This is a genomic window from Leucobacter fengyongliangi (assembly GCF_050971685.1).
GTDB lineage: Bacteria > Actinomycetota > Actinomycetes > Actinomycetales > Microbacteriaceae > Leucobacter.
The window spans coordinates 57672-104764 of the sequence record NZ_JBPCEU010000011.1 but is presented as its reverse complement, the minus strand read 5'-3'; the positions used below and the strand labels follow the sequence as shown (position 1 = coordinate 104764).

Here is a 47093-nt window from a genome sequence, read left to right as displayed (position 1 = left end):
GCTGACACCCCTCGCCCCCTCTCCCCCCCCCCCCCCCCCCCCCTCCCCCCCCCCCCCCCCCCCCCTCCCCCCCCCCCCCCCCCGCGACCGGTTAGTGCTTCACCGGGGGTTCCGCACCGAACCCAGTGAGCGCGCGCACCTCCATCTCGGCAGCGAGCTTGCTTGACTCTGCACGTCGCTCGGTGACCGAGCCCAACCACGCGAGGAAGAAGCCCACAGGTATCGAGACGATACCGGGGTTCTTCAGCGGGAAGATGGCGAAGTCGATCCCCGCACCGAGCATGGCCGTCTCATTCCCTGACACGACTGGCGACAGTGCAATCAGACCGACTGCGGTCACGAGGCCACCGATCATGCTCCAGACGGCACCGCGAGTCGTGAACTTACTCCAGAACAATGAAAAGAGAATGGTCGGCAGGTTCGCACTCGCAGCGACAGCAAACGCGAGCGCAACGAGGAACGCGACGTTCTGACCCTGCACCCCAATCCCACCCAGGATCGCGGCCGCACCAATGACCAGGGTGGTGATTCGAGCGACCTTCACCTCTTGCTTTGGCGACGCTTTACCCTTCTTAATGACACTCGCATAGATGTCGTGGGCGAACGATGCCGATGCCGTGATCGTCAGCCCGGCCACCACAGCCAGGATCGTTGCGAACGCGACGGCTGAGATGAAGCCCAACAGCAACGGCCCACCGAGTTCGAGTGCCAACAGCGGCGCAGCAGAGTTCTGCCCACCGGGTGCCGCAGCAATTGTTTCTGGGCCAACCATTGCGCCCGCGCCAAAGCCAAGCACGAGCGTGAAAAGGTAGAAGATACCGATCAACCAGATCGCCCACACCACGGATCGACGGGCTTCCTTTGCTGTGGGCACCGTGTAGAAGCGCATGAGCACGTGTGGCAGGCCCGCCGTGCCGAGCACGAGCGCGAGCGCGAGCGACACGAAGTCAAACGGGTTCGAACCATACTGCAACCCCGGAACGAGGATGGCCGCACCATTTGCGTTTTCCGGGTTGTTCACTGCAGCATCCAGGAGTGCGCCGAAGTTGAATCCATTGAGTGCGAGCACCCACACAGTCATAACTCCAGCGCCGGAGATCAAGAGAACCGCCTTGATGATCTGCACCCAAGTCGTGCCTTTCATACCGCCGATCAGCACGTACAGGATCATCACCACGCCCACGACGACGATCACCAGAGACTGACCCAGCTGATCGTTGAGGCCGAGCAGGAGCGAGACCAGGCCACCGGCCCCTGCCATCTGAGCCAATAGGTAGAAGAATGAGACAGCCAGGGTCGTGAGTGCCGCCGCCATGCGCACCGGGCGTTGCTGGAGACGGAACGAGAGCACGTCGGCCATGGTGAACTTCGCGGTGTTGCGCATGAGCTCGGCTACGAGGAGCAGGGCCACGAGCCACGCCACGAGGAATCCGATCGAGTACAGAAATCCGTCGTACCCATTCATTGCGATGGCGCCACAAATCCCGAGAAATGAGGCCGCGGAGAGATAGTCGCCCGCGATGGCGATGCCGTTCTGGCGGCCGGTGAAGGAGCGGCCGCCCGCGTAAAAGTCGGCAGCGCTCTTGTTCGTGCGGCTGGCGCGAATGACGATCACCATAGTGACAGCAACAAATGCGAGGAAGATTGAGATGTTGAGGACGGGATTCTGTTCAGCACCACCCTCTTGCATGAAGAAGGAAGTCATAGCTGGCCCTCCTCAGTGGTCGATGTGGCATCGCGACTCTCGAGCTCGGCACGTAGGTCGGTCGTCAGTGGATCGAGCTTCTTGTTTGCGAAGCGGACGTACCACATCGTGATCACAAACGTTGAGACGAACTGCAACAGCCCAAGGAGCATCCCAAGATTGACAAATCCCGGGACGGGTATTGCCATGAAATCGTGTGCAAACGCTGCCAGCGCAACATACCCGAGAAACCAGACCATGAAGGCGGCCGTGAGAGGGAACACGAAGCCGCGATAGCGGCGTTTCAGCTGCTGGAATTCCGGGGTATGTCGGAATTCTTCGTAATCAATCGATGATTGAGCTTCGTTGCTCATACGACCTCCTTGTCGTGAAATGCCAGCCCGTCTCATTCGCGAACCGGACTCTGGAAGTCTCTAAATATATTTCTCCAATGTCAAGATATATTTTGGAATTGGTGTCAGGTGAGTTATTTGCGAGGATCAGAACCTGCGACTCTGGGTGAACCAAGACAAGAAACACAACAAGGCGACCTCCCCAGATTGGAGAGTCCGCCTTGCTGAAGTTCTACTGCCTCTTAGATCGGGAGCAGCGCATCTACCGCGATGGCAATAGAGATGATCGAGAGATAACTAATCGAGCCATGGAACACGCGCATCGGCCTTCCTTCTCGGCCCCGTATCGCGCTCCCGTATAGGCGGTGTGCCTCAATGATGAAGTACGCTCCAGCTGTGACCGAGGCAATCGTGTACACCCACCCCATCTGGGCGACAGGGATGAGCAGCAGGCTTGAGGCCACTGTTGCCCAGGTGTAGAGAATGATCTGCAACCCCACCGTGATTCGTCCGCGCACGACACCCAACATCGGCACACCTGCGGTCGCGTAGTCTTCGCGGTATTTCATCGAGAGTGGCCAGTAGTGAGGCGGTGTCCAAAGGAAGATGATCAAAAAGAACACCCAGGCAGGCCAGTCAAGAGAGCCGGTAACCGCGGCCCAGCCAATCAAGACCGGAAAACATCCAGCGATACCGCCCCAAATGATGTTCTGCTCACTGTGTCGCTTGAGCAAGAGTGTGTAGACGACGACGTAAAAGAAGATCGCCGCAGCACTCAGAACTGCTGCAAGCCAGTTGGTGGTGATCCACAACCAACCCACGGAGATGGCACCGAGCACCCATGAAAACACGAGTGCGTTTCGGTCGGAAATTTCCCCGGTAACCAACGGTCGGTTCTTGGTGCGGTTCATCTTGCGATCCATGTCGCGGTCGAGGTAGCAGTTGAACGACCCCGCCGAACCGGCGCTCATCGCACCGCCAATCAATGTCGCGATCACGAGCCACAGATTGGGCAGGCCTCGCTCTGCGAGTATCATCGCCGGAACGGTGACCACGAGCAGGAGCTCCATGACACGCGGTTTGGTGAGAGCGACGTAGGCCTTGACCCGTCGCCAAAATCCTCCAGGTGTGCGCCTGGTTTCCGGGGTGCCTGTGCTCACGGTTCTCGTTGACATCGCCCTCTATGGTACCGGCCCGCGCTGTAGGCTTGCTTCAGGTGCAATTCGGCACGCACCCATCGTTTATGAGAGGCTGGGCATTGGCACACCAACTGCAGTGGAATGAGCTGGACGACCGTGCGGTAGACACCGCCCGAGTGCTGGCGGCAGATGCCGTCGAGCGGGTGGGTAACGGTCATCCGGGCACTGCGATCAGTCTCGCCCCGGTGGCGTATCTGCTGCATCAGAAGGTGATGCGTCACGACCCGAGCGATCCGACCTGGGTCGGCCGCGACCGATTCATCCTGTCGGTGGGTCACAGTTCGCTGACCCAATACGTCCAGCTGTACCTCGGTGGCTACGGACTCGAGATCGAAGACATTCAGGCTCTTCGCACCTGGGGATCGAAGACCCCGGGTCACCCTGAGTACGGTCACACTGCGGGTGTCGAGATCACGACCGGCCCGCTCGGCCAGGGGCTTGCATCAGCGGTTGGATTTGCCTACGCCCAGCGTTTCGAGCGCGGGCTCTTCGACCCGGACGCAGCTCCCGGCACGAGCCCCTTTGATCACTTCACCTACGTCATTGCAGGCGACGGAGATTTGCAAGAGGGAGTCACGAGCGAAGCGGGATCCCTCGCGGGGCACCAAGAGCTGGGCAACCTCATTGCGATCTATGACAGCAACCAGATCTCGATTGAGGACGACACCGACATCTCCTTCTCGGAGGACGTCGCGAAACGCTACGAGGCCTACGGATGGCAGGTCATCGAGGTCGACTGGAAGAAGAGCGGAGCGTACGTCGAAGACCTGGGTGAACTCCACGCGGCGATCGAGTCGGCCAAGGCCGAGACCACACGTCCGTCACTGATCATCCTGAAGACCATTATTGGTTGGCCGTCCCCCGGGAAGCAGAACACGGGTGGCATCCACGGCTCCGCTCTGGGCGCAGCAGAGCTCGTGGCACTCAAAGAGGCTTTGGGATTTGACCCCGAGGTGCACTTTGCGGTTGACCCGGAGGTTCTTGCGCATGCCCGCGGCGCGGTGGATCGTGGCGCTGCCGCCCGTGCCCACTGGCAGGCCGATTTTGATCGCTGGGCCAGTGCACACCCCGAGCGCAAGACGTTGTTTGATCGCCTCGAATCAGGGCACCTCCCCGACGAGGCTCTCACCGCGCTCCCGAGCTTCGAAGCGGGCACGAGCGTGGCGACGCGTGCTGCGAGCGGGAAGGTGATCAACGCTCTCGCCCCCGTGCTGCCTGAGCTGTGGGGTGGTTCGGCAGACCTTGCTGGGTCGAATAACACCACCATCTCGGGGGCGGCATCGTTCGTTCCCGCGCACCACTCGACCAACTCGTGGAGCGGCGATCCCTACGGGCGCGTGCTGCACTTTGGCATTCGCGAGCACGCGATGGCCGCGATCCTCAACGGCATTCAGCTACACGGAAAGACCCGCAGCTACGGGGGTACCTTCCTGCAATTCGCCGACTACATGCGCCCCGCGGTGAGACTCGCTGCCTTGATGAACGTGCCCAGCATCTTCGTCTGGACGCATGACAGCATCGCCCTGGGTGAGGACGGTCCCACGCATCAGCCCATCGAGCATCTGGCATCCCTGCGCGCGATCCCGAACCTTGCGATCGTACGACCGGCGGATGCGAACGAGGTATCGATCGTCTGGCACGAGACTCTGAGCCGTCAGGCAGGCCCCGTGGGCCTCGCGCTCACGCGCCAGAATGTACCCGTGTTTGCGCGCGGCACTGGGGCGGCGAGCGGCAACACGTTCGCCGCCGCCGAGGGTGCGCGTATGGGTGCCTACGTGCTCGCAGAGTCCCCCACCGACAGTCTTGACGTGATTCTCATTGCCACCGGATCAGAGGTGCAGCTCGCCATCGCTGCCCGCGAACAGCTCGCGAGCGAGAGCATCGGTGCCCGCGTGGTGTCTGCTCCCTGCCTCGAGTGGTTTGCTGAGCAGTCACCCGAATATCGCGAAAGCGTTCTGCCGGCAGCGGTCACCGCCCGGGTCAGCGTGGAGGCGGGAATCGCACTCGGCTGGCGCGAGTACGTCGGCGATCGCGGTCGCTCCGTTTCCATCGAGCACTATGGAGCGTCGGCCGACTACGAGACGCTTTTCCGTGAGTTTGGGTTCACTGCGGAGGCAGTGGCCACCGCCGCCCGTGACTCCCTCGCCAGTTGACCACCCAACCTCATTAGGGGAAGAAACATATGAATCCGCGCACATCTCGGTTGAGTGAAGCCGGAGTGAGTATCTGGCTCGACGACCTCTCACGGGAACGGATCGAGAGCGGCAACCTCGTCGGGCTCATGCAGACCCACGATGTGGTCGGTGTTACCACCAACCCCACGATCTTCGCGCAGGCGATTGGTTCTGGTTCAAGCTATGGCGAAAGGATCGCGGCCTGCGGGGCCCGGGGTCTCAGCGCCGACGAGACCGTGACTGAGCTCACCACCGCCGACGTAGCGGATGCCTGCGATCTATTCGCGACGATCTTCGAGAACACCGAAGGCCGTGACGGCCGAGTCTCGATAGAGGTGGAACCCGCTTTGGCGCGAGATGCTGCAGCCACGAGGGCACGCGCTCACGAGCTCTGGATGCGTGTGGATAGGCCGAACGCGATGATCAAGATTCCCGGTACCACCGAAGGCCTCTCCGCGATCACCGACACCATCGCAGCCGGCATCAGCGTGAATGTCACCCTCATCTTTAGCATCTCCCGATACCGGGAGGTCATCAATGCCTACTTGCTGGGTCTCGAACGCGCTCGTGCAGCAGGGCTTGACTTGAGCAAGATCCACTCAGTTGCCTCGTTTTTTGTGTCTCGACTCGACACCGAGGTAGATCGACGACTCCGTGAGATCGGCACCGATGAGGCTTTGGCACTCACCGGGATGGCCGCAGTGGCAAACGCACGTCTCGCCTACGAGATCTTCGAGCAGTCCTTCGCGAGCGAACGCGCGCAGCTACTGCTGTCTCAGGGGGCACACGCGCAGCGTTTGCTGTGGGCCTCAACAGGTGTGAAAGACCCGTCGTTGCCCGACACCCTGTATGTGACGGAGCTCGTCGCGCCCGGCGTGGTGAACACGATGCCTGAGCTCACCCTGCAGGCGTTTGCCGACCACGGCGAGGAACAAGGTGACCAAATCACCGGTGGTTATCGCGAAGCTGATCAGGTATTGAACTCAATCGATGCCCTCGGTATCGAGTATCGGGAGGTCACCGAGCTTCTCGAGGCCGAGGGCCTCACGAAGTTCGAAACCTCCTGGAACGAGCTCGTCGACTCGGTGCGCGCGAGCCTGGGGCATCAGGGATGAGCGACATCCGTCTGAGCGTCGAGTGTGACACCGACAGCCCCTCTGCCCAGGCCGCCATACGCGATCTCATCGACGCTCGGGTCAGCAGTCGACTGTTTGCGGGCGATGCCTCCCTCTGGGGCGCTGCCGCCGAACCTGAGGCCTCCATTCGACTGGGCTGGGTAGATCCTTTTCCTCAGGCGACCGAGTTGATACGCGAGGCAAGTGAACTTCGAGACTCCCTACAGACCCAGGGTATCGACCGAGTCGTTCTCTGCGGGATGGGGGGATCAAGCCTCGGACCGGAGGTCATCGCTCGCTGGGCCGGGGTTCCTCTGACACTCCTCGACTCGACACACCCGAGCACCGTGCGACGAGTGCTTGCAAATGATCTCGAACGCACCGTCGTCGTCGTGAGTTCAAAGTCAGGCACGACTGTCGAAACACGCAGTCACCTCGCCGCGTTCGAACAGGCATTTCTCGAATTGGGCATCCCCGCGGCCGAGCGCATCGTTGTCGTCACCGATCCCGGATCCGCCCTAGAAAGCTACGCCAGGTCCGCGGGATATCGACTCTTCCTCGCAGACCCAAACGTGGGCGGTCGTTTCTCGGTACTCACCGCGTTTGGAATCGTTCCCACCGTGTTGGCGGGAGTCGACATAGGGATCGTCATGCAGCAAGCTGCCGCCGTGCGCGTGATGCTCGCCGCTGACGACCCGGAGAATCCCGCGGTTCGACTCGCTGCGCGTGTGTTTGGACAGCTGCCCGACCGGTACGTGCTGGCGATTGCAGAAAACCCGAGTACACGGTGGGGGCTCGGAGACTGGATCGAGCAACTTGTCGCTGAGTCCACCGGGAAGGAGGGGAAGGGCGTGCTCCCCATGAGTCTGGCGCCGGATGCTCCAGAGGTCTCGGAAACTGTACCGGCGTGCACCACGATTGTGCGGGTGAGCGGAGTTGCAGTCGGACACACCGTCACAAACGATGAGATCGGTGTGACCGGCGACCTCGGCTCACAGTTCTACCTGTGGGAGGTAGCGACTGCGCTGCTCGGTTATCTCATGAACATCGATCCCTTCTCGCAACCTGATGTTGAGTCTGCGAAGATCGCCGCTCGGCGCGCGCTTGCGGAGGCGGAGGGCCCGGCCATCGCAGAGCAAGCGCAGCACTCCCCCGCTCATCTGACTGAGGAGTTGCGTCAAGCTGTTCCTATAAACGGCTATGTGGTAATTCAGGCGTTTCTTGATCGAGATCAGGAGACGATGCGCATGCTTGAGACACTCCGCTCGGAGTTGGAGCGAAGCCTTGCGGTCCCTGTCGCCGTGGGATTCGGGCCCCGCTATCTCCACTCGACCGGGCAGTTCCATAAGGGCGGTCCCAAGCTCGGCACGTTTCTGCAGATTGCCGACGCCGAGGTTGTCGACCTGCCGATACCCGGCAGCCCAGCTTCGTTCGGTGAGGTACTTCGTTCACAGGCACGCGGCGACCAGGAAGTTCTTCGCGCGCACGGGCGAACGGTGCTGACGATGACGACCTTGTCTCTCCGCACAAGCGTCGCAGAAATGGTCGAAGCCCTCTCGCGCTGACGCTGAGAGGGCTTCGACGAAGTTCGCGCCGTCGCATTTCTTGAGACGGGGACCGGGTTGTTAGGAGACCGGGATGGAACCCCGGCGCTCGCGAAGCTTCTGCAGCGCCTGCTCGAGAAGTTCCTCGGCCTCTTCCGGCGTGCGACGCTCTTTCACATATGCGAGATGCGTCTTGTACGGCTCGTTCTTTGAGATCTCGGGCGGGTTCTGCTGATCGCGGCCAGCGGGAAGACCACTGTGCGGCGAGTCAATCTGATCCGGGATCTCTTCCTCGGAAACGTCTGCCGCGAAGTGCCGCACCGTTTCGTTACCCAAAGCATCCCAATATGAAACTGTGACCCGCTCAGCACGCGAGCCGTGATCCTTTTCGCCCATCGGGCCTGACCCGACGCGGGCGCCGCGAATTGCGCTGCTACCAGACACACTCAACCTTTCTGTGGGCTTTCGCCCGGAACCATGTGGCGGGTGTTAGACCACCGAAAAACGTGCGATCAGGCCGAGCCCGATGATTGTGGCGAACCATACCAGCGAGACGGCAACCGTGATGCGATTGAGATTGCGCTCGGCCACGCCAGAGGAACCCAGCCCGGAAGTGACTCCGCCACCGAACATGTCAGAGAGGCCGCCGCCGCGACCCTTGTGCAGCAGGATGAACAGAGTGAGCAGCAGGCTCGTGATCACCAAGATGACGATCAATGCGATCTTCAGAATGAGCACAGAATGCCTTTCACTGGTTTCGGGTGGAGTGGGCCAGCGTTCAGTATACCGGGTCTGTAGTGAGAAGCCGTCGGCCTACGCACCAGTAACGTGCTTCTTGAACTGAACGATGCGAGAAAACTCTGTGGCATCGAGGCTTGCACCTCCCACCAGTGCCCCATCGATATTCGGCTGCCGAAGGAAGGCTGCGATATTGAGGCTCGTAACGGAGCCTCCGTACAGGATCCGAGTCCGGTCTGCAATGCCCTCATCGCGCAACCCGGCGATGTTGGCGCGCAGGGCGCTGCACACTTCTTCGGCCTGCTCGGGGCTCGCGGCCTCGCCACTTCCGATCGCCCACACGGGCTCGTACGCGACCACGAACTCTGCCCCCGACGGTAATTCAGTGAGCGCTTCTGAGAGCTGCTGTAACGGCACGGATGCCGCCCCGTGTTCGACGAGATCGTCAGCAGTCTCTCCGACGCAGATCACGGGGATCATCCCCGCAGCATGCACCGCTTGTGCTTTGCGCGCGACGAGGTCGCCACCTTCTCCGTGGCCGAGGCGTCGTTCAGAATGACCCACGAGAACATACTCGACCTCAAGCTTCTTCAGGAATGAGGCAGCGACATCACCCGTGTAGGCGCCGGCCGCGTTCGGTGAAACATCCTGAGCTCCGAGGCGCAACGCGAGCTTATCCGCGGCAACAAGAGTCTGCACGGAACGGAGATCGGTAAACGGCGGAAATACGGCAACCTCGACGGAGCCGAAATCATGCTTGATATCTTTCAGACTCCACGAAAGCTTCTGTACGAGGGCAATCGCCTGCAGATGATCGAGATTCATCTTCCAGTTCCCTGCGATCAGGGGAACCCGAGTGGTGGCCGCGCTCATGCGAGCACCTCCAGCCCGGGAAGGCTCTTCCCCTCGAGATATTCGAGACTCGCTCCCCCACCCGTAGAGATATGACCGAAATCGCTGTCTGCAAAACCCAAGGCTCGCACGGCTGCCGCGGAGTCACCTCCACCCACAACGGTGAATCCTGACGTTTCGGTGAGCGCACGCGCCACCGTGCGTGTTCCTTCGGCGAAAGCTGGCATCTCAAACACACCCATCGGCCCGTTCCAGAACACCGTTTTCGATTCTGCAATGATTCGGGCAAATGCGGCAGCGGATTCCGGCCCGATATCCAGTCCGATTCCAGCCGAACCGAAGCTGCTCGACTCGATCGCGTCGGCAGCGACGGTCTCGTGGGCGGCATCAGGCGCGAACTCCTCGGCAACGACAACGTCGGTGGGCAACACGATGCGCACACCACGTCGTTCCGCTTCAGCCAGGTAGCCACGCACGGTCTCGAGCTGGTCTTCTTCAAGCAGGCTGGATCCGACCGCGTGCCCCTGAGCAGCCAAAAAGGTAAAGAGCATTCCCCCGCCAATCAGCAGGGTATCCACACGATCCAACAGATGCGCGATCACGCCCAACTTGTCGGAAACTTTCGAGCCGCCTAAGACCACCGCATAGGGACGCTCCGGATCAACCGTCAGGCGCTTGAGTACCTCGAGTTCTGTCATAACCAGCCGTCCCGCAGCACTCGGAAGCATTTCTGCCAGTTCCGTCACGCTCGCCTGTCGGCGGTGAACCACGCCGAAACCGTCGGAGACAAAGGCACTCGCGCCCTCAGCCAGAGCGGCCGCAAAGGCCTCTCGCTCGGCGGCAACTTTGCTTGTTTCGCCCGCATTGAAGCGGAGGTTCTCAAGCAGCAGTACGTCCCCATCAGCGAGCGCCGACCGGGCCGAAGTGGCCTCAGGTCCGACCGTCTCGCCCACGAACGCGACCGGTACTTCGAGCAACTCCGACATGCGAAGCGCGACAGGGCGCAGCGAGAATTTCGCTTCGGGAACGCCAGCCGGTCGACCCAGGTGACTCACGAGTACCACTCGGGCACCAGCGGATCGGAGCTCGCGAATCGTCGACAGGGAGGCACGTACCCGACCGTCGTCGGTGATGACTCCGTCCGAGAGTGGGACGTTCAGATCGCAGCGAACGATGACCGTCTGTGAGCGAAGCGAGCCGAGGGTCTCGAGTGTGCGCATGGGAATGCTCCTCTGGTGATGGATCGTGCCCGAACTCTTGCGCTCACGCGTGGCCCTGGCGGTGAACTGTGCAAACGCAGAAAGCGGGCCAACCCAGGAGGGTCAGCCCGCCCGACGGTTACAGCTGGATCAGGCCTGCGCTCTGGCTGCGGGCAGCCTCAAAGCGCTTCGCGACGTCCTGCCAGTTGGCGATGTTCCAGAATGCCTTCACGTAGTCCGCACGCACATTCAGGTAGTCGAGGTAGTACGCGTGCTCCCACACGTCAAGCATGAGGAGGGGGATGGTGCCGGCGGGCAGGTTGCCCTGCTGATCGAACAGCTGCACGATGTTGGCACGCTGACCCAGCGCGTCCCAGGCCAAGACGGACCAACCTGAGCCCTGTACACCCATGGCGGTCGCAGTGAAGTGAGCTTGGAACTTCTCGAACGAGCCAAAGTACTCGTCAATTGCTGCGGCCAGTTCGCCCTCGGGGCGCTCGCCACCCTCTGGCGAGAGGTTGTTCCAGAAAATGGTGTGGTTGACGTGGCCACCGACGTTAAATGCGAGGTCTTTCTCGAGCTTGTTCACCGCTGCGAGATTGTCGGCATCGCGAGCCTCAGCGAGCTGCTGCAGCGCGGTGTTCGCGCCGGTCACGTATGCCTGGTGATGCTTGTCATGGTGCAGCTGCATGATCTTGCCACTGATGTGCGGCTCGAGTGCGGCATAGTCGTAGGGAAGTTCGGGGAGTGTGTATGCAGTCATGTGGCGTTCCTCCAGAATCGAGTCGAAGTCCTCCGGCTAGTCTATGCCCGGGCTGGGTTCAATCGCCGGGGGAATTGCCCGGTTCTCGCCCACAGCGAACGGTGAGTCCACAGGGATCAGTCTGTGAATCTTTTCACCGTGAATCGACTACAGGCGATCGAGTTCGTCCGGCAGATTCGCATCAGTCCCGGGTATCCCGCGAACCTCGGCTTCTTTGTCTGCCATCGCAAGCAGTCGACGGATTCGACCCGCAATCGCGTCCTTGGTGAGCGGCGGATCTGCGCGGTTTCCGAGCTCGTCCAGACTTGCATCACGGTGCGCCATACGTAAGGCGCCCGCATACTTCAGGTGATCCGGAATATCATCGCCCAGGATCTCCAGGGCCCGTTCGACTCTCGCGCACGCCGCCACCGATGCCTGCGCACTGCGGCGAAGGTTCGCGTCATCAAAGTTGACGAGTCGATTAGCCGTATTTCGGGTTTCCCTCGCTTTGCGGAGATCTTCCCAATCGGCCTGAGACTCGACGGCCCCCATGGCACCCAGCATCTCTCCGATTGCTTCGCCATCTCGAATCAGCACCTTATGCTGCCCGCGAATCTCCCGGTTCTTCGTGGCGACTCCGATTCTGCCTGCAGCACCGACCAGCGCCATGGCTGTTTCGTTGGTCGGGCAGATAATCTCGAGGCTCGCTGAACGGCCCGGAGGTGTGACAGATCCACGGGCCAGAAAGGCACCACGCCACATTGCGGAAAGCTCACCGGGCGAGCCTGTTGTGAGTCGATTCGGCAGCCCGCGGATGGGTCGGCGACGCTGGTCGAGCAATCCGAGCTGGCGAGCGAGCGTCTCACCATCCAGCACCCGAACCACGAATTGCGGAGCACCCGGACGCGTGCTTGCTGCAGGCAATTGTTTGGCATCGGAACGCACCCCGTAAATCTCAGCGAGATCCTTTCGTACCCGCTGCACGATTGCCGGGGTGTGCAACTCGGCCTCCAACGCAATTCGGCCAGAGATGGTGTGCAGGCCCCCTGCGAGTCTGAGCACGGTCGCGAGTTCCGCGATCCGCTCGCCGGTCTGCTGTGCAGGCACGCGAACGAGCTCGTTCTTGACATCGGGGGTTGAAGGCACTCTGGATCCTCTCAAAGAAGAGTGTAGAAAGAATTCTGCAGCTGACGGCGGACGGCCGTCAGGCGGTACTTACTCGCGCCCGAGATCTCGGTGGCGCAGGCTGACGCTCACGCCGGGAAGCGCGGCAAGGCGATCGGCAAGTTCACGCGCCATTGCTACAGAGCGGTGTTTGCCGCCCGTGCAGCCTACTGCAAGTGAGACGTGACGTTTGTTCTCGCGCTGATAACCCGCGAGTACTGGCTGCAATGCTGCCACATAATGCTCAAGAAATTCTGCCGCACCCTCGCGGCTGAGCACGTACTCCTTGACATCCGCATCAACTCCGGTGAGCGGGCGCAATTCGGTCTCCCAGAACGGGTTCGGCAGAAACCGCATGTCTGCCATGAGATCGACGTCGGTCGGGGTGCCGTATTTGAAACCGAAGCTCTGCACAGAGAGCTGCAAACCAGGGGTGTCGTCGTCGGAGAAGAGTTCGCGAGTGGCGGTTGAGAGATCGTGCACGTTGTAGCGTGAGGTGTCAATGACGACGTCGCTTGAGGCGCGCAACTCCTGCAGTCGTTCGCGTTCGAGACGAATACCGTCGAGGAGACTGCCCTCCGCCTGCAGCGGGTGCGGGCGACGCACAGACTCATAGCGCCGCACCAGGACCTCGTCGGTGGCATCGAGAAACACGACGCGTACTTTCGCGTTTTCACGAAGGTTGGCTACCGTCTCCTGGACATCAGCGAACAAGTCCCGTCCGCGCACGTCAACCACGGCCACGATGCGCGGCAATGCTCCGCCGGAGCGATCCGCCATGTCGGCGAGCGGCTTCAGCATGGGCAGAGGAAGGTTATCGACCACGTACCAGCCCAGGTCTTCCAGCGCGTTCGCAACGGTGCTTCGCCCAGCCCCCGACATGCCGGTGACGATCAGGATTTCCTGATCCGCTGACTGCTCGTTCACCGTTCGATCTCCTCGGTTTGCCGCTGCTCGGATGCAACCTCTAGCTTAGCCGCACTTCCGCTTGCGCTGACCGCTGCAGCTTCAGAAGCCGAGCCATGCATGTGGCGGTGGATCTGCTCAGCCAGTTGCGGCCCCACGCCCGGGGCGCTACCAATTTCAGCGACCGAGGCGGCCTTCAGCCTCGCAACCGAACCAAAGTGTCGGAGGAGCGCCTGCACTCGTTTCGGGCCCAGCCCCGGGATCTCCGCGAGCGTACTCGCAATCGCCGTGCTGCGCCGCTGACGTTGGAACGTGATCGCAAAGCGGTGCGCTTCGTCTCGCACGCGTTGCACGAGGAATAGTCCCTCACTGGTTCTCGGCAGAATGACCGGGAAAGGATCATCGGGCAGCCACAGTTCCTCAAGCCGCTTGGCGACACCGACGAGGGCGATGTCAGCAATGTTCGCCTCTTTCAGCGCACGGTGTGCGGCCGCGACCTGGGGCTGCCCGCCGTCGACGATCAGCAGCTGCGGCCGCTCCCGGTACCTGCCCGAGGGCAGCTGATCAGACTCTGCGGCAGCGTTGAGTTGGGCGGCACGTCGAGAAACCACCTGGTAGATGGAATCGGTGTCGTCTCGGGTCTGCTCGACTCGATACTTCCGATAGGCACCCTTCGCGGGCAGGCCATCCTCAAACACAACCAGGGAGGCCACCACTCCAGTGCCCTGCAGGTGCGAGACATCGATGCATTCGATGCGCAGAGGCGGCTCCTGCATCTCGAGGGAGCGCTGCAACTCAGCGAGAGCGTCGGTTCTTGCCGTGATATCGGCAGAACGCTTCAGCTTGTGGCGCACCAGGTTCTCCCCCGCGTTCAGGGTCGCGCGATCCATCAGCTGCGCCTTATCGCCGCGTTCCGGCACCTGCACGCGCACGCGTCCAGCTCGGGGCCGCCTGGAACGAAGTGCCTCCTCGAGTGCCTCGACACCTTCGGGGAGGAGGGGGACCAAAATTTGCGGTGGGGGTTCACGCTCCCCCTCGTAGGCGGATTGGATGACCTGCTCGAGCAGCGTTCCCGGGGAATCGTCGAGCTCAACGTCAACAATCCAGCTACGTTCGCCACGGATGCGGCCGCCACGCACGATGAACTGGTGAGCCGCGGCAGAAAGTTCGTCTGCGCGAAACCCAAACACATCGGCATCCACGTCGTGGCTGAGCGATACCGAGTTTCGCTCCAACACGTGTTCGACGGCCGCGGCCTGATCTCGCAGTCTCGCGGCATCCTCATATCGTTGATCCGCGGCGGCATCGCGCATCTCGCTTCGCAGTCGTCGCAGGTGGGAGGTGTCGCCTCCCGCGAGAAACGTGACGAGATCACCCACGCGGGTGCGATGTTCCTCGATGCTGATGAGCCCAGAGCACGGGCCGTGACACCGGCCGATCTGACCCGCGAGACATGGCTTTCCCGACTGCATCGCGCGCCGGTAATCCGCCTCGTTACAGGTGCGGATGGGAAACGCCTGGTGCAGCAACGCCGTGGTCTCTTTGAGAGCCCACACCTTGGGATAGGGCCCAAAGTAGCGCGCGCCCCTGATCTTTTCGTTGCGCGTGATGAGTAGCCGAGGTGCCTCGTCGCGCAGGGTGACGGCGAGATAAGGGTAAGTCTTGTCGTCTCGAAACTGGACGTTGAACGGAGGCTTGAACTCAGTGATCCAGGTGTGCTCGAGCACCAAGGACTCGGTATCGGTCGCGACGACCGTCCAGTCCAGTCGCGCAGCCAAGGCGAGCATTCTTCGCGTGCGGGGTTGAATCGAATGCAGCGGCTGGAAGTAGTTGGCGAGCCTGGCCCGCAGGTTCTTCGCCTTGCCGATATACAGCACACGCCCGTGTCGATCACTGAATCGGTAGACCCCAGGGGTGGTAGGGATCTCGCCGTTTGCCGGGCGAAAATCCGCTCGGCGATCCACAATCTCCGTCACTCTAGACCTGTATCCGGGCCTTCGCCGCCGCCGTGCGCGACCTTCCTGCCTCAGAAGACTTGTCCCCACGTCCCGTCAGCACCTCGGCCAGGAACTCGCCCGTATGGCTGCCGGGTGCCTTCGCAATCTGTTCGGGGGTACCCGTCGCCAAGATGCTTCCGCCGCCCGAGCCGCCTTCGGGGCCCAAGTCAATCACCCAGTCCGCGCTCCGAATGACATCGAGATTGTGCTCAATGGTGATGACGGTGTTGCCCTTGTCAACCAGGCCATTGAGCACGAGCAGCAGCTTCCGCACGTCTTCAAAGTGCAGGCCGGTGGTCGGTTCATCCAGTACGTAAATGGTTCGGCCATTTGAACGTTTTTGGAGTTCGGTGGCCAGTTTTACTCGTTGAGCCTCACCTCCGGAAAGGGTGGTCGCTGCCTGCCCCAGGCGCACGTACCCCAGCCCGACATCGACGAGGGTCTTGAGATACCGATGAATGCTCGAAATAGGCTCAAAGAACTCAGACGCTTCTGCGATCGGCATCTCGAGCACCTCACTGATGTTCTTGCCCTTGTAGCGCACCTGCAGGGTTTCCCGGTTGTACCGTTTACCCCCACACACCTCGCAGGCCACGTACACATCGGGCAGGAAGTTCATCTCGATCTTCAGCGTGCCGTCACCCGAGCAGGCCTCACACCTTCCGCCCTTGACGTTGAAGCTGAATCGGCCGGTGAGGTACCCGCGGGTCTTTGCCTCGGGAGTATCGGCAAACAGATTGCGGATCTTGTCGAACACCCCCGTGTAGGTTGCGGGATTCGAGCGGGGGGTGCGGCCAATCGGTGCCTGATCGACGTGCACCACCTTGTCGAGATGCTCGATTCCGGTGATACGCGTGTGCTTACCGGGAACCGTTCGCGCCCCGTTGAGTTGCGAGGCGAGCACCCGGTACAGGATGTCGTTCACAAGCGTGGACTTTCCTGATCCACTCACGCCGGTCACCGCGGTCATGATGCCCAGCGGGAACGTCGCATCGACACCCTTCAGGTTGTTCGAGCGAGCTCCGATCACCTTGAGCTCCCTTCCCTTCTCGGGCTTCCTACGCTTCTGAGGAGTCTCGATAGCTCGGCGGCCCACGAGATAGTCGGCCGTAATCGAGTCGGTGTTGTCGAGTAGGGATGCGTAATCGCCCGAGTGTACGACGGTGCCCCCCTCGACGCCGGCCCCGGGGCCAATATCGACCACCCAGTCGGCCGCCTCGATAGTCTCCTCGTCGTGTTCAACGACGATCAGCGTGTTGCCGAGATCTCGCAGCTTGATCAGTGTCTCGATGAGCCTGCGGTTGTCACGTTGATGTAAACCAATACTTGGCTCGTCGAGAACATACAGCACACCAGTGAGCCCCGAGCCGATCTGCGTGGCGAGACGGATGCGCTGTGCCTCGCCGCCGGACAGGGTTCCCGCGGATCGCGCGAGCGTAAGATACCCGAGCCCGACCTCAATGAGGAAGTTGAAGCGCAATCGAATCTCTCGAAGCACCTGCGCGGCGATCTTGGCCTCGCGCTCCGTGAGCACGACCTCGTTGAAGAAACGCTGTGCGGAATTGAGGCTAAACTCTCCCACCGCTGCGATTGACTCGCCGTTGACGGTCACCGCGAGCACCTCGGGTTTCAGACGCTGACCGTTGCAGGCGTGGCACGGCACCTCCCGCAAGAATTCCGACCACCTTTCGCGCCGACCGTCACTTTCGGCCTCCGCGTACTGACGCTCGATGAAGGGGATCACGCCTTCGAACCCCGAGGTGTACTTGACCTCACGGCCGAAACGATTCTTCCACTTCACATTGACCGTGAAATCGTTGCCGCGCAGTACCGCTTCACGCACGTCCGCGGGTAGGTCCTGCCACGGAGTCTTGAGATCGAAGCCAAGATCTTGTGAGAGCCCTCTGAGGAGTTTTTCGTAGTAGTTGTAGAGACTTTTTCCCTGACTTGTCCAGGGAACAATCACGCCTTCCGCGATGCTGAGCGACTCATCACCCAGCACGAGTTCTTCATCGACCGACATGCTGGTACCAAGCCCCGAGCAGACCGGGCACGCACCGAAGGGTGCATTGAACGAGAATGTGCGTGGCTCGATCTCGGTGAGAGACACTGGATGTCGATTCGGGCAGCTGAGGTTCTCGGAGAATGTCTGGCGCCGATCCTTGGCTCCTTCGTCAAGATCGACGAAGTCGATGGTCACGAGGCCGCTTGCGAGCTTCAGAGCCGTCTCCAGGGAATCGGTGAGCCGCCCCAGTCCATCCGGGCTCGCAACGAGGCGATCCACCACCACCGCAATGTCGTGCTTGACCTGCTTCTTCAACTTCGGGGGGTCTGACAACTGCACCACTGCACCGTCGACGATAGCGCGTGAATACCCAGTTGCCGCGAGCTCGTGAAACAGGTCGACGAACTCGCCTTTCTTCTGGCTCACGACGGGTGCAAGCACCTGGTATCGCGTCCGGTCAGGAAGTTCCATCAGCGTGTCAGCGATCTGTTGCACTGTCTGAGCGCGAATCGGCTCGCCGCACTCGGCACAGTGAGGAATCCCGATGCGAGCCCACAACAACCGCATGTAGTCATAGATCTCGGTGATCGTGCCGACAGTGGATCGCGGATTGCGGTTGGTCGACTTCTGATCGATACTCACCGCCGGGCTGAGTCCCTCGATAAAGTCAACGTCAGGCCTGTCGACCTGCCCGAGAAACTGCCGAGCATACGCGGAAAGGCTCTCGACGTACCGCCGCTGACCCTCCGCGAAAATGGTATCGAAGGCCATGCTTGACTTGCCCGAGCCCGAGAGCCCGGTAAACACCACGAGCGAATCTCTCGGAATCGTGAGGTCGACATCTCTCAGGTTGTGTACCCTTGCACCCTTCACGCTGATGTGCGCGTGGGTTTCGGGCGAGGGAATTGGGGCCTGGGCGGGGGTCACAGTCACTCCCCCATCTTACCGCCGCCACATCTGAGATTCGAACATATGTGCGATTTGTGGTTAGCGGTGCCCCGCGGCATCCATGCTCCGCAACTCCTTCTTCACCTCGGCAACTTCATCGCGCAGCCTGGCCGCGAGTTCGAACTTGAGTTCTGCCGCCGCCGCGAGCATCTGCTCGGTGAGATCCGAAACCAACCCCTCGAGTTGCGCCGCACCTTCGCCAGCGATGGCACCCGGCCGCGAAGAGGTTCGCCCCTTGACGCGAGAAGATACCCCGCCCTTTTTCTGCGCGTGTTGCGAGACGCGAGATGCGAGCACCGCCTCGGTATCGGCCGCCTCCCGATTCAGGAGTTCCGTGATGTCACCGATCTTCTTGCGCAACGGCTGCGGATCGACACCGTGCAGTGTGTTGTATGCGATCTGTTTTTCGCGTCGCCGATTCGTCTCGTCGATGGCGTGCTGCATCGACCTGGTGACTCTGTCGGCGTACATGTGAACCTGGCCGGACACATTACGCGCCGCGCGTCCAATCGTCTGAATCAACGATGTGCTCGAGCGAAGGAATCCCTCCTTGTCGGCATCGAGAATCGACACGAGTGACACCTCGGGAAGATCGAGTCCCTCGCGGAGTAGGTTGATTCCGACGAGAACGTCGTAGACTCCAGCGCGGAGTTCGGTGAGGAGCTCGACACGGCGCAGCGTGTCGACATCGCTGTGCAGGTATCGAACTCTCACTCCCGCTTCCTCCATGAACGTGGTGAGTTGTTCCGCCATCTTCTTGGTGAGCGTCGTCACGAGCACTCGCTCATCGCGCTCCGCCCGGATCCGAACCTCCTCGAGGAGATCGTCGATTTGCCCCTCACTGGGCTTCACGATGATCTCCGGATCGATCAGGCCGGTCGGCCGGATGATTTGTTCGACAACTCCGTCCGCACGATCCAGTTCATAGGCCGCAGGCGTCGCCGAGAGGTAGACCGTCTGCCCCACTCGATCCTTGAATTCGCTAAATTTCAGTGGCCGGTTGTCGAGCGCGCTCGGGAGACGAAACCCGTGATCCACCAGGGTTCGTTTGCGCGAAGCATCACCCTCATACATCGCCCCAATCTGCGGAACTGTGACGTGTGACTCATCAATGACCATCAGGAAATCGTCAGGGAAATAATCGAGCAGGCAGTGCGGTGCCTCACCTGGCTGGCGGCCGTCGATGTGCCGCGAGTAGTTCTCAATGCCCGAACAGAAACCAATCTGCTCCATCATTTCGAGGTCAAACGTGGTGCGCATCCGCAGCCGTTGCTCCTCAACGAGTTTGTTCTGTTGCTTCAACTCGCGAGTACGAACCTCAAGTTCTTCCGAGATCGTGCCCATGGCACGGTTCATGACCTCACGGCTCGCCACATAGTGCGACCCTGGAAAGACCGACACCGTATCGACCTGCTTGATGACCTCCCCGGTCAGCGGGTGGAGGTAGTACAGCGCTTCGACCTCGTCACCAAAAAATTCGATACGAATCGCCAATTCCTCATACATCGGGATGATCTCAACCGTGTCGCCACGCACCCTGAAGTTGCCCCGTACGAACTCAATATCGTTGCGCTGATACTGCATGTCAACGAAGCGACGCAGCAGCACATCTCGGTCAAGCCGATCGCCGACGACGAGCGGCACCATGGCCTCGTAGTATTCCTCTGGTTTGCCGAGGCCATAGATGCAGGACACCGTCGAAATTACGACCACATCGCGCCGACTGAGCAGTGCGTTCGTCGTCGAGTGTCGCAGTCGTTCAACCTCCGCGTTAACCGAGGAATCCTTCTCGATGAAGGTGTCGGTCTGCGGCACATAGGCCTCAGGTTGGTAGTAGTCGTAGTAGGAGACGAAGTACTCCACCGAATTGTTGGGCATGAGCTCGCGGAATTCGTTCGCGAGCTGAGCCGCCAGAGTTTTGTTGTGCGCAAGAATCAGCGTGGGTCGTTGCACTGCCTCGATGAGCCATGCTGTTGTTGCAGACTTTCCCGTGCCGGTTGCACCCAGCAAGACCACCTCAGTCTCGCCAGCGTTGATTCGCTTGGTGAGCTCTTCGATCGCCTGTGGCTGATCGCCGCTCGGCTCGTAGTCACTGACGACCTCAAAGGGTCGCACGCTGCGCGTCGGTTCCATGCTTCGAGGCTACTCCGCACCCCTGACAAAGTTGTTACCGATACCAAAAGCCCGGCAGGCACGCGTGGAGATCAGCGCGGTTCGACTGGGGTCGATGGCCCGCAAGCTGCGTTCGCCAGTTTCAGCTGAACCAGAGCTTCAGTTCCCGCTCGGCCGAGAGGGTCGAGTCTGAACCGTGTACGAGGTTCTGCTGTACCTTCAAGCCCCAATCGCGCCCAAGATCACCGCGAATGGTGCCGGGCAGGGCAACTGTCGGGTCGGTGGCTCCCGCGAGAGCGCGGAAGCCCTCGATTACGCGATTACCTTCGGCGCGAATCGCCACGATCGGACCGGAGGACATGAATTCCAGCAACGGCTCGAAAAATGGCTTTCCCTCGTGCTCGGCATAGTGCTCCGCGAGCAGGGACCGGTCAGCGGTCACGAGTCGAATGTCGACGAGGCGGTATCCCTTGGATTCAACGCGACGCAGAATTTCGCCGGTCAATCCGCGTGCCACGCCGTCGGGCTTCACCAAGATGAGGGTCTCTTCTGCTGACATGTTCTCTCCTGTGCTTCGCATCATTCACCTACCGGTCGGGCTTCGCCCTCGTCGAGTGTAGTCCCTTCGATCGAAGAGGGCACGTCGTACCTACTGTTGCTCGGCAAGCCAGGCCGCGCGATCTCGATCGATCCGCGCGCCTTTCACCATGCAGTAGACCCACAGGGCAGAAAAAATGATCCCGACGATTAACGCCATGGGCAGTACGAGTGCACTGAGCAGCATCAACACATGCACTGCCCACCCGATCCAGATTCCGATCTTGCCCCTGCGCATCGTCGCAAGGGCAACAATAATCACCACGCAGAGTCCGATGCCGCCATAGATGCCGAGCTCGCGCGGCTCGGTGATGCCGAGGCCAAACACTGTCATGCCGATGAGGAAGACGACGATGAGCTCAAACCCGAGCACGATCGAGGCGAGTGCACGTTGGGTGCGCGCACCACCATCGGAGCCAGAAGTGGCACCGGAGACTCGCATTGCCGCGTCGTGGGCGAAACTCTCTGACGGCGAGAGCGTCAGTTCTGGTTCTTCTGAGTCGCGCGACGAGGGCGATCCGGCACTCATGCGACGGCCCACCCCTCGGAACGAGCGAAGGCGATTGCCTCGCCAGCGAGCAATACCGAACCGACGACTAGAACCGCCCGGCCCTCGCCCCTGCTTGCCCAGCCACGTGCCACGTCAAGTGCCTCGGGAAGCGACTCGGTCACGCTGACCGGGAGCTCGCCCAGCGTGTGGGTACCGAGTGCGGCGAGTTCATCGGCGGTCGCTGTTCGTTCGGAATCAACCGGGGTCAGGTATACGGCATCGGCAATAGGCGCCAGTGCCGCCAAGACTCCCGTGGCATCCTTCTCTCCCATGACACCGACCACGAGTGCGAGTTCGGTGAACGCGAACGACTCGGTGACGGCGCGTGCCAACGCCTCAGCCCCGTGTGGATTGTGTGCTGCATCGACATAGACAATGGGATCGGTGCCGATGAGTTGCAGGCGCCCGGGCGAGGTAAGCTGCGCAAGCCCCTCCTCGAAGACCGACTCTGGTATCGGCCGTTCCCCGCCGAAGAAGCCTTCGACTGCGGCGACCGCGACCGCGACGTTCTCAGCCTGGTGGCTCCCATAGAGCGGAACGAATGTCGATTGGTACAGGTGCCCGGTGATCCCGCGCACGTCAATATGCCGACCGCCGACAGCAAGCCGGTCTTCGACAAGGTCGAAATCCAGTCCGGCAATCAGCAACTTTGCGTCTCGCTCATCGGCTGTCAACCGGAGTTCACCCGCTGCATCTTCATGCTGGCGCGCCGAGACGACGAGCGTGCCCTGCTTGATGATTCCCGACTTCGTGTGTGCGATCTCCGCGATCGTGTGGCCGAGAATCGAGGTGTGATCGAGATCGATCGGAGTGAACACCGCGACCTGCGCGTCTACGATATTGGTGGCATCCCACTCCCCGCCCATTCCAACCTCAACAACCGCGACCTCGACTGGGGCATCCGCAAAGGCCAGGAACGCGAGCACTGCAAGAGCCTCGAAGAAGGTAATGGGACCCTGACCCGCGTCGGTGAGCTCACGATCTACCACTGCAAGTGGGAGCTGGAGGTCGGCCCAGGCAGACGCGAGTGCTTCGTCACGAATCGGCTCGCCATCGATCTGAAAGCGCTCGGTGAAATCCACGAGGTGGGGGCTCGTGAACAGCCCCGTCCGGAGGCCGTGCGCGCGCAGCAGAGACTCGATCGCCCGACTCGTCGAGGTCTTTCCGTTCGTACCCGCGATCTGGATGACCGGAAAAGACAATTGCGGTGAGCCTGCGAGTTCTGCGAGGCGCCGGGCCGGCTCGATTCGGGGGCGGGGGGTCGCCTCGCCTACCCGTTCCAACAATGCCTCGTAGACACTCGCGGCACCTGGGTTCAGACTCATTCTGCACTCGTTTCTGATGCGTCAACGGTAATGATCAGCGGGGCCTTTTCCGCGCCCAAGGCCGCAGCGCTGCTGACAAACACGACGTTGTCGATAATCCGGTCGGGCGCAGCCGCCAGCTCTTCCATCTCTTCCGTGGGTTGCACCGCGAAGCCGACAGCCAGAGTCTCGGCAGCGATGAGGCCGCCGTGGAGTTGTAGGGCCGCGGCGTATTCGGGGGCAGCGTTCAGCGCGAGCACGATCCGATCGCTCACCTCGAGTCCGGCATTCTTTCGAGCCTCTTGCACCGCGCGGATCGCATCTCGAGCGATGCCCTCCGCCTCCAGTTCGGGAGTGGTCTCCGTGCGTAGCAGCACGAAGCCTCCGCCTGGCAGGAGCCCCAGCACATCTCGATCGTGCGATCCGTCACCCACCGAGTTGGTCAGCTCGTACTCGCCAGGCTGCAGCGCTACCCCTCCGGCGGTCACGACACCGTCAGACTCACTCCAGTTCCCACTCTTGGCTCCGGCGATCGCTTGCTGCACGCTCTTCCCGATGCGAGGTCCGGCGGCCCGCGCGTTGACAGTGAGCTGCTGCACAATGCCATGCTCCTCAGCGCTGTCGTCTTTCAGTCGCTTCAACTTGACCCTCTTGACGTTGAGTTCCTCTCGCAGAATCTCAGCGAATGGCTTGAGCGCCTTTTTCCGCGCGGTCACTACCGTCAGCTTCTTCAGAGGCAATCGCACGCGAAGGCGACGAGACTTTCGAAGCGACAGCGCCTGCGAGGTGATCTGTCGGATCTCGTCCATCGCGCCGACCAACTCTTCGTCTGCCGGAAACGCGTCCGCCTTCGGCCAGTCGGTCAGGTGCACGGAGCGGCCCCCGGTGAGTCCGCGCCACATCTCCTCGGCGACCAGCGGCATCATCGGGGCCGCGACTCGCGTCACTGTTTCCAGCACGGTGAAGAGAGTGTCGAACGCCTGACGGTTGACCTCGTCCCCGTTCTCTCCACTGGTTCCGGCCCAGAACCGATCCCGCGAGCGACGCACGTACCAGTTGGTGAGCACCTCGGCAAAATCCCTCAGCGATTCAGCCGCAGATGTGGTGTCAAGCGCCTCAAGGTGCGCGCCAACATCTCGCACGAGCGCACCGGTTTTCGCCAAGATATACCGATCCAGTGGATCGCGTGAGTCCGTGCGCCACCGCCCCTCGAGCCCGTCGGCGTTGGCATACAGACTGAAGAAATACCAGGTGCTCCAGAGCGGCAGGATGAATTGTCGCACCCCCTCCCGGATCCCCTCTTCCGTCACGATCAGGTTGCCCCCACGGACGACTGGCGATGCCATGAGGAACCATCTCATCGCATCCGACCCGTCACGTTCGAACACCTCGTTGACATCGGGGTAGTTCTGCAGACTCTTCGACATTTTGTTGCCGTCGGAGCCAAGCACAATGCCGTGGCTGATGACGTTCGTGAACGCCGGCCGGTCAAACAGCGCGGTGGCCAGCACGTGCATGACGTAGAACCACCCGCGAGTCTGCCCGATGTATTCGACGATGAAGTCGGCGGGCTGGTGTGTGTCGAACCAGTCCTGATTCTCAAATGGGTAGTGTGCCTGCGCAAAGGGCATCGAGCCCGAATCGAACCACACATCGAACACGTCCTCGATGCGCCGCATCGTGGACTGCCCCGTGGGATCGTCGGGGTTCGGGCGGGTCAGTTCGTCGATGTAGGGTCGGTGCAGATCCACTTCACCCTCTGCGCCAAGCGGGAGGCGGCCGAAGTCGGCCTCGATTTCGGCGAGCGAACCGTAGACGTCGATTCGTGGGTAGTCGGGATTGTCGCTCTTCCACACCGGGATCGGGCTGCCCCAGTAGCGGTTGCGGCTCACTGACCAGTCCCTCGCGCCCTCAAGCCACTTCCCGAACTGCCCGTGCTTGACATTCGCGGGCACCCAGTTGATCTCTTCGTTGACCTCAAGCATGCGCTCTTTGAGTTCCGTGACGCGAACGAACCAACTCGAGACGGCCTTGTAGATCAAGGGGTTTCGACAGCGCCAGCAGTGAGGGTACGAGTGCTCGTAGCTCGCCTCACGGATCAGACGGCCCTGCTCGCGGATCAGGCGGATGAGGGGTCGGTTTGCGTCAAACCACAACTCCCCGGCGACATCGGAAACTGCCGAGATGAAGCGGCCTCCGTCGTCCAAACTGACGATCGTCGGCAAGCCAGCAGCCGAGGCGATGCGCATGTCATCCTCGCCATAGGCTGGCGACTGGTGCACAATGCCCGTGCCGTCAGTCGTCGTGACGTAACCATCGACCAGGATACGCCAGCATTGCTCGGTGTTCCACACCTCCGCGTCTGCGAAGTAGTCAAACACTCGCGCATACGAAACATCGGCGAGGTCACTGCCGAGTATGGTGCGCAGCGATGCGCCACGTGCCTCATCTGCCGACTCGTATCCGAGCTCCTTTGCGTGTGCTCCGACGAGGTCGGCTGCGAGCATGTAGGTGGCCGATGCCGCACTCCCCCCATCTGCAGCACCGAGAGGCCCCTCGGGCACCACCGCATAGGCAATCTCGGGGCCGACCGCGAGTGCCACGTTGGTCGGCAATGTCCAGGGTGTCGTGGTCCAGGCCAGCGCACGTACCCCATCGAGCCCCAGTGCCGCCGCCCGCTCGCCAACCAGCGGAAAACTCACCGTCACTGACGGATCTTGACGCATCTGGTACACGTCATCGTCCATGCGCAACTCGTGGTTCGAGAGCGGGGTCTCGTCACGCCAGCAGTACGGCAGAACGCGATGACCCTCATAGGCCAGCCCCTTGTCATACAACTGCTTGAACGCCCAGAGCACGCTCTCCATGAAGTCGAGATTCAGTGTCTTGTAGTCATTCTCAAAGTCGACCCAGCGCGCTTGACGGGTGACGTACTCTTCCCACTCCTTCGTATAGAAGAGCACCGACTCGCGCGCCTTGGCATTGAACGCAGCGATGCCCATCGCCTCGATCTCGCTCTTCTCGGTGATGCCCAATTGCTTCATTACCTCAAGCTCGGCGGGCAACCCGTGAGTGTCCCACCCAAACCGGCGCTCGACTTTCTGGCCCCGCATGGTCTGGAATCGCGGAAACACATCCTTCGCATACCCGGTCAGGAGGTGACCGTAGTGCGGCAGGCCGTTTGCGAACGGCGGACCGTCATTGAATACCCACTCCGACGCGTGCGCTCTCTGCCTAATCGACTCACGAAACGTGTCGTCCGCCTGCCAGAAGGCCAACACCCGTTCTTCAATTTCGGGAAACGACGGGGAGGGCTTCACGCCGAACGCGGAGCCTGTCATCTTTGCGGCATGCTTCGGGCCGTTTTCGGTGCTCGCACTGTGTGCGTCGGTCGACTGCTGGGGGTAGGGCATGGGTTCCTCGCTGCGGCTCTCATCGTGCGGTTGCCCACTCTCCACTCCTCGCGCCACGTTATGTGATGCGAGGGGGGTGAATCGTGGAAAAACTGCCGGGACGAGGCTGCCAGCCCGAAAGCTTCGCAATCCCGCGGTACCACCCTGCTTGTCGCGATCCGCGCTCTTATTCCAGCGCTGAACTCGACCACTTCATTCGGCTGTAACGGGCCACCCGTTCGGTTCTACTAGGCACCCGGGGGTGCCGTTCTTCCGAAGACTCCCCGGTGATAGCCGGATCCTCGCATTTGCCTTAATACTACCCGGTGCGAACCTGAATCAACGGTCTGTGCGTCGAGGGCTTTGGCCCGATCGCGAGCACGTCGAGAGGTAAGCTTGATTCGACCCCCTTTCAGGCACCAGAGCCTTCCATTGAACCCAGTGGATCGCGCCTCACGGCGCAGCTCGCAGACACGATGCCGCCTATAGCGAAACCGGAGCAGACGCATGAGTGCGATCCCAGATAAGCCCCAACTCGAAGGCCTGGAAGCCAAGTGGGGGGCCGCGTGGGAGAATTCCGGAACCTACCGTTTCGATCGCACGGGCGCGTCAAGCGACGAGGTGTTCAGCATCGACACTCCCCCGCCCACCGCCTCTGGATCACTTCACGTGGGTCACGTATTCAGCTACACCCACACTGACACCGTCGCTCGTTTTCAGCGCATGCGTGGCAAGCGCGTGTTCTATCCGATGGGATGGGACGATAACGGACTCCCCACTGAGCGCCGCGTGCAGAATTACTACGGCGTGCGCTGCGACCCGTCTCTCCCCTACTCTGCCGACTTCACCCCACCGCACGAGGGTGGGGATGGAAAGAGCATTAAGGCTGCGGATCAGCAGCCCATCTCGCGTCGAAACTTCATCGAACTCTGCGAGCGACTGACCGTCGAAGACGAACAGCAGTTCGAGGATCTCTGGCGCACACTGGGGCTCTCGGTTGACTGGTCACAGACCTACCGTACGATCGCCGACGACTCCCTTCGCGCATCTCAACTGGCATTTATCTGCAATGTGCAACGAGGTGAGGCGTACCAGGCGCAGGCACCAACGCTGTGGGATGTCACGTTTCGCACCGCGGTGGCCCAGGCCGAGCTCGAGGATCGGGATCAGCCCGGCGCCTATCACACGATCGCGTTTCATCGCACTGACGGCGGCGGCGATATCCTCATCGACACGACCAGGCCCGAGCTCCTTGCCGCGTGCGTCGCACTCGTTGCCCACCCCGATGACGAGCGTTTTCAGCCCCTCTTCGGCTCCACCGTGCGCACCCCGCTCTTCGATGTCGAAGTCCCGATCCTCGCCCACCACCTCGCCCAGAAAGACAAGGGCACCGGTATCGCGATGATCTGCACGTTTGGCGACGTCACAGACGTCATTTGGTGGCGCGAGCTGCAACTTCCGAGCAGAAGCATCTTGGGTTTCGACGGTCGCGTGCTCGCAGATGCGCCTGAGATCATTACGAGCGAAGCCGGGCGGGCAGCGTTCGCGGAGATCGCCGGGAAGACGGTGTTCAGCGCCAAGCAGACCATGGTCGAACTCTTGCAAGCTTCTGGCGAGATGACCGGAGAGATCCGTAAGATCACACACCCGGTGAAATTCTTTGAGAAGGGCGACCGACCTCTCGAGATCGTGTCGACTCGCCAGTGGTACATCAAGAACGGAGCGCACGATTCCGACCTGCGCGAGCGTCTTCTTGCACACGGCCGCGAGCTGCAGTGGCACCCCGAGTTCATGCGCGTGCGCTACGAAAACTGGGTGGAAGGGCTCTCTGGGGACTGGCTGATCTCACGTCAACGCTTTTTCGGGGTACCGATTCCGGTGTGGTATCCACTCGACGCAGACGGCAGCCCTCTGTTCGAGGAGCCGATCCTCCCCAGCGAGGCCCAGCTTCCGGTCGACCCCTCAATCGACGTGCCTCCCGGATTCGAGGAGTCACAACGTGGCATGCCTGGCGGCTTCATCGGAGAAGTCGATGTCATGGATACCTGGGCGACCTCGTCGCTCACGCCGCAGCTCGCGGGCGGGTGGCAACGAGACCAGGAACTCTTCGACCTGGTGTTCCCCTTCAGTCTGCGGCCACAGGGCCAAGACATCATTCGTACTTGGCTCTTCAGCACCCTGCTGCGCAGCGAGCTTGAGACCGGTCAGCTTCCGTGGCAGCACGCGGGCATCTCCGGGTGGATCCTCGACCCGGATCGCAAGAAGATGTCAAAGTCGAAGGGCAATGTCGTCACTCCAGCGGGCATGCTTGAGCAGCACGGCAGCGATGCAGTGCGCTACTGGGCCGCCTCGGCAAAGCTCGGAACGGATGCGGCATTCGACCCGCAGAACCCCACGCAGATCAAGATTGGTCGTCGACTGGCGATCAAGCTGCTCAACGCGGCTAAGTTCACGCTGGGCTTTGACGACAGTGCTGCGGGAACGGTCACGGAGCCGATCGACCGCGCGATGCTTGCCGGGATGGAACGCGTCATCGAGGAGGCAACTCGGGCGTTTGAAAACTACGATCATGCCCGGGCGCTCGAGGTCGCAGAGTCGTACTTCTGGACATTCTGCGACGATTATCTCGAGCTCGTGAAGGAGCGTGCGCACAGTGGCAGCGGGCAGGAGCAGGCCTCGGCAGTCACGGCCCTGCGTGCGGCACTTTCCGTGTTCGTGCGGCTCTTTGCCCCGTTCATTCCCTTCGCGACGGAGGAAACCTGGTCGTGGTTCAATACAGGCTCGGTGCACACCTCTCCTTGGCCAGTCACCGACGAGGTGATGAGTCTCGCCGGCGCAGATGCTGATCCAGGTCTCCTCCCGCTCGTGGGCGGAGCGCTCGTGGGAATCCGCGGCGCGAAGACCGCAGCCAAGGCCTCCCAGAAGACGATGGTTGATCTGGCTGTCGTGCAGGCCTCCGGTGAGGATGCCGCTCGTCTGCGACTCGCCGCTGCCGACCTCGCCGCGGTTGGCAGAGTCTCCGAGTTGCGGATCGAAGCAGCCGAGGTCTCTGCAGTCACCGTGTCCGAGATTCACCTGGCCGAGCAGTCAGAGTCGTAGGCATCGATCATGCAACTTGGATCACGCTGGCGGGTGGGTGACCCACCCCACCCGGGCGTGCCACGGGAGCTTCAGGAGACGATAGCTGAGCAGGAGGCTCGGCACCCGGGTGCCAACGCGTGGACGCTGACGTGGCTCGAGGGGCGGCCACACTGTGCCCTCGACGAGCTGGTGTTGGTCGAACTCGATCCGACCGGGGCGGCTCGCGTCACAGGTTTACAATCCTGGGACAGCGTCGCTTCTGTTTCTGATGAGGCCACTGATTCAGACGACTGGTTGAGTGGATAAGGGAGTGGAAATGATGCGCACAGGAGTTTCGTTCGCCGGACGCGCGCTGGTAGGCGTGAGCGCACTGCTGCTCGCGCTGAGCCTGGCCGGGTGCGCTCCCGAGTCCACCGAAATCGCGGGCCAGCCCGAAAAGGGATCTGAGACGGTAAATCCTGAGAGCAGTTGGAGCCAACCCACGGACGACTTCGACCCCGCAGTCAAGACGACCGAGCTCCCAGAGACCTTCCCCCGCGAGCAGTTTCCACTGCCGGCCCAGGCAGTCATTGATGATGCAGGAACCCGAAGCGAGTCAGCATGGTTCGTCGTGCTCCGCGCAGGGGATGCAACCGAGGCCTCGGTGTTCTGGTCCGAGATCGTGGCACTTGGCGGTTTCACCGAGTCTGACGTTTCGGAAACCCCCGAGGGCGGGAGGGCGGCAACGCTTTCGAGTGCCGCGCTGTCAGTGGTCGCCGTCACTATCCCGCAAGACGATGGTGCGGTGCTGCTGAGCTTTGACGTGAGTCAAACTACAGGCTAGGCGCTGCGCTCCTCGGCCGCGCCGGCACTCTGGAGCACCCAGGGAGCGGCTTCGCCGAGCACCGATTCGCGCGTCACGATGACCTTAGTGATCTCGCCGTTCGACGGAACATCAAACATGACCGGGCCAAGTACACCCTCGAGGATTGCACGAAGGCCGCGAGCTCCAGTCTTGCGCTCTACGGCAAGCTCAGCAATTGAAGCCAAGGCCGCCTCTTCGAATTCAAGGCCTACGCCGTCGAGCTCGAACATGCGCTGGTACTGCTTCACCAGGGCGTTGCGCGGTTCAGACAGAATACGCACCAGAGCATCTGCATCAAGCGGATCGACCGTCGCGATGACGGGTAGGCGCCCAATGAACTCGGGAATGAGGCCAAACTTGTGCAGGTCTTCGGGCTGTACCTGTGCGAGCAACTCAGCTTCATTACGCTTGCTCGCCATCGGGGCCCCAAACCCGATACCACCCTTGCCGAGGCGAGCAGCGATGATGTCTTCGAGACCTGAGAAGGCACCGGCGACTATGAACAGAACGTTGGTGGTGTCGAGCTGAATGAACTCTTGGTTCGGGTGTTTCCGACCACCCTGAGGCGGTATTGATGCGACCGTGCCCTCGAGAATCTTGAGCAGAGCCTGTTGCACACCCTCACCAGAGACATCGCGGGTAATCGACGGATTCTCTGCTTTGCGCGTGATCTTGTCGACCTCGTCGATGTAGATGATGCCTGTCTCTGCCCGCTGCACGTCAAAATCTGCGGCCTGCAGCAGCTTCAGCAGAATGTTCTCAACGTCTTCACCGACGTATCCGGCTTCCGTGAGTGCCGTAGCGTCGGCGACGGCGAATGGCACGTTGAGCTGTCGAGCCAACGACTGGGCCAGGTAGGTCTTACCGCACCCGGTCGGTCCGAGCATCAAGATGTTCGACTTGGCAATCTCGACCTGTTCGGAGGCGGCTTCTGCGCTTGAGAGCGACTTCAACGCACGAACGCGCTTGTAATGGTTATACACCGCAACCGCAAGCGACTGTTTCGCCCGATCTTGACCGATGACATATTGATCAAGGAAATCCGCGATCTCGCGAGGTTTATGCAGCACAAACTCGGTCGACTCGTCGACGGAGTTTTCAGCCATGCGCTCTTCGATGATCTCATTACACAGGCCAACGCACTCGTCACAGATGTAAATCTGAGGTCCTGCAATGAGCTGCTGCACCTGTTTCTGTGACTTGCCACAAAACGAGCACTTCAGCAGGTCGCTGCTTTCACCGATTTTCGCCATGCGCGGTTCCCCTTCTGCAAGTCACCCCGGTACCACCGAGCCTAGCTGGCCCAACTGACAATCTTTGCCACGGCACGCCGCCCCGAAGTCGGGTCCGTCCGGGAACCGACTTCGGGGCGGCGTCACACTGCGGCTACTTATCGATGACCGGCTGCGGATTCTTCCGACTGGTCAGCACCTGATCGACTAGTCCATACTCCAGCGCTTCCTGCGCGCTGAGAATCTTGTCTCGGTCGATGTCGCGATTCACCTGTTCAGGCGTACGCTTTGAGTGTTTCGAGAGCGTCTCTTCAAGCCACTCTCGCATGCGCAAGATTTCGCGTGCCTGAATCTCGATATCCGAGGCCTGACCGTGCCCTGACTGCCCAGTTGACGGCTGGTGGATCAGCACCCGGGCGTTGGGCAGCGCGAGGCGCTTGCCGGGTGAACCGCCCGCGAGGAGGACGGCTGCGGCGGAGGCGGCCTGGCCGAGGCAGACCGTTTGTACGTGCGGTCGGATGTACTGCATCGTGTCGTAGATGGCGGTCATCGCGGTGAACGATCCACCCGGTGAGTTGATGTACATCGTGATGTCGCGCTCGGGATCTTGACTCTCAAGCACAAGCAGCTGGGCCATCACGTCGTCTGCCGACGCATCATCGACCTGCACACCGAGGAATATGATGCGGTCTTCAAACAGCTTCGCGTATGGATCTTGACGCTTGTAGCCGTAGGCAGTGCGCTCTTCGAACGTGGGGAGCACGTATCGTGCGCTCGGGGAGTGAATGGCCTCGCCACCCAACTGCGGCATGTGCGGGTACACCATCTGATCGCTCACTTCCCACTCTCCTGCTTGCCTGTACCGCCGCCGCCGATGACATCGCTCGCGGAATCGCGGATGTAATCGACAAAGCCATACTCCAGCGCCTCTTGCGCATTGAACCAGCGGTCGCGGTCACCATCCGCGTTGATCTGCTCGACCGTCTTGCCGGTCTGCGCTGCGGTGATCTCAGCGAGTCGATTCTTCATCGACGTGATGAGCTGAGCCTGCGTCTGAATGTCGCTGGCCGTGCCACCGAACCCACCGTGTGGCTGATGCAGTAGCACCCGGGCGTTCGGGGTGATGTAGCGCTTGCCCTTCGTGCCCGCGGTCAGGAGGAACTGGCCCATTGATGCGGCCATGCCGATCCCCACCGTAACAATGTCATTCGGGACGAAACTCATCGTGTCGTAGATAGCCATGCCGGCCGTGATGGATCCGCCGGGGGAATTGATGTAGAGGTAAATGTCCGACTCGGAGTCCTCTGCCGCAAGCAGGAGGATTTTCGCGCAAATCTCGTTCGCGTTGTCGTCACGCACCTCGCTGCCCAGCCAAATGATGCGGTCTTTCAGCAGTCGCTCGAACACGCTGTTCGGCGGCATGTTTTCTGCCATGCGGCGCTCCTTCGATTGGTACCTGTAATGAGGCTACCGATTTGCGGATGGTTGTGCGGCCGTGTTCGCCCTGGGCACACCGCTGGGCATCTGGGAGGCCAGAGCACAAGAGAATCCCTGCCTCCTCAGAGACAGGGATTCTCAGTGCGATGGCGAAGCCGAGGTGACGAAGATTACTCCGCGTCGTCTGCCTTCTTGGCTGCGGGCTTCTTCGCGGCCGGCTTCTTCGCGGCAGGCTTCTTGACAGCGGGCTTCTCGCTGACGGTTTCGTCAGCCTCAACCGACTCGACTGCTTCTGCTGCCTCTGCCTCTGCCTCTTCCACGATTTCCTCGGCCTCGTCGATGACCTCGGCTACGGCTTCGTCATCCACTGCAGTGAATTCGCTCAGGTCAACTACGTTGCCGTTTTGGTCAACAACCTTCGCCTTGGAGAGCGCGATCGCGAGCGCCTTGTTGCGAGTGACCTCACCGACGATGACCCCCATCTGACCACCCTGGCCGAGCGCCTGGAGGAACTGCGACGGGTCCATGCCGTACTGCTGCGCAGACTGGAAGATGTACTGCGAGAGTTCGTTCTGGGTAGGAACGACCTTCTCTGCTTCAGCGATAGCGTCGAGCAGCAGCTGGAGCTGGATCTGCTTTGCAGCCGAAACCTGAACTTCGGCGCGATGCTCGTCATCTTCGAGCCGATCTTCGCCCTCAAGGTGACGGTGCACCTCTTCCTCGACCAGCTCTTCCGATGCCGGAATCTTTGCCTTCTCGATGAGTGTGTCGGTGAACAGGTCGCGCGCCTGACGGCCCTGCGCGAATACGGCTGCCTGCTTCGCCTGCTCGGCGAGGCTCTCGCGTAGCTCATCGATCGTGTCAAACTCGCTTGCGAGCTGAGCAAAATCATCGTCGGCAGCAGCGAGCTCTCGCTCCTTCACTGCGGTGACCGTGACCTCGACCTCTGCGTCGCGTCCCTCGTGCTCGCCGCCCAGAAGCTGCGATGTAAAGGTGGTGGACTCGCCTGCAGTCAGGGTCTCAACGGCCTCATCGAGCCCCTGCAGCATATTGCCGGCACCGACCTCGTACGAGACGCCCGTTGCCTGATCCACATCATCTCCATCGACACGAGCCACCAGGTCAAGTTCGACGAAGTCGCCGGTCGCAGCGGGACGATCGACAGTCACCAGGTTGCCGAAACGCTCGCGCAGCTTGGTGAGCTCGTTCTCGACAGCGTCCTCGCCAATTTCGGCGTTGTCGACGGTGATCTTGAGACCGTCGTACTTGGGAAGCTTAAACTCAGGGCGAGCCTCAACCTCGAACGCAAGCACAATCTCGCTCGCTGGATCCTTGACGTCAAGCCACTGCTCAACATCAGCGGTGGGCCGACCCATCGGACGCGTATCGGTTTCGGCAAGCGCGGCCTGGTAGAACTCGTCGAGCGAAGAGTTGACGGCCTGCTCGACCACTGCCTCACGGCCCATGCGCTGATCGATGATTGGCGCAGGTACGTGGCCCTTGCGAAAACCAGGAATTGACACCTGCTCGGAAATCGTCTGGTAAGCCTGCTTCAGGTGCGGCTCGAGTTCGTCGATCGTGATCGCGACGGTCAGCTTGACCCGTGTCGGGGTGAGCTTCTCAGCATTCGTCTTCGGCAATTTGGCCTCTCAGTGTCGATTTTCGCGGGTGTTGCACGTGCGGCGAACCGCTGCACTCGTGTCGGGGCGACAGGATTCGAACCTGCGACCTCCCGCTCCCAAAGCGGGCGCTCTAGCCAAGCTGAGCTACGCCCCGTACTGCCCTGTCGGGCGAAAAGAACCACTCGGATCCCTGAAACCCCCCTGACATCAGTCAAGGGGCTTCCGAGGGGATGACGGGAATCGAACCCGCGTAATCAGTTTGGAAGACTGAGGCTCTACCATTGAGCTACATCCCCGAGAGCTTGCGCACTTTGAAGCATGCAAACGCACCCGCACTAGTCTAGTACATCTCCGACCCCCCAAATGCGCAGGGTGCGAAGAAGCCCCCACCAATTCGGTGGGGGCTTCGGGCGCTCCCCCGGCTGGGCTCGAACCAGCGACATCCTGATTAACAGTCAAGCGCTCTGCCAACTGAGCTACAGGGGATCATTGCCTTGGGCAACATCGTTTAGCTTATCAAATCGTCAATTCGGCCCGCAAATCGGCCCGCCAAATTCCCGTGAGTCCCCCGGATTCGCGCGGTCTATTCCTCGGCAACTTCGTCGTACGCCGTCGCGCGCAGGGCTTGGGCGAGCTGCAATACGTACCCGTGGTCGGCGTCACGAAAGATCTCATTGATGTCGCCGGTACCCACCTGTCGACCCTGTTGGAGCACTAGAACGTCCTGCACGAGTGCCTCGAGCACGCCGATGTCGTGACTTACCAGCACCATGGTTGCGCCGCTCTTCTCCCGATACCAGGTGAGCAGGTCGACGATCCGGGGCCGATTGTTTGCGTCAACGCCGAGTGTGGGTTCGTCAGCGAAATAGACCGTGGGATCGAGCATGAGCGAGCGAATCACTGCCACCAGCTGTCGCTGTCCCTTGGACAATTCGAAGGGAAACTCCTGCAGTTTGCTGAGGGGCAGACCCACCAGATCCATCATTTCGGCGACAACCTGACCGAGTTGCTCCCGATCGAACCTCTTCGTTCTTTCCGCGATGGGCTGAAAGAGAATGTCTCCGACGTTGAGGTCGGGGGGTAGTGTGGCACCGGCATCTTGCGCGAGGTGACCTGCATACGCAGTCAAACGAGTTGCGGCGCGGCGCGTAAGCCGGCGCATTGGGACATCGAGCACCGAGGCTTCACCCCCGGCGACCTGCACTCGAGATCCCTTCGCCATCCCGTCGTCTCCGCGCCCAGCGAGAAATTTCGTCAGCGTGGTCTTCCCTGATCCACTCTCACCCAGGATCGCAAGTACACCGCCCCGGGCGACCTCAAAGGTGATGCCTTCGACGGCTTGAAACGCCTTGGCGCCGCCGTGTGCCGGATAGCCCAGCGAAAGATCAGACACTGAAATTGATGGATCTGCCTCAGGATGCGGTTCAACCATGCGTCCGATCCTATTCGTTTCGCAGCGCGCGTCTGGCCGACTCGAGTGCGGCGAGCTGCTCTTGGATGCGGCGAAAGCCGGGGTCGAGCGAGTCGCCAATGCGCTGCAGCCGTGCCACCAATTCTGCCTTAAGCGCAAGCAAGTCCCGATCCAGCAGTGCAGCGACGACCTCTCGGGCATACACTCCCACAAGCGACTGATTCTTGTGCGGCATCGGGGCCATCGCGAGTTCTCTCACAAGTCCGCGCAGGGGCTCCGGTGCCGCCAAAGCGACGCGATCCAGCCAACCTTCCTGCCCGAGCGACCCGATTTCGGTTGCGATGGCATCTCGTACCGCGCGCAGTGCCGGCGTGAAGATCTCAGCTGTCACCGCTTGGGCCATGAGCTCGGCCCCGACCGCATCACCGTGCTGCAGCATCGCCATCAGCGCGTCTCTTTCAAGCCTGGCCGCGGGTGTTGTCGGCAAGCTCAGCAGAGAGAATCGAGGCTGCGGGGCGCTGACTCGCTCGCTGGTACCCGGTTCAGGCGGCAGTGGCGAATCGAATCGGCTTCCGTGGGCCGAATCTTGTCGCCCCGCGCGCCCTCGCCCGCCCACCGGAGCCTGAGTCGGAGCTGCGTGCGCTCGAACGGCCCGCTGCACCTCCGCCAGCTCAATTCCGAGCATCCGGGAGAGCTCTCGAGTGTACGCAGGACGCAGACCGGGATCCTTGATGTCCCCGAGGATCGGTGCCGCGGCTCGCAGCGCTGACACTCTCCCCTCGACCGTATTCAGATCAAAGCGCGAAATCGCTTGCTTCAGCGCGAACTGAAACAGCGGAACCTTACGCTCGAAGATTTCACGAACGGCCTCATCGCCCCGGTGAAGCCTCAGGTCTGCGGGGTCGAGCCCTTCGGGAGCCACCGCGACGTAAGTTTGGGCGCTGAAGAGCTTTTCGTCGCTGAACGCGCGAAGGGCCGCCTTCTGCCCGGCCTCGTCGGGATCAAACGTGAAGATGACCTCGGCGGCCGGGTCGTCGCCCATGATGCGGCGCAGCACCGCGATGTGTTCCTTGCCAAAGGCCGTTCCGCAGGTCGCGACCGCAGCCTCCACGCCAGCCAGATGGCACGCCATGACATCGGTATATCCCTCGACCACAACCACGCGTTTCCCGCGTGCCACCGCTCGCTTCGCGAGATCAAGCCCATAGAGCACACGCGACTTGTGGTAAACCGGTGTCTCGGGCGTGTTGAGGTACTTCGGGCCGTTGTCATCGTCGTAGAGCTTCCGCGCGCCAAACCCGACCGTCTGACCACTTGTGTCTCGAATTGGCCACACGATACGCCCGCGGAACCTGTCGTAACTCCCCCGTTGTCCTTCCGAAAGCAGGCCGGCCTGCAGCAACTCCTGCTGCGTGTGGCCGAGCCCGGCGAGGTGATCAGAGAGTCCGCTCCACCCCTTGGGGGCGTACCCGACGCCAAAGCGTTCACAGGCGGTGGCGTCAAACCCGCGAGAACTGAGAAACTCGCGCGCCGTTTCGGCCTCATTGCTGGCTAACTGTGCGGTGAAGAATGCCGCGGCCGCCTGGTTCGCGGCGAGCAGTCGCGCACGCGCCGGACCCTCGTCGCGCCGTTCGCCTCCCTCTTCATATGTCAGAACGAAGTGGATCCGAGCGGCAAGCCGCTCGACGGCTTCCGTGAAGGTGAGATGATCCATATTGCGCAGGAAGCTGATGGCATCGCCAGACTCCCCGCAGCCAAAGCAGTGGTAGTAACCGAGGCTCGGACGCACATGGAAGCTCGGGCTGCGCTCGTCATGAAATGGGCACAGGCCCTTCATTGAATCAATGCCGCCAGGCTTCAGCGCCACGTAGTCGCCGACCACGTCGGCAAGATTGGTGCGGCGCTTCACCTCTTCGATGTCGCTCGCTCGAATACGCCCTGCCATGATTGCCGAGTGTATCGCGATCTGGCTGGCGTCAGACGAGCGGAACGTCGCAGAGGCGACGGTACCAGGCGATCGCCGACTGGTCAGTGAGCGATGCCACCTGATCGACCACGGCTCGCCGCGCAGTCGACTCGTCGGGAGCCGCCCGATAGTCTTCCGCGAACGCGGCATCGAGCTCGTTGGGCCCTGCGTCCCACAAGGTCTGGGTGAGCTCAAGAAGAAGTTCACGCTGCCGGCGATAGGTTGGCTGCCGGCGACCACTCTCCATCACAAAGGCGGCCACAATCCCCTTGAGTACCGCGATTTCTGCACGAATTTCTCGCGGCACGACGATGTCAGCGCCGTAGCGAGCGAGCGGCTCACCCCCGGCCTCGGCGAGGGTGTCGCGGATCGCTGCTCCAGCGAAGCGCCCAATCATGTCACTCGTAAAGTTCTTGAGCCTCGCCTGATCTGTCCGGGTTCCCTCCCAACTCGTGAGCCAGGTGTCAGCACACGCGATCCGATCGAACGCCTGGGCCAGTTCATCATCAGAATAGGTTCCGTTTGACCACCGGGCGACGGCACGAATCAGGCTCTCGTGGCCCGACTTCGAGGTGAGGATCTCTGGGTCGATGTACTCTCCCACCACGGCATCTTCAAAGTCGTGCACGGAATAGGCAATGTCATCAGAAAGATCCATAGCCTGCGCTTCCACGCACTTGCGTCGAGCCGGCGCACCACTCCGCATCCATTCGAAGATGGGCGAGTCGTCAATAAAGTAGCCAAACTTGGCGCTTCCGACTGAGGCCTCCTGCAGTGACCAGGGGTACTTACAGCTCGCGTCAAGGGTTGCTCGGGTCAGGTTGAGACCCACGCTCCGTCCGGCGGAATCAAACCGCTTGGGTTCGAGCCTTGTCAAGATACGCAGCGTTTGGGCGTTGCCCTCGAAACCACCAAAATCAGCCATCCACTGGTTGAGTGCCCGTTCGCCGTTGTGGCCAAACGGGGGGTGCCCCAGGTCGTGTGCGAGGCAGGCGGTGTCAACGACGTCTTGGGCGAGACCTAAGGAAACGGCAAGCTCACGCCCAATCTGCGCGACCTCTAGCGAGTGCGTCAGGCGGTTCCGCGCAAAATCAATGCCAGCAGTGGGGCTGAGCACCTGCGTCTTGGCTGCCAGCCGCCTCCAACCGCTCGAGTGCAGAACCCTAGCGCGGTCACGCGCGAAACTCGTGCGGTGCCCACCATGCTGCTCAGGAACAAATCGCTCTTCGTCGAGGGCACCGTACCCGTCAACCACCGGAGTCGTCCCGTTCGGCCTCAGCGAGCTCACCAAAATCGATGTGCTCGCTGGTGCGGTTCTCGAGCCAGCCATGCGGAAGCACGGGCCTCTTGGGGCTTCCCGCTCTCCCCCGCGGACCCTCTGCACCTTCGCCAGGGTAGGGCAGTTCCGCATCCATCGTGCCAAAGATCTCATCCATCTGCGCGAGAGACTCCACCATTGACAAGGAGCGCCGGGTATCGCCACCGACCCCGTAGCCCTTGAAGTACCAGGCCACATGCTTGCGAATGTCGCGACATGCCCGACCCTCGTCATCGAAGAAATCCACCAGCAACTCGGTGTGCCGACGCATCGCACTCATGACGGTACCCAATGGAGGCTTCGCGGTGAGGCGCGCCGCTTCCTCGGCGGTCATCTCACCTGCCTCCGCTTTGAAGGCCGCTGCGAGATCGCCGAAGAGCCACGGACGACCGAGGCACCCGCGCCCCACCACGACACCATCGCACCCCGTCTCGCGCACCATCCGAATGGCATCATCTGCCGACCAGATATCGCCGTTACCGAGAATTGGCACGCTCGTGATGGTCTGTTTGAGCGTGGCGATCGCCCCCCAATCCGCCTGCCCGGAGTAGAACTCACTTGCGGTGCGACCGTGCAGCGCAATTGCGGCAACTCCCGCACCCTCGGCAGCTCGCGCGGCCTCGAGATAGGTGAGGTGTTCAGGATCAATTCCCGTGCGCATCTTTACGGTAAGCGGCAGGTCGCCCGCCGCTTTCACCGCTTGCTCAACAATGGCGCGAAACAGATCCAACTTCCACGGGAGTGCGGATCCACCGCCCTTGCGTGTGACCTTGGGCACGGGGCACCCGAAGTTCAGATCGATGTGATCAGCGCGATCCTCATCGACGAGAAAGCGCACGGCCTCGGCAACGGTCTTCGGATCGACCCCGTAGAGCTGAATCGAACGCGGAGTCTCGCTCTCGTGGTGAGTAATCAGGCGCAGAGATTCGGGGGTGCGTTCAACCAGCGCACGACTCGTAATCATTTCACTCACATAGAGTCCGGCACCATGCTCGCGACACAGGCGGCGAAACGCCGTGTTCGTGATTCCTGCCATCGGAGCGAGCACGACGGGCACGTCAAGTTCAAGCGGGCCGATGCGCAGACGACGGCCGGAGGGTGCTGCTGGTGTGGGCATCAGACCATTCTCTCAGATCGTCCTATGCGCTGGGCTTGTCAGTCGCGCTTCCGAAGCGGCGGTCGCGTTCCTGGTAAATCTCTATTGCACGCCACAGCTCATTTCGATCGAAATCCGGCCACAGCGTATCCAAGAACACCATCTCGGCATAAGCTGCCTGCCACAGCATGAAGTTGCTCGTGCGCTGCTCACCAGAACTTCGCAAGAAGAGATCCACCTCGGGCAGCTCCGGCACATACAAGTGTCGCTGGATCGTGCGCTCGTTGATGCCGTGCGGGGAGAGCCTGCCAGCGGCAACCTCCGCGGCGATGAGACGCACCGCGTCGGTGATTTCATTGCGGCCGCCGTAGTTGACACACATGGTCAAGGTGAGTCCGGTGTTCGCAGCCGTTACGCGCTCGGAAGTCTTGAGTTCAGACAGCACAGAGCCCCAGAGCTTCGGCCTCCGACCGGCCCAGCGCATGCGAACGTTCCAATAGTCAAGTTGTTCTCGTCGCCTACGCAAGACGTCTCGGTTGAATCCCATCAGAAACCGAACCTCGTCGGGCGACCTTCGCCAGTTCTCGGTCGAAAAGGCATAGACGCTCAGGTGCGTGACCCCCGCCTGTATCGCCCCCGCAACCACGTCGAGGAGCGCCTGCTCCCCCATCCGGTGGCCCTCGACGCGCGGAAGTCCTCGCCGGTTCGCCCACCTCCCATTCCCATCCATCACGATGGCGATGTGCCGCGGAATGGTTCCGGAAAAACTTGGCGGAGTCTCGCCGGTCCAGTCAACCGGAACAAGCTCACTCGGAGCCAGGCGCATGCTTCCTCGTCTCTCGTAGGGCCAGCATTTTTCAGACTACCGCTCACCGGGTGGTGAAAGATCGCAACCCGCGCTCAAGGTGCCACTGCGTGTAGGCCGCGACCACACCAGAGGCCTGGTCACGATCCCGCTCGTTCGAGCCGACGGCTGCCTCCCAGTCGCCGGTCAAGAGCGCAGCGAGCAGGTCGATCGCACCGGGTTGCAGTCTGGGCGCACCGGGCACTCGGCACTCCTCACACACCACCCCACCCAGTTGCACAATCACCTGGGTGTGCGGACCCGAGGCCCCGCATTTCACACACTCGCTAAATCCCGGCGCCCAGCCCGCCGCAGCCATCGCGCGAAGCAGGTAGCCATCCCGCACCAGGCCCGGGGGAATTTCGCCCGTCGCGAGGGTGCGCAACGCGCCCACCAAGAGCCGATACTGTTCGGGCGCGGGACCCCCCTCGCTCACCCGTTCGGCGGTCTCCACCATCGTGCTGCCGGCACGGTACCGATCGTAATCGGCACTGATGCGCGGGCCATATGCACCGAGGGTCTCCGCCTGGGTGACGGAATCGAGCGTGCGGCCCTCAAAGAGCTGCAGGTCTGCCACCATGAAGGGTTCGAGTCTGGCACCGAACTTTGAGGTCGTGCGGCGCACTCCCTTCGCCACAGCCCGAAGGAGACCTCGCTCACGGGTGAGGAGTGTCACGATTCGGTCGGCCTCGCCCAATTTCTGGGTGCGCAGCACGACCCCTTCTTCTCGGTACAGGGGCACGAGTTGATTATCTCAGCCGCGGAGGGCACCGGCAGGATGCTCACCGATTCCCGCGGCGCTTACCTGACTTCGCTTCCGCCTCGCGCCAAGCCCGCTGAGCAGGGGTCTCGGAACTCGCCTGTGCCGTCGCAGAACCCGCGCGGCCGCGGTTCAAATTCCAGGCGTGCGTTACCGCCAAGGCCAGCGCGTCAGAGGCATCGGCCGGTTGTGGAGGGGCATCGAGTCTCAGTAGCCGTGCCACCATCTGACCGACCTGTGCCTTGTCTGCGGCCCCATAGCCGGTGACCTGGGACTTCACCTCGTTCGGCGTGTACAGCGTCACCGGGATTCCGCGCTGGGCAGCGAGATACATCACCACGCCGCTAATCTGTGCGACTCCCATCACGCTAGGAAGGTTCTGCTGGGCGAATACCCGTTCCAGGGCGATCGCGCCGATCTCCTGCCCATCGAGCATTCGGGCGATGCTCGAGCCAATCTGCAGCAGACGCGATGGTGTCGAGGCATCGGCGGGGCTCTTCAAGACCTCGACGTGCTCGAAGGTAACGGCCCGCCCGGGCCCGGCGGTCACCACTCCCACCCCGCATCTGGTCAGGCCTGGGTCGATGCCGATGATCCTCATCGCACCGCCTCCGTCTTCATCTCGCGAACTCCGGGGGCGCACCTGCACGCGGGAACCGAACTGCAGTGAGCAGTGCTACTCGTCGGCTCCGAGTTCGGCCTGCACCTCGGGTGTGAGATCCACATTTGAGAAGATGTTTTGCACATCGTCAAGGTCTTCGAGGGCCTCAATGAGGTGAAACACCTTTCGAGCGGTCGCGGCATCAACCTCGACCTTCAGGTTTGGCACAAACTCCGCATCCGCGGAGTCGTAATCGATACCGGCATCGACCAGCGCCGTGCGGGTCGCGACCAGGCTGCTCGCCTCAGTGATGACCTCGAAGGCCTCCCCGTTCGGGGTCGGCGCGACTTCCTCAGCACCGGCCTCGAGCACGGCCATGAGCACGTCGTCCTCGGTAGTGCCTTCCGCCGGAACGACGATCACGCCCTTCCGCTCGAAGTTATAGGCCACGCTCCCGGGATCCGCCATAGTGCCGCCGTTGCGGCTCATCGCCGTGCGCACCTCGGCCGCAGCGCGGTTCTTGTTGTCCGTGAGACACTCGATCAAGAGGGCAACGCCGTTCGGTCCGTAGCCCTCGTACATGATGGTCGTGTACTCGACCGAGTCACCCGACAGACCTGCTCCGCGCTTTACTGCGCGATCAATGTTGTCGCCGGGAACCGAGTTCTTCTTCGCCTTGTGGATCGCATCGGCGAGGGTCGGGTTGCCCTGCAGGTCGGCTCCACCAATGCGGGCGGCGACCTCAATGTTCTTGATGTACTTGGCGAACGCCTTCGCTCGACGCGAGTCGATGATGGCCTTCTTGTGTTTGGTGGTGGCCCATTTTGAGTGTCCGGACACGCTTGATCCTTACGCTTGTGGTGATTCGCTACCTAGGGTACTGGTGGATCCCGGTGAGGCGCGCGGGCCTCGCCGGTCCGCGCGCTATGGCTCGGGCCACGCCTCAGCAATCTTCGCCCGAACGTCTCCGAGCAATTGCGGGAGGGACTTGGTCTTCGCGATGATGGGGAAGAAATTGGCATCTGCCTGCCAGCGCGGAACGATATGTTGATGCAAGTGGGCAGCAATTCCGGCCCCAGCGATCACGCCCTGGTTCATCCCGAGATTAAACCCGTGGCACCCCATCACTTGTCGCATCACGCGCATCGCGATTTGTGTCAGTTCGCCGATCTCAGCGACTTCCTCGGCCGTCGCCTCGTCGTACATCGAAACGTGACGATATGGGCACACGAGCAAATGGCCCGTGTTGTAGGGGTAAAGATTCAGCAGCGCATAGGAGTGCTCTCCACGGGCCACGATCAGGGCCTGCTCATCCTCGAATTTCGGGGCTTGGCAGAAGGGGCAGTTGTGCTCTTCGGGCTGCGTGTTATCGGCGATGTAGACCATGCGGTGTGGCGTCCAGAGACGCTGCATTTCGTCTGGCACACCCACGAGTCCGCTCTCCGCGAGGGATTCGGCAGAAGGATGCTCCACGCTGTCGCTCATTCCGACCATGCAGTCGACACCTGCTCGTGTGTCTTGATGGCGGTCACGATGCGATCCACCGCTTCGTCGATCGGTACGCCGTTCATCTGGGTTCCGTCGCGGAACCGGAAGCTCACGGCTCCAGCTGCGCGATCCTCTTCACCAGCGATGAGCTGGAATGGAACCTTGGCCTTCGTGTGCGTGCGAATCTTCTTTGGCATGCGATCGTCGCTGTGATCGACCTCAGCGCGAACGCCCAGCTGACGCAGCCGTGCGATCACCGCGTCTAGGTGCTCGCCATACTGCTCAGCGACCGGGATGCCCACCACCTGCACGGGTGAGAGCCAAGCCGGAAAGGCACCGGCGTAGTGCTCGAGCAAAATGGCAAAGAATCGCTCAATTGATCCGAGGAGCGCACGATGGATCATAATGGGCCGCTTCCGCGTCCCATCTGCCGCCGCGTATTCCAGCTCAAACAGCTCCGGCTGGTTAAAGTCAAGTTGCACGGTGCTGAGCTGCCAGGTGCGACCAATGGCATCGCGTGCCTGTACCGAGATCTTGGGGCCATAGAAGGCGGCTCCACCGGGATCGGAGACGAGCTCGAGGCCGGATTCCTCCGCAACCTGCCGCAACGTTTCTGTTGCGACATCCCACTGCTCATCGGTGCCGACCGACTTCTTCGGGTCTCGGGTCGAGAGCTCGAGGTAGAAGTCGTCGAGGCCGTACGCGCGCAACGTCTCAAACACGAAGTCAAGCTGACGCTTGATCTCTGCTTTCACGTCTTCTTCGGTCACATAGATGTGTGCGTCGTCTTGCGTCAGGCCGCGCACGCGGGTGAGGCCCGAAAGCGTGCCACTCTTCTCGTAGCGGTAGACCGTGCCGAACTCAGCCAGCCGCAGGGGCAACTCACGGTAGCTGCGGGCGCGCGCGCGGTAAATGAGGTTGTGGAACGGGCAGTTCATCGGCTTCAGGTAGTAATCCTGGCCGGGCTTCACCACATTCCCCTCCGCGTCCTCGACCGCGTCGAGGTGCATCGCGGGGAACATGCCCTCTTTGTACCAGTTCAGGTGCTGGCTGGTTTCAAATAGCGTGCCCTTGGTGATGTGCGGGCTATTCACCAACTGATAGTCATGGTGCAGCAGGCGCTCACGCATGTACTGTTCGATCTCGTGGCGAATAATGCCACCCTTCGGATGGAACACCGCGAGTCCCGAACCGATCTCGTCGGGGAAGCTGAAGAGGTCAAGCTCGACACCGAGTTTGCGGTGGTCGCGCTTCGCTGCTTCCTCAAGCCGGGTCTGGTAGGCGCGCAATTCATCTTTTGTCGCCCAGGCCGTGCCATATATGCGCTGCAGCATCGGATTTGCCTCGCTGCCGCGCCAATATGCTGCCGCGCTGCGCATGAGCGCCCATCCGTTGCCCAGCATTCGCGTATTGGGCACGTGAGGCCCGCGACACAGGTCTTTCCAGCACACCTCGCCGGTCTTGGGATCGACGTTGTCGTAGATCGTCAGTTCGGATCCACCGACCTCGACGTTTTCGTTGTCGTCGCCGGTGTCGCCGCCCTTCAACCCGATGAGTTCGAGTTTGTAGGGTTCCTGCGCGAGCTCGGTGCGCGCCTCAGCTTCGGTCACCACTCGGCGCACGAACCGCTGTCCCTGCTTCACGATCTTGGCCATCTCGGCGGTGATCTGTTTCAGGTCGTCAGGGGTGAACGGCTCAGCTGGCTCAAAGTCGTAGTAGAAGCCATCGGTGATGGGGGGGCCGATCCCGAGCTTTGTTTCGGGGTTTCGTCGCTGGACGGCCTGCGCGAGCACGTGGGCGGCGGAATGGCGCAGGATGGCGATTCCGTCGGCGGAATCTACAGAGACGGGTTCAACCGTGTCGGTGTCGGCCACCTCCACGGCGAGGTCTCGTAACTCGCCGTTTACGCGCATCGCAACGATTGAACGATCACTGAACAGGCTGAAACCATCTGCCACGGCAGGCACTCCTTCGACGAATATCTGCACAATCCTACCGGGTGTACTCGGGCGATCATCGGTGGGTGAACGCGTGAGGCCCGGTTCTACAAGAAACGGTGCCTCACTGTGAGTCAAACCGTGTGCAGGCATGCCACTGCGAGCAGAGGGTCTGGCTGAATCGACCAGACGGAAATTACAGTAGCGCGTACCTTGCGCGGGCGAAGCAGTACACGCCATACGCTACTAATCCAAGCGCGACGACAGCGAGAATGACCCGACCGAAGGGAAGGTCGACGAGCGCCTTGAGCGCACCGTCGAGACCGGTGGCCTCGCTGGGGTCGGAGGTGAACGCCGCGGTACAGAAGAGGAGACCGACGACCGATATTGCGACGCCTTTGGCGATGTATCCGATGCGACCAAGGGTCGTCACAAGACGGCCAGTCTTGCCAGCAGGGGCCGAGATGTCCTGCAGAAACCGCTGCTTCCCACCCTTGACGATGAAGTACACGCCAGTGGCAAGCACCCCGAGACCGAGGAGAACAACGAGAAACACGCCACCGGGCGTGGAGAGCATTGTCGCCGTGATGCGCTGCGCCTGACCTGAGCTATCGCCTCTGCTGCCCATGGCGATATTTGTCGCGGACAACCCGATGGCGAGGTAGGCAATCGCTTTGCCGGCTTCCTTGGCCCGGGCAGCCCAGGCCTCCTTATCGGTGCCGCGAACAATGAACGTCTCGAGAACTTGAAACAGTCCGAGCGCGAACATCCCAAGCGCGACGACCCACAGCACGAAGAGGCCGCCGGGGTTCGAAGCGAGTTCGTTCAGGGCACCACTTTGATCAGCTTCACCGCTTGAGCCGAATGCGACACCGATC

General features: G+C 61.5%; 37 protein-coding genes, 3 tRNA genes and 1 pseudogene (1 of these 41 only partly in view). 6 read left to right on the top strand and 35 right to left on the bottom strand.

Annotated features, from left to right (window positions below; genetic code table 11):
• Positions 1–91 precede the first annotated feature (91 nt).
• From ACR0R4_RS09670 to ACR0R4_RS09660, 3 genes are all read right to left on the bottom strand, one after another.
• Positions 92–1705, bottom strand: a complete 1614-nt coding sequence (locus ACR0R4_RS09670; protein WP_433647162.1) for a monocarboxylic acid transporter — start codon at positions 1703–1705, stop codon at positions 92–94.
• Positions 1702–2058, bottom strand: a complete 357-nt coding sequence (locus ACR0R4_RS09665; protein ID WP_433647160.1) for a DUF485 domain-containing protein — start codon at positions 2056–2058, stop codon at positions 1702–1704. The genes ACR0R4_RS09670 and ACR0R4_RS09665 overlap by 4 nt, the downstream gene beginning before the upstream one ends.
• A gap of 221 nt (positions 2059–2279) precedes the next feature.
• The gene (locus ACR0R4_RS09660; protein ID WP_433647158.1) at positions 2280–3212 is read right to left on the bottom strand and encodes a heme o synthase; all 933 of its coding nucleotides are present in this window, start codon (positions 3210–3212) and stop codon (positions 2280–2282) included.
• Between the two features lie 68 nt (positions 3213–3280).
• Between ACR0R4_RS09660 and tkt the strand changes: the two genes are divergently transcribed.
• The 3 genes from tkt to ACR0R4_RS09645 are packed head-to-tail and all read left to right on the top strand — an operon-like array spanning position 3281 to position 8090.
• On the top strand, positions 3281–5389 hold the full coding sequence (gene tkt, locus ACR0R4_RS09655; protein WP_433647156.1) for a transketolase: 2109 nt from the start codon (positions 3281–3283) through the stop codon (positions 5387–5389).
• A gap of 29 nt (positions 5390–5418) precedes the next feature.
• Complete coding sequence (gene tal / locus ACR0R4_RS09650) at positions 5419–6525, top strand: transaldolase (RefSeq protein WP_433647154.1); 1107 nt, start codon at positions 5419–5421, stop codon at positions 6523–6525.
• Positions 6522–8090, top strand: a complete 1569-nt coding sequence (locus ACR0R4_RS09645) for a phosphoglucose isomerase-related protein (protein WP_433647152.1) — start codon at positions 6522–6524, stop codon at positions 8088–8090. Before tal ends, ACR0R4_RS09645 begins: the two co-directional genes overlap by 4 nt.
• Before the next feature lie 60 nt (positions 8091–8150).
• On the opposite strand, the gene ACR0R4_RS09640 is transcribed toward ACR0R4_RS09645, so the two are convergent.
• The 14 genes from ACR0R4_RS09640 to ileS all read right to left on the bottom strand — a co-directional run bounded on the left by ACR0R4_RS09640 (position 8151) and on the right by ileS (position 26599).
• Positions 8151–8513: an RNA polymerase-binding protein RbpA gene (locus ACR0R4_RS09640; RefSeq protein ID WP_433647150.1), complete on the bottom strand. Its 363-nt coding sequence runs from the start codon at positions 8511–8513 to the stop codon at positions 8151–8153.
• Positions 8514–8558: 45 nt separating this feature from the next.
• Positions 8559–8807, bottom strand: a complete 249-nt coding sequence (gene secG / locus ACR0R4_RS09635) for a preprotein translocase subunit SecG (protein ID WP_433647149.1) — start codon at positions 8805–8807, stop codon at positions 8559–8561.
• Positions 8808–8882: 75 nt separating this feature from the next.
• Positions 8883–9680 (bottom strand): triose-phosphate isomerase, encoded by a 798-nt coding sequence (gene tpiA, locus ACR0R4_RS09630; protein WP_433647147.1) that lies wholly within the window; start codon positions 9678–9680, stop codon positions 8883–8885.
• On the bottom strand, positions 9677–10885 hold the full coding sequence (locus ACR0R4_RS09625) for a phosphoglycerate kinase (protein WP_433647207.1): 1209 nt from the start codon (positions 10883–10885) through the stop codon (positions 9677–9679). The genes tpiA and ACR0R4_RS09625 overlap by 4 nt, the downstream gene beginning before the upstream one ends.
• 112 nt (positions 10886–10997) lie before the next feature.
• Complete coding sequence (locus ACR0R4_RS09620) at positions 10998–11621, bottom strand: superoxide dismutase (protein ID WP_433647145.1); 624 nt, start codon at positions 11619–11621, stop codon at positions 10998–11000.
• A gap of 147 nt (positions 11622–11768) precedes the next feature.
• Positions 11769–12749, bottom strand: a complete 981-nt coding sequence (whiA, locus tag ACR0R4_RS09615) for a DNA-binding protein WhiA (RefSeq protein ID WP_433647144.1) — start codon at positions 12747–12749, stop codon at positions 11769–11771.
• 69 nt (positions 12750–12818) lie between these two features.
• Entirely contained in the window at positions 12819–13694 is an 876-nt protein-coding gene (gene rapZ / locus ACR0R4_RS09610) for an RNase adapter RapZ (protein WP_433647142.1), read from the bottom strand.
• Complete coding sequence (gene uvrC, locus ACR0R4_RS09605; RefSeq protein ID WP_433647140.1) at positions 13691–15649, bottom strand: excinuclease ABC subunit UvrC; 1959 nt, start codon at positions 15647–15649, stop codon at positions 13691–13693. The genes rapZ and uvrC overlap by 4 nt, the downstream gene beginning before the upstream one ends.
• 1 nt (position 15650) lies before the next feature.
• Entirely contained in the window at positions 15651–18608 is a 2958-nt protein-coding gene (gene uvrA / locus ACR0R4_RS09600; protein WP_433647138.1) for an excinuclease ABC subunit UvrA, read from the bottom strand.
• 54 nt (positions 18609–18662) lie between these two features.
• Positions 18663–20756 (bottom strand): excinuclease ABC subunit UvrB, encoded by a 2094-nt coding sequence (uvrB, locus tag ACR0R4_RS09595; RefSeq protein ID WP_433647137.1) that lies wholly within the window; start codon positions 20754–20756, stop codon positions 18663–18665.
• A gap of 121 nt (positions 20757–20877) precedes the next feature.
• Positions 20878–21294 (bottom strand): nucleoside-diphosphate kinase, encoded by a 417-nt coding sequence (gene ndk, locus ACR0R4_RS09590; protein WP_433647136.1) that lies wholly within the window; start codon positions 21292–21294, stop codon positions 20878–20880.
• A gap of 90 nt (positions 21295–21384) precedes the next feature.
• Positions 21385–21861, bottom strand: a complete 477-nt coding sequence (locus ACR0R4_RS09585; protein WP_433647135.1) for a DUF4233 domain-containing protein — start codon at positions 21859–21861, stop codon at positions 21385–21387.
• The gene (locus ACR0R4_RS09580) at positions 21858–23207 is read right to left on the bottom strand and encodes a bifunctional folylpolyglutamate synthase/dihydrofolate synthase (RefSeq protein WP_433647134.1); all 1350 of its coding nucleotides are present in this window, start codon (positions 23205–23207) and stop codon (positions 21858–21860) included. The genes ACR0R4_RS09585 and ACR0R4_RS09580 overlap by 4 nt, the downstream gene beginning before the upstream one ends.
• Positions 23204–26599, bottom strand: coding sequence for an isoleucine--tRNA ligase (ileS, locus tag ACR0R4_RS09575; protein WP_433647133.1), 3396 nt, complete (start codon positions 26597–26599; stop codon positions 23204–23206). Before ileS ends, ACR0R4_RS09580 begins: the two co-directional genes overlap by 4 nt.
• Positions 26600–27085: 486 nt before the next feature.
• Between ileS and valS the strand changes: the two genes are divergently transcribed.
• From valS to ACR0R4_RS09560, 3 genes are read left to right on the top strand one after another with little or no spacing between them, the layout of a single operon-like run.
• Positions 27086–29677: a valine--tRNA ligase gene (gene valS, locus ACR0R4_RS09570; protein WP_433647132.1), complete on the top strand. Its 2592-nt coding sequence runs from the start codon at positions 27086–27088 to the stop codon at positions 29675–29677.
• A gap of 9 nt (positions 29678–29686) precedes the next feature.
• Positions 29687–29965, top strand: a complete 279-nt coding sequence (locus ACR0R4_RS09565) for a Fe-S oxidoreductase (RefSeq protein ID WP_433647131.1) — start codon at positions 29687–29689, stop codon at positions 29963–29965.
• 10 nt (positions 29966–29975) lie between these two features.
• The gene (locus ACR0R4_RS09560) at positions 29976–30482 is read left to right on the top strand and encodes a hypothetical protein (RefSeq protein ID WP_433647130.1); all 507 of its coding nucleotides are present in this window, start codon (positions 29976–29978) and stop codon (positions 30480–30482) included.
• Here the strand turns inward: ACR0R4_RS09560 and clpX are convergent.
• From clpX to ACR0R4_RS09470, 18 genes and pseudogenes are all read right to left on the bottom strand, one after another.
• Positions 30479–31756, bottom strand: a complete 1278-nt coding sequence (gene clpX / locus ACR0R4_RS09555) for an ATP-dependent Clp protease ATP-binding subunit ClpX (protein WP_433647129.1) — start codon at positions 31754–31756, stop codon at positions 30479–30481. The two genes, ACR0R4_RS09560 and clpX, sit on opposite strands and share 4 nt — an antisense overlap.
• 133 nt (positions 31757–31889) lie before the next feature.
• On the bottom strand, positions 31890–32561 hold the full coding sequence (locus ACR0R4_RS09550; protein ID WP_433647206.1) for an ATP-dependent Clp protease proteolytic subunit: 672 nt from the start codon (positions 32559–32561) through the stop codon (positions 31890–31892).
• Positions 32562–32569: 8 nt separating this feature from the next.
• Positions 32570–33184: pseudogene (locus tag ACR0R4_RS09545) on the bottom strand (ATP-dependent Clp protease proteolytic subunit); the annotation flags it as partial.
• 158 nt (positions 33185–33342) lie between these two features.
• Positions 33343–34812: a trigger factor gene (tig, locus tag ACR0R4_RS09540; protein WP_433647128.1), complete on the bottom strand. Its 1470-nt coding sequence runs from the start codon at positions 34810–34812 to the stop codon at positions 33343–33345.
• Between the two features lie 61 nt (positions 34813–34873).
• Positions 34874–34948 (bottom strand) — tRNA-Pro (locus ACR0R4_RS09535).
• 71 nt (positions 34949–35019) lie between these two features.
• A tRNA-Gly gene (locus tag ACR0R4_RS09530) sits at positions 35020–35090 on the bottom strand.
• A gap of 117 nt (positions 35091–35207) precedes the next feature.
• Positions 35208–35280, bottom strand: a tRNA-Asn gene (locus ACR0R4_RS09525).
• Positions 35281–35377: 97 nt separating this feature from the next.
• Entirely contained in the window at positions 35378–36226 is an 849-nt protein-coding gene (locus ACR0R4_RS09520) for an ATP-binding cassette domain-containing protein (RefSeq protein ID WP_433647127.1), read from the bottom strand.
• Positions 36227–36236: 10 nt separating this feature from the next.
• Entirely contained in the window at positions 36237–38150 is a 1914-nt protein-coding gene (dnaG, locus tag ACR0R4_RS09515; RefSeq protein ID WP_433647126.1) for a DNA primase, read from the bottom strand.
• Between the two features lie 31 nt (positions 38151–38181).
• Positions 38182–39426 carry a deoxyguanosinetriphosphate triphosphohydrolase gene (locus tag ACR0R4_RS09510; protein WP_433647125.1) on the bottom strand — a complete coding sequence of 415 codons (1245 nt, stop codon included), beginning with the start codon at positions 39424–39426 and terminating at the stop codon, positions 38182–38184.
• Entirely contained in the window at positions 39419–40606 is a 1188-nt protein-coding gene (dusB, locus tag ACR0R4_RS09505) for a tRNA dihydrouridine synthase DusB (RefSeq protein ID WP_433647124.1), read from the bottom strand. The genes ACR0R4_RS09510 and dusB overlap by 8 nt, the downstream gene beginning before the upstream one ends.
• 22 nt (positions 40607–40628) lie before the next feature.
• Complete coding sequence (locus ACR0R4_RS09500) at positions 40629–41411, bottom strand: isoprenyl transferase (RefSeq protein WP_433647123.1); 783 nt, start codon at positions 41409–41411, stop codon at positions 40629–40631.
• A 43-nt stretch (positions 41412–41454) separates the two neighbouring features.
• On the bottom strand, positions 41455–42171 hold the full coding sequence (recO, locus tag ACR0R4_RS09495; protein ID WP_433647122.1) for a DNA repair protein RecO: 717 nt from the start codon (positions 42169–42171) through the stop codon (positions 41455–41457).
• 40 nt (positions 42172–42211) lie between these two features.
• Positions 42212–42790, bottom strand: a complete 579-nt coding sequence (ruvC, locus tag ACR0R4_RS09490; RefSeq protein WP_433647121.1) for a crossover junction endodeoxyribonuclease RuvC — start codon at positions 42788–42790, stop codon at positions 42212–42214.
• 75 nt (positions 42791–42865) lie between these two features.
• Positions 42866–43630: a YebC/PmpR family DNA-binding transcriptional regulator gene (locus tag ACR0R4_RS09485; protein WP_433647120.1), complete on the bottom strand. Its 765-nt coding sequence runs from the start codon at positions 43628–43630 to the stop codon at positions 42866–42868.
• 84 nt (positions 43631–43714) lie between these two features.
• Entirely contained in the window at positions 43715–44275 is a 561-nt protein-coding gene (locus ACR0R4_RS09480; protein ID WP_433647119.1) for an HIT family protein, read from the bottom strand.
• Entirely contained in the window at positions 44272–46191 is a 1920-nt protein-coding gene (gene thrS, locus ACR0R4_RS09475) for a threonine--tRNA ligase (protein ID WP_433647205.1), read from the bottom strand. The genes ACR0R4_RS09480 and thrS overlap by 4 nt, the downstream gene beginning before the upstream one ends.
• A 220-nt stretch (positions 46192–46411) precedes the next feature.
• Positions 46412–47093, bottom strand: partial view of a DUF1206 domain-containing protein gene (locus ACR0R4_RS09470; protein WP_433647118.1) — the 3' portion only. 137 nt of this gene lie beyond the right edge of the window; 682 of the gene's 819 nt are visible here — the last part of the coding sequence; its start codon lies off the right edge, out of view — the gene reads right to left on this strand; its stop codon occupies positions 46412–46414.

Excerpts from the sequence above, each read along its gene's own strand:
- ACR0R4_RS09620 (WP_433647145.1), bottom strand. The coding sequence starts at position 11,621 with ATGACTGCATACACACTCCCCGAACTTCCCTACGACTATGCCGCACTC.
- tkt (WP_433647156.1), top strand. The coding sequence starts at position 3,281 with ATGAGAGGCTGGGCATTGGCACACCAACTGCAGTGGAATGAGCTGGAC.
- ruvC (WP_433647121.1), bottom strand. The coding sequence starts at position 42,790 with ATGAGGATCATCGGCATCGACCCAGGCCTGACCAGATGCGGGGTGGGA.
- clpX (WP_433647129.1), bottom strand. The coding sequence starts at position 31,756 with ATGGCGAAAATCGGTGAAAGCAGCGACCTGCTGAAGTGCTCGTTTTGT.
- dusB (WP_433647124.1), bottom strand. The coding sequence starts at position 40,606 with ATGCCCACACCAGCAGCACCCTCCGGCCGTCGTCTGCGCATCGGCCCG.
- ACR0R4_RS09550 (WP_433647206.1), bottom strand. The coding sequence starts at position 32,561 with ATGGTGTACCCGCACATGCCGCAGTTGGGTGGCGAGGCCATTCACTCC.
- ACR0R4_RS09670 (WP_433647162.1), bottom strand. The coding sequence starts at position 1,705 with ATGACTTCCTTCTTCATGCAAGAGGGTGGTGCTGAACAGAATCCCGTC.
- ACR0R4_RS09660 (WP_433647158.1), bottom strand. The coding sequence starts at position 3,212 with ATGTCAACGAGAACCGTGAGCACAGGCACCCCGGAAACCAGGCGCACA.
- valS (WP_433647132.1), top strand. The coding sequence starts at position 27,086 with ATGAGTGCGATCCCAGATAAGCCCCAACTCGAAGGCCTGGAAGCCAAG.
- uvrB (WP_433647137.1), bottom strand. The coding sequence starts at position 20,756 with ATGGAACCGACGCGCAGCGTGCGACCCTTTGAGGTCGTCAGTGACTAC.
- tal (WP_433647154.1), top strand. The coding sequence starts at position 5,419 with ATGAATCCGCGCACATCTCGGTTGAGTGAAGCCGGAGTGAGTATCTGG.
- ACR0R4_RS09565 (WP_433647131.1), top strand. The coding sequence starts at position 29,687 with ATGCAACTTGGATCACGCTGGCGGGTGGGTGACCCACCCCACCCGGGC.
- dnaG (WP_433647126.1), bottom strand. The coding sequence starts at position 38,150 with ATGGCAGGGCGTATTCGAGCGAGCGACATCGAAGAGGTGAAGCGCCGC.
- ACR0R4_RS09665 (WP_433647160.1), bottom strand. The coding sequence starts at position 2,058 with ATGAGCAACGAAGCTCAATCATCGATTGATTACGAAGAATTCCGACAT.
- ACR0R4_RS09520 (WP_433647127.1), bottom strand. The coding sequence starts at position 36,226 with ATGGTTGAACCGCATCCTGAGGCAGATCCATCAATTTCAGTGTCTGAT.
- ACR0R4_RS09585 (WP_433647135.1), bottom strand. The coding sequence starts at position 21,861 with ATGAGTGCCGGATCGCCCTCGTCGCGCGACTCAGAAGAACCAGAACTG.
- ACR0R4_RS09645 (WP_433647152.1), top strand. The coding sequence starts at position 6,522 with ATGAGCGACATCCGTCTGAGCGTCGAGTGTGACACCGACAGCCCCTCT.
- ACR0R4_RS09500 (WP_433647123.1), bottom strand. The coding sequence starts at position 41,411 with ATGCGCCTGGCTCCGAGTGAGCTTGTTCCGGTTGACTGGACCGGCGAG.
- ACR0R4_RS09560 (WP_433647130.1), top strand. The coding sequence starts at position 29,976 with ATGATGCGCACAGGAGTTTCGTTCGCCGGACGCGCGCTGGTAGGCGTG.
- ileS (WP_433647133.1), bottom strand. The coding sequence starts at position 26,599 with ATGCCCTACCCCCAGCAGTCGACCGACGCACACAGTGCGAGCACCGAA.
- ndk (WP_433647136.1), bottom strand. The coding sequence starts at position 21,294 with ATGTCAGCAGAAGAGACCCTCATCTTGGTGAAGCCCGACGGCGTGGCA.
- thrS (WP_433647205.1), bottom strand. The coding sequence starts at position 46,191 with ATGCGCGTAAACGGCGAGTTACGAGACCTCGCCGTGGAGGTGGCCGAC.
- ACR0R4_RS09580 (WP_433647134.1), bottom strand. The coding sequence starts at position 23,207 with ATGAGTCTGAACCCAGGTGCCGCGAGTGTCTACGAGGCATTGTTGGAA.
- tpiA (WP_433647147.1), bottom strand. The coding sequence starts at position 9,680 with ATGAGCGCGGCCACCACTCGGGTTCCCCTGATCGCAGGGAACTGGAAG.
- ACR0R4_RS09480 (WP_433647119.1), bottom strand. The coding sequence starts at position 44,275 with ATGAGCGACAGCGTGGAGCATCCTTCTGCCGAATCCCTCGCGGAGAGC.